The organism is Salmonella sp. NW884 (assembly GCF_051700745.1).
GTDB lineage: Bacteria > Pseudomonadota > Gammaproteobacteria > Enterobacterales > Enterobacteriaceae > Salmonella > Salmonella enterica.
The window spans coordinates 115,344-173,014 of the sequence record NZ_JAMMDE010000003.1; the positions used below are offsets into that span (position 1 = coordinate 115,344).

The following is a 57,671-nucleotide window of genomic DNA, read 5'->3' on the forward strand; positions in this document are numbered from 1 at the left end:
TCGCGATAAACACGATCGCGATGTTATGGTGAACTCGGTCGCGCCGGTATGGGACGGGAACGAAACCTGGCTGGTGCTGGGCGGGGCCGGGCTTTTTGGCGCGTTCCCGTTGGCTTATGCCGTCATCACCGACGCGCTGACTATCCCGCTGGTGGTTATGCTGCTTGGTCTTATCTTTCGCGGCGTCGCTTTTGAATTCCGTTTTAAAGCCACCGAGTCGCATCGCGCGTTCTGGGATAAATCCTTTATCGTCGGGTCAATCCTGGCGACCTTTGCCCAGGGAGTTGTGGTGGGCGCGGTGGTGAGCGGTTTTCAGGTGGAAGGGCGAACCTTTAGCGGTTCGCAGCTTGACTGGCTGACGCCGTTTAACCTGTTCTGCGGCGTCGGTCTGGTCGTCACCTATGCGCTGCTGGGCGCTACCTGGCTGATTATGAAAAGCGAAGATCCGCTGCATAGCCGGATGTGCGCGCTGTCGCGCCCGTTGTTGATCGTCTTGTTGCTGGTGATGGGAGGCGTCAGCGTGTGGACGCCGCTCACCCACGACGACATCGCCGGGCGCTGGTTCACGCTGCCCAATTTATACTACTTCCTGCCGGTGCCTGTGCTGGTGTTGGCTTTTAGCGTCTGGCTATGGCGCAGCGTGAAAAAACCAGAATCCCATGCGCGTCCATTTATTCTCACGCTAGGGTTGATTTTTCTGGGGTTCAGCGGGTTAGGCATCAGTATTTGGCCGAATATTATTCCACCGGATATTTCGCTGTATGCCGCCGCCGCGCCGCCGCAAAGTCAAAGCTTTATGCTGGTTGGGGCGCTGATAATCATCCCGATTATTCTGGCTTATACCTTCTGGAGCTACTACGTCTTCCGTGGAAAAGTGCGACATGGAGAGGGATATCACTGATGGTTAAAGTGAAAAAATGGTCGCGGCGAGTCGTATGGATGGTCGCGATATGGTGCGCCAGCGTGCTTCTGCTGGCGGGCGTCGGAATGTTGTTCAGACTGCTCATGACCTCCGCAGGATTTCGCTCCTGACTGATATCCCCCGGACGCGCTTTCGTCGCTGGCGAAAGCGCGTTTTTATCGACAGATCGGCGTTTATCGATCACCTTTGCTCGCCTTATCTCTCCCCTCAATAGCGGTTGATAATTATTCTCATCTTTATTGTCGTTCCCGGGCCGCAGTGATATGGTTACACAGTGGCTAACGCTCTGGTATAACGCAGATAAACGGTATTGATAATGTCTCCGATCTCCTGTCACTCTTCCGCCGCCCCGGCGATGAAAAAGATCTTTTCCGTCAGCGATTTCATCGCGTTTGGCGAGCGTTATGGCATTGATTACCGCTTCCCTGCGTTACCGCAGTATACGCAGAGTAGTCCCGTACTTCATGGCGATATCGAAGAGATAGCGCTTCCCGGCGGGATTTGCATTACACGCTCGGATGTTCACGTGTTACAACCTTATGAAACCACCTCTCGCCATAGCAGTCCGCTGTATATGCTGGTGGTGCTGGAAGGTAACGTCGCGCTGGCTGTCAATGAGCAGACCTTTTTGTTGAGCGCGGGGATGGCGTTTTGCTCGCAACTGAGTGAGCAGCAGACGATACGCGCCCATCACGGCGCAGACAGTAAATTGCGCACCTTATCGCTGGGAATGTACCCGGACGGCGGATGGCGGGAGCGTTTGCCTGTCTCGCTGGCAGACGAGTGGGAAAATAGCGCAACCTCGGCGAGGGTCTGGCAGGTGCCGGAGTTTCTGCTTTCGGGGCTACGTTATGCGCAGCAGCCCGGACCTCATGCGGCGTCACGCCAGTTAATGCTGGAAGGCATCATGCTGCAATTGCTGGGCTATGCGCTAAATCTATGTCAGCCCGCAACGCAAAAACGCGGGCTTCCCGTCACCGGTGAATACCAGCGGCTGGAGCTCATTCGGCGTTTACTGGAGCAGACGCCGGAAAAAGCCTACACGCTGAACGAACTGGCGCGTCGGGCGGCAATGAGTCCAAGTAGCCTGCGGTGCAAGTTTCGCCATGCCTATGGGTGTACCGTGTTTGATTATCTGCGCGATTGCCGCCTGGCGCGCGCGCGTCGTTATCTGATGGAGGGATACAGCGTGCAGCAGGCCGCCTGGATGTCAGGCTATCAACATGCCACAAACTTTGCGACGGCATTTCGTCGGCGTTATGGCTGCTCGCCCGGCGAGCTGCGTGACGCGTCTCTGACGGCGTCCCGACACTGTGCGTAACGCGCCCCGCCAGAACGGTAATATCCGCTGCTAACCCGGTTTTCTGCCGCTTTGGGTGATTTTTTATCATTGCGCATAGGCAATCTGGCGTTACGCATAGTGGTCCGTTATCTCTAAAAGGTAATAATTCTTATTTACAATAAAGATGCCTTTGGAGATGTTCATGTTTGCGACAACGCGTATGGCGCTATTGATAGGCGGAGCTATCGGCGGCGCGACTTTTCCTCTTTTTGCCCAGGAAACCACAAAAAATGATACCGTCATTGTCACCTCGCCCGTTCAGAGTGGCGCGACCAAGCTGGCGACGCCAGATATTGAAACGCCGCAGTCGGTATCCATTATTACCCGCCAGCAGTTTGAAGAGCAGGGCGCAACCAGCGTGCGTCAGGCGGTCAGCTACACCCCAGGCGTATACAGTAACCAGATAGGCGCCTCTAACCGCTTTGATTACATCGTATTGCGTGGTTTTTCGGACGGTAGTCTGGATAACGTCTATCTCGACGGGTTAAAAATGATGGGCGACACCAATTCGCACAGTTCGTTGGTGGTTGACCCATGGTTTCTGGAAGATATCGAGGTGGTACGCGGCCCGGCGTCCGTTCTGTATGGACGTTCATCGCCAGGCGGCATTGTCTCGTTGACGTCGCGAAAACCGGCGTTTGATGCCGGAGGAGAAGTGAAGCTGTTTGCTGGCAATAACAACCAGCGCGGGGCGGCTTTTGATGTGACCGGCCCACTGGATGACAATGAACGTGTGGCGGCGCGTCTTAGCGGCATGACACGTTACGCCGATTCGCAGTTTACCCCCTTGAAAGAGGAACGTTATGCGCTGATGCCGAGCCTGACCTGGCGAATTACCGATCGGACGCGTCTTGATCTTATGGCCTATCTGCACCGTGATCCGCAGGGCGGTAGCCACTCCGGACTGCCTTATCAAGGCACGGTTGTACCTTATAACGGCGGAAAAATTTCTAACACTTTCTTTGAAGGTGAAGATGACTACGACAAATACGATCGCCGTGAAAATATGGTGGGTTATAACATTGAGCATCTGTTCGATAACGGCTGGTCGGTACGGCAAAAATTGCGTTATTTGCATACCAAAGTGACGTTGAATCAGGTCTATGCCGCAGGTTGGTTGAATGAAACGGCGCTGAATCGCGGCTATTCCGGCTCCGGGGAGAAAATGTCGGCTATCGCGCTGGATAATCAGCTCGACGGCAGCGTGGATACCGGGGCGATTAATCATCGTCTGCTGGTGGGGATCGATTATCAGGATCGCAGTAATCATACTACTGGCTATTATGGCGCGTTTCCGCCGATTGACGCTTTCAACCCTGTTTATGGCGCTCAGCCGGATTACATTACGTTGTATAGCCGTGAAAAACATAAGCTGCGGCAGACCGGATACTATTTACAGGATCAGATGTCATGGGATCGCTGGCGCTTTACGTTGGGCGGTCGTTACGATCGGGTCAGCGTGTCTAACATCGACAAACTTCATGATTCACGCAGCGATCTCGATAAAAACAACGTCAGCACCCGTGCCGCGTTGCTTTATCTGTTCGACAATGGCGTCGCCCCCTATCTCAGTTATTCTACCGCGTTTACGCCGACCAGCTTCGCCGACGAAAACGGCAATGTGCTGGAACCGATGAAAGGCAAGCAGTGGGAGGCGGGGGTAAAATACGAACCGCTGGGGGGGAATAGCCAGTTTAGCGCCGCCGTGTATCGTATTAACCAGACAAATATCGCGACCAAAGAAGAACCTACCGATCCGTACCGCTCGATTGGTGAAATTGAGTCTAAAGGGGTGGAACTGGAGGCCATTAGCCATTTGTCGGATAGCGTCCGTTTGCAGGCGGCGTATACCTATACTGATATCCGTTATAAGAAAAGTAGCCCGCAAGAGCAGGGTAAGCGCGCGGTTTATGCTCCACGGAACCAGGCCAGCGCCTGGCTAAGCTACGATGTGAAAAGCGGTCTGTTAGAGGGGCTGACTTTGGGCTCCGGCATCCGGTACGTCAACGGCGTGACCAGCGATCGCCTGAATACCCACACGTTGCCGTCCTATACACTGGTCGACATGGTAGTTGGGTATGATTTATCCAGCATTGGGTTAAATGGCTTGAGCGCCCAGCTCAACGTAAATAACCTGACGGACAAACGCTATGTCGCTGCCTGTAATTCGCTCTCTTATTGTTATTTTGGCGCCGAGCGTAGCATTGTAGGCAGCGTGTCATGGGCGTTTTGATAACGCTTATCGTCCGGTAGCAAAGGCTACCGGGCAAACATTAGCGGTGCGTCACGCCTTCATAGAGAAGTCTGAGCGCAAACATCCCGATAATGGCGCCGATAACACGGCTGGCAATGCGCTGTATACGCCCATAAGCGCGGCGGACTGCGGGGAGCGAAAAGGCCTGGCTGAGAAAAATACGCCAGATAACGGATGACAGCACAATTCCGGCCCAGGCCATTAACCTTGCCCATGTGGGCGTTTCTGCGCTAAGCGTTACGGAAAAAATACTGATAAAAAACAGTACGGTTTGCGGATTGGATAAATCGGTCATTAATCCCCGGCGAAAGAAAATCGTCCACGGGGCGGCAATCGGCGTCTGGAGCGTGCTCATTTGCGGCGTCGCCTGGTGGCGAATACTGTTCCAGGCGAACCATAATAAATAGGCGCCGCCGACAATTTTGATAAGAGAAAATACCGCTTCGCATTGCGTAATGAGCGTCGCCAGACCGAAAAGCCCCAGCCCGGAATAAAAGGCGTCTCCCGTGGCGACGCCCAGGCCGGTGATGACTCCCGCCCGGCGTCCTGATGCGAGGCTGGTTTGCACCACCACAAACAGATTCGCGCCGGGATTAAAAAAGGTTAACACAAACAGACTGACGGTAAGCACAACAGCATGAAATGGCTCCATAGACAACTCTTCCCATAGCCTCAAGAAATAACGTTCATCTTATTAATAGTCAAACCAGATGATTGCGAGTGAGATCACAAAGCAGGGGCGTTTTAATCCGCGTTGTTACGCCGACTGAGCGGGGGCTGACTGGATTTTTCCAGCAATCTACACTACTTATTTAATCAGTCCGAACGGCCTTTTTGTTCTGATAAAGCGATGATGGCGTAATAATAAAACGAGGGTTTTGCTATGAAAACTGGCTACAAGGTTATGCTTGGCGCATTAGCGTTTGTCGTGACAAACGTTTATGCCGCAGAAATCATGAAAAAAACGGACTTTGATAAAGTCGCCTCCGAATACACGAAAATTGGCACGATTTCCACCACCGGGGAAATGTCGCCGCTGGACGCCAGAGAAGATTTAATCAAAAAGGCGGATGAAAAAGGGGCGGATGTGGTGGTGCTGACGTCCGGGCAGACAGAAAATAAAATTCATGGTACGGCTGATATTTATAAAAAGAAATAAAAGCGTTGCATCATAAAAATACCCGCCTGGGTTTCCGGCGGGTATATTTATTCCTGGCAACCGGCATCCGTTTTGCCGGATGACGGCCTGCAGTAAACGTAGCGCCATCAGGCATTCAGGACGCTGTCATTTGTCTTAATTATCCGACTGGTCTTTGGCACCTGCTTTTAAACGACGCCACAGAGTGGTGCGGCTAATCCCCAGATAACGCGCCGCCGCGGTCTTATCGCCCTTAAAGCGCGCCAGTACATCCTGTAACGTGTGCGCATCCACGGTTGAAGGCGTCAGCTCTGCTGTGTTCACCATAAGCTCAGGTAATAACTGCCGCATAAATTGCCTGTCCAGCGTTGGTGCGGGATCGACGCTTAAAAAAAGCGCCAGGCGCTCCATCATATTACGCAGTTCGCGAATATTACCGGGCCAGCCCCAGGCCAGCAAAAGCGGCTGACACTGTGTCAATCCATGACGTATCGATTCGGTAAACGGAATTTCCATCGCCGCCAGCGACTGTTTTAAAAAGCTTTCCGCCAGCGGCAAAATATCAGCCTGCCGCTCGCGCAAAGGAGGAAGTGTCAGACGCAGAATACTCAGGCGATAAAAGAGATCGGGGCGAAAACGTCCTTGCATTATTTCCCGATCCAGATCGCAATGCGTAGCGCTGATCACCCGGACATCCACCGGGATCGGCTGGTGTCCGCCGACGCGAGTGACGGCTTTTTCCTCCAGTACGCGCAAAAGTCGGGTTTGTAACGGCAAGGGCATTTCGCCGATTTCATCCAGAAACAGCGTGCCGCCGTGTGCGATTTCAAACAGCCCCGCCCGGCCTCCTCGTCGTGAACCGGTAAACGCGCCCTCTTCATAACCAAACAGTTCCGCTTCCAGCAATGACTCGGTAATCGCGCCGCAATTGACGGCGACAAAGGGAGGGGATGGCTTATTCTGACGGTGAGGCTGGCGGTGAAAAAACGTCTGGTGAATCGCCTGCGCCGCCAGCTCTTTTCCGGTCCCTGTTTCCCCCTGAATCAGCACTGCCGCACGGGAGCGGGCATAGAGCGTAATCGTCTGGCGGAGCTGCTCCATTTGCGGCGACTGGCCGCGTATATCGCCCAGTTCATACCGGGTTTGTAATCCCTTGCCGGATGGGTAATCCACGCGCTGGCGCCGTGTCAGACGGGTCATATCCAGCGCATCATGGAAAGCCTGACGAACGGTCGCCGCGGAATAAATAAAGATGGCGGTCATTCCCGCTTCTTCCGCCAGATCGGTAATTAATCCCGCGCCGACGACGGCCTCAATACCGTTGGCCTTAAGTTCGTTAATTTGCCCGCGCGCGTCCTCTTCGGTGACATAGCTTCGCTGTTCAAGACGGAGGTGAAACGTTTTCTGAAAGGCAAGTAAAGCCGGAATGGTCTCCTGATAGGTCACGATACCGATAGACGAGGTGAGCTTTCCCGCTTTCGCCAGTGCCTGTAATACATCGAATCCGCTGGGCTTGATGAGGATCACCGGTATTGACAGGCGGCTTTTTAAATAGGCCCCATTCGAACCCGCCGCGATAATCGCGTCGCAGCGCTCGGTCGCCAGTTTTTTGCGAATGTAGGTCACCGCCTTTTCAAAACCGAGTTGAATAGGCGTGATGGTCGCCAGATGATCGAATTCCAGGCTGATATCCCGAAACAATTCGAACAGACGCGTTACGGAGACCGTCCAGATCACCGGTTTATCGCTATTATCGCGCGGAGCGCTGTGGGCAGTCGTCATCGCAGTAGGTTCATCTTTAAGGAGCGATTTTTTGTTTTAAACGCGTTTCATAAATGTTGCAATGAAACGGGGCGATTCGTTTCATGAAACGTTAGCTGACACGTTTTTCTTTTCCCTTAATCGCGCTTATTCATAACAGGAATGACTGTAATTACCTGTTTTTAAATCTCATTGTATTTAATTTTCTCGCAGCCTCTTTGCCTGGCATAGCCTTTGCTTTGGTGAATACATTCTGAGTAACAATTTACTAACATGAGGACGAGATATGTCTTTACATTCGCCGGGGCAGGCATTTCGCGCCGCGCTCGCTAAAGAGAATCCATTACAAATTGTCGGCGCTATTAATGCCAACCATGCTCTGTTGGCCCAACGGGCCGGGTATCAGGCTATCTATCTTTCTGGCGGCGGCGTAGCGGCGGGCTCGCTCGGACTGCCGGATCTGGGGATTTCTACGCTGGATGATGTGTTAACCGATATCCGGCGCATCACGGATGTTTGCCCGCTGCCGCTGTTGGTGGATGCGGATATTGGCTTTGGCTCCTCCGCCTTTAATGTCGCGCGGACGGTAAAGTCCATAGCCAAAGCGGGCGCCGCCGCGCTGCATATTGAAGACCAGGTTGGCGCTAAGCGCTGTGGACACCGTCCAAACAAAGCGATCGTCTCGAAAGAGGAGATGGTAGACAGAATTCGGGCGGCAGTGGATGCGCGCACCGATCCGAACTTTGTGATCATGGCGCGTACCGATGCGCTGGCGGTGGAAGGGCTGGAGGCGGCTCTCGATCGCGCGCAGGCTTACGTGGATGCGGGGGCTGACATGCTGTTCCCGGAGGCGATCACCGAACTGTCGATGTACCGCCAGTTCGCCGACGTGGCGCAGGTGCCGATCCTCGCCAACATCACTGAATTTGGCGCGACGCCGCTGTTTACGACCGACGAGTTGCGTAGCGCACACGTGGCGATGGCGCTCTATCCGCTGTCGGCGTTTCGCGCCATGAACCGCGCCGCAGAAAAAGTCTATACCGTGCTGCGCCAGGAAGGGACGCAAAAGAACGTGATCGACATCATGCAGACCCGCAACGAGCTGTACGAAAGCATCAATTACTACCAGTTCGAAGAGAAGCTGGACGCGCTGTACAGGAATAAAAAATCGTAGCCTGTAGGCCTGATAAGGCGAAGCCGCCATCAGGCAATGCCGGATGGCACTACGTTTATCCCGCCTACGGTACGGCCTACACGCCTCAATACCCTACACATTACAATAATGACGAGGACAATATGACAGACACGACGATCCTGCAAAACAACACGCATGTCATTAAGCCTAAAAAATCGGTCGCGCTTTCCGGCGTACCTGCCGGAAATACCGCTCTGTGTACCGTGGGAAAAAGCGGTAACGATCTGCACTATCGCGGTTACGACATTCTCGATCTGGCGGAGCACTGCGAATTTGAAGAAGTCGCGCATTTACTGATCCACGGAAAATTACCGACCCGCGACGAGCTGAACGCGTATAAAAGCAAGTTAAAAGCGCTGCGCGGATTACCCGCCAATGTCCGTACCGTTCTGGAAGCGTTACCGGCGGCCTCGCACCCGATGGATGTGATGCGTACCGGCGTTTCCGCGCTGGGCTGCACCCTGCCGGAAAAAGAGGGACATACCGTCTCCGGCGCGCGCGATATTGCCGATAAGCTGTTGGCCTCGCTCAGCTCTATCCTTCTTTACTGGTATCACTACAGCCACAACGGCGAACGTATTCAGCCGGAAACCGACGATGATTCCATCGGCGGCCATTTCCTGCATCTGCTGCACGGTGAAAAGCCAACCCAAAGCTGGGAAAAGGCGATGCATATTTCGCTGGTGCTGTATGCCGAGCATGAGTTCAACGCCTCGACGTTTACCAGCCGGGTGATTGCCGGGACCGGCTCGGATGTCTACTCCGCGATTATCGGCGCGATTGGCGCGCTGCGCGGCCCGAAACACGGCGGGGCGAATGAGGTGTCGCTGGAAATTCAACAGCGTTATGAAACGCCGGACGAGGCAGAGGCGGATATCCGTAAACGCGTGGAAAACAAAGAGGTGGTGATTGGCTTTGGACATCCGGTTTACACCATCGCCGACCCGCGCCATCAGGTGATCAAACGGGTGGCGAAACAGCTTTCAGAAGAAGGCGGCTCGCTGAAGATGTACCACATCGCCGACCGTCTGGAAACGGTGATGTGGGAGACCAAAAAGATGTTCCCGAATCTCGACTGGTTTTCGGCGGTCTCCTACAACATGATGGGCGTCCCTACCGAAATGTTCACCCCGCTGTTTGTCATCGCCCGCGTTACCGGCTGGGCGGCGCACATTATTGAACAGCGTCAGGACAACAAAATTATTCGTCCTTCCGCCAATTATACCGGCCCGGACGATCGTCCGTTTGTCTCGATAGACGATCGTTGCTAACTCACTCTTATTAAAAATAAAACGCAGGAAACGTACCCTATGTCTACCCAAGAACTGAACATCCGCCCGGAATTTGACCGCGAAATCGTCGATATCGTTGATTACGTTATGAATTACGACATCACCTCAAAGGTGGCGTACGACACCGCGCATTATTGCCTGCTCGACACGCTCGGCTGTGGTCTGGAAGCGCTGGAATACCCGGCCTGTAAAAAATTGCTTGGGCCGATCGTGCCAGGCACGGTGGTGCCCAACGGCGCACGCGTGCCGGGCACTCAGTTCCAGCTCGATCCGGTACAGGCAGCCTTTAACATTGGCGCGATGATCCGCTGGCTCGATTTTAACGATACCTGGCTTGCCGCCGAGTGGGGCCATCCTTCCGATAACCTCGGCGGTATTCTGGCGATTGCGGATTGGTTGTCACGCAACGCCGTCGCCGCCGGCAAAGCGCCGCTGACCATGAAACAGGTATTGAGCGGGATGATCAAAGCCCATGAAATTCAGGGCTGCATCGCGCTGGAAAACGCCTTCAACCGTGTCGGGCTTGACCATGTGCTGCTGGTCAAAGTGGCCTCGACCGCGGTGGTCGCTGAAATGCTGGGGCTGACGCGCGATGAGATCCTCAACGCGGTATCGCTGGCGTGGGTCGACGGCCAGTCGTTGCGTACCTATCGTCATGCGCCGAATACCGGTACGCGCAAATCCTGGGCGGCGGGCGATGCGACTTCGCGCGCGGTACGTCTGGCGCTGATGGCGAAAACCGGCGAGATGGGCTATCCCTCGGCGCTCACCGCCAAAATCTGGGGCTTCTACGACGTTTCATTCAAAGGTGAAACGTTCCGTTTCCAGCGCCCTTACGGCTCCTACGTGATGGAAAACGTGCTATTCAAAATTTCTTTCCCGGCAGAATTCCACTCGCAAACCGCCGTCGAAGCGGCGATGACGCTGTATGAGCAGATGCAGGCCGCGGGTAAAACGGCAGCGGATATCGAGAAAGTGACCATCCGCACCCACGAAGCCTGTCTTCGCATTATCGATAAAAAAGGCCCGCTCAATAACCCGGCGGACCGCGATCACTGTATCCAGTATATGGTCGCCGTGCCGTTGCTGTTCGGACGGTTAACCGCGGCGGATTATGAAGATGAGGTGGCGCAGGACAAGCGTATTGACGCCCTGCGCGAGAAAATCGTGTGTTATGAGGACCCGGCTTTTACCGCCGACTATCACGACCCGGAAAAACGAGCTATCGGCAATGCGATCACCGTGGAGTTTACTGATGGCTCACGCTTTGGCGAGGTTGTCGTGGAGTATCCGATTGGTCATGCGCGTCGCCGCGCCGACGGTATTCCGAAGCTTATCGAAAAATTTAAAATTAACCTGGCGCGTCAGTTCCCGACTCGCCAGCAGCAACGCATTCTGGATGTCTCCCTGGACAGAGCCCGCCTGGAGCAGATGCCGGTTAACGAATACCTCGATTTATATGTCATCTGAACCAGCCAGCAGTAAGGCGTAAGTTCAACAGGAGAGCGTGATGTCTTTTAGCGAATTTTATCAGCGTTCCATTAACGAACCGGAGGCGTTCTGGGCCGAGCAGGCCCGGCGTATTGACTGGCGACAGCCGTTTACGCAGACGCTGGATCATAGCCGTCCACCGTTTGCCCGCTGGTTTTGCGGCGGCACCACTAACTTATGTCATAACGCCGTCGACCGCTGGCGGGATAAACAGCCGGAGGCGCTGGCGCTGATTGCCGTCTCATCAGAGACCGATGAAGAGCGCACATTTACCTTCAGCCAGTTGCATGATGAAGTCAACGCTGTGGCCGCTATGCTGCTGTCGCTGGGCGTGCAGCGTGGCGATCGCGTATTGGTCTATATGCCGATGATTGCCGAAGCGCAGATAACCCTGCTGGCCTGTGCGCGCATTGGCGCGATCCATTCGGTGGTCTTTGGCGGTTTTGCCTCGCACAGCGTGGCGGCGCGCATTGACGATGCCAGACCGGCGCTGATTGTGTCGGCGGATGCCGGAGCGCGTGGCGGTAAAATTCTGCCGTATAAAAAGCTGCTTGATGACGCTATTGCGCAGGCGCAGCATCAGCCGAAACACGTTCTGCTGGTGGACAGAGGGCTGGCGAAAATGGCGTGGGTGGATGGGCGCGATCTGGATTTTTCCACGTTGCGCCAGCAGTATCTCGGCGCGAGCGTGCCGGTGGCGTGGCTGGAATCCAATGAAACCTCGTGCATTCTTTACACCTCCGGCACTACCGGCAAACCGAAAGGCGTCCAGCGCGACGTCGGCGGCTATGCGGTGGCGCTGGCAACCTCGATGGACACCATTTTTGGCGGCAAGGCGGGCGGCGTATTCTTTTGCGCATCGGATATCGGCTGGGTCGTCGGCCACTCCTATATCGTTTACGCGCCGCTGCTGGCAGGCATGGCGACTATTGTTTACGAAGGACTGCCGACGTACCCGGACTGTGGGGTCTGGTGGAAAATTGTCGAGAAATACCAGGTTAACCGGATGTTTTCCGCCCCGACCGCGATTCGCGTGCTGAAAAAATTCCCGACGGCGCAAATCCGCAATCACGATCTCTCCTCGCTGGAGGCGCTTTATCTGGCCGGTGAGCCGCTGGACGAGCCGACGGCCAGTTGGGTAACGGAGACGCTGGGTGTGCCGGTTATCGACAATTATTGGCAGACGGAGTCCGGCTGGCCGATCATGGCGCTGGCCCGCGCGCTGGACGACAGGCCGTCGCGTCTGGGAAGTCCCGGCGTGCCGATGTACGGTTATAACGTCCAGCTACTCAATGAAGTCACCGGCGAGCCCTGCGGCATAAATGAAAAGGGAATGCTGGTGATTGAAGGGCCGCTGCCGCCGGGCTGTATTCAGACTATTTGGGGCGACGATGCGCGTTTTGTGAAGACTTACTGGTCGCTGTTTAACCGTCAGGTTTATGCCACCTTCGACTGGGGAATCCGCGACGCCGAGGGGTATTACTTTATTCTGGGCCGTACCGATGATGTGATTAATATTGCGGGTCATCGGCTGGGGACGCGAGAAATAGAAGAAAGTATCTCCAGCTACCCGAACGTAGCGGAAGTGGCGGTAGTGGGGATAAAGGACGCTCTGAAAGGGCAGGTAGCGGTGGCGTTTGTCATTCCGAAGCAGAGCGATACGCTGGCGGATCGCAAGGCGGCGCGCGACGAGGAAAAAGCGATTATGGCGCTGGTGGATAACCAGATCGGTCACTTTGGTCGTCCGGCGCATGTCTGGTTTGTTTCGCAGCTCCCCAAAACGCGTTCCGGAAAGATGCTTCGCCGCACGATCCAGGCGATCTGCGAAGGCCGTGATCCGGGCGATCTGACAACCATTGACGATCCCGCGTCGTTGCAGCAAATTCGCCAGGCGATCGAGGAATAGCCGTAAGCCGGATAAGCCGCGTCCGGCAACGGGTCAGGCTCAGCGACTGAATAGTGGGGTGTAAAGTCGGGAAAGGGCGGCGGCAGCGCGCCGCCCTGTAACAGAATTAACGCAGAATATTTTTCTCAGCCAGATCCAGTGCGAAGTAGCTGAAAATCAAATCGGCGCCGGCGCGTTTAATCGAGCCCAGACTTTCCAGCACGACCTTTTCTTCATCGATGGCGCCAGCCATAGCAGCAAATTTAATCATGGCGTATTCACCGCTCACCTGGTAAGCGCCAAGCGGCAACTCTGTGCGTTCGCGAATTTCACGCAGCACGTCCAGATATGCGCCGGCCGGTTTCACCATTAAGCAATCCGCGCCCTGGGCTTCGTCGAGCAGTGATTCGCGAATCGCTTCACGGCGGTTCATCGGATTCATTTGATACGTCTTGCGGTCGCCTTTTAACGCGGTGCCCGCTGCTTCACGGAAGGGGCCGTAGAAAGAAGAGGCGAACTTGGTGGAGTAGGACATTATTGCCGTATCGGTAAAACCGGCGGCATCCAGCGCCTGGCGGATAGCCTGGACTTGTCCATCCATGGCCGCGGAGGGCGCAATAAAATCTGCTCCAGCCGCCGCCGCGATAACGGCCTGCTTGCCGAGGTTGGCCAGCGTCGCATCGTTATCCACACCGTGTTCGCACAATACGCCGCAGTGGCCGTGCGAGGTGTATTCGCAGAAGCAGGTGTCGGACATAACGATCATCTCCGGCACGGTTTGCTTACAGATGCGGGACATTCTTGCCACCAGGCCGTCTTCTTTCCAGGTGTCGCTGCCGGTGTCATCAGTATGGTGAGAAATGCCGAAGGTCATAACGGAACGAATACCAGCATTTGCGATACGTTCAATCTCTCGCGCCAGCTGCTTTTCCGGGATACGCATTACGCCGGGCATGGCATCAATAGCTTTGTAATCGTCGAGTTCTTCTTCAACAAAGATCGGCAACACCAGGTCGTTCAGGCTAAGTGTTGTCTCTTCAAACATAGCGCGCAGCGCAGCGGATTTGCGCAGGCGGCGAGGGCGATGGATAAGGTCTGTCATGGTCTGCCTGATGTTTGTGGAATCGAAGGCCCAGTATACCTGAATCTGCAGGCAGATGTTTTACGAAAACGGTCCTTAACGTAGCAGGCGCAACCCCGGCGGCGGCAGAACATGGCGCTTCTTTTATATACCGAAGATTAATACCTCAGGCACTATATCATTTTAAATAAGAATTAGTTTTACGTTGTTTTTAGTTTTATTTCATCGTCATTTAAGTAAATGTGGGTTTTAACATTATTCATGTTTATTTTGTTTTTCTTTAATCCATATTTATCTTATATGTATTTTGTTTTTTTATTTTCTTGTAAGACCATGAAAAAGAATGCTTTTCAATTATAAAATTTCCTTTTATTACGTCTTTTTAATTCATGTCCGAATCCGGACTGAGGATAAAGAATAATTGAACCTTTTAGCAATGACGCCGCATAATCCTCCTTGCTAAACATCTATATGTTTTTATGCATTGATAATTGATGGATCAACTATATTACGTCCCTGAGGAGGGATGACAAATGCACTCCTGGAAAAAGAAACTTGTAGTCTCACAATTAGCATTGGCTTGCACTCTGGCAATCACTTCTCAGGCGAATGCTACTACTTACGATACCTGGACTTACATTAATAACCCTACTACGGCTCTTGACTGGGCCAATATGGATAATCCAGGTACAGTCGATGGTAACTATGTAAACTATAGCGGCTTTGTCTACTACAACAACGCCAATGGTGATTTCGATCAGACGTTCAACGGTGACACTGTTAATGGTACGATTTCTACCTATTATCTGAACCATGACTATGCCACTGATTCAGATAACACTCTGAACATTACGAATTCGAATATACATGGTTCAATTACTTCAAAGCTGCCTTTCGGCTACTGGAGTATTACACCAGCTTCTATTGACCCTGTAACTGGAGCTGTTACCCCTCGTATGTATAACGGTTATACATACGACAATGGTACTACCATTACTGATACAAATTGGTACGACGGTGATGTATTTACGCTGAATATTTCAAACTCTACTATTGATGATGATTATGAAGCGCTTTATTTCACTGACACTTATTTGAGCGGTGATGATGGTACTACAACTAAAACGACTAATGAGTCGTTCTATACGGCTTTAGGGGTTGCAGTAGATCTGAACGTAGAGAGCAATATCAATATTGCTAATAATTCTCGTGTTGCGGGTATTGCTTTGTCTCAGGGGGATACAACCAATACTGCGTATACATCCGAGTACCATCAGTGGGACAATAATATTAGCGTCTCCAACTCTACTGTGACTTCTGGTTCAGAAATTCCGTTGGAAGATGACTATGACGGAGCAAAATACTTCTTTGGTAACTCTGCTGAACCTAGTGACTATAATGGTGATGGTAGTGTAAATGATGTAGCACTGTCTTTCTCTGACAACGCTGATTCTAATTACTCCATGAAGAACAATGTTTACTTCGACCATTCTACCTTATTGGGCGATGTAGAGTTTTCTAGCCACTGGAATAATGATGGTGAATTCTTCTATTCAACAGGCTATGACAGCAACGGCGATGGTGTTAAGGATACCAACGGCGGCTGGATTGATGACAGTCAGAATGTTGATGAGCTAAATATTACTCTGGATAATGGTAGTAAATGGATTGGTTCGGCTAATATTACTGCCGATGCTATTGCTCCGGTTAATATGTACGATGTTGCATATAATAGCCTTACCCCTGGCGCGGTTATTGAAGATAACGATTGGGATCGTGTTATTGACAACAAAGTATTCCAAAGTGGAGTATTTAACGTTGCATTAAACAATGGTTCTGAGTGGGATACTGTCAACACTTCCGTTATTGATACCTTAGCTGTAAATAATGGCTCTCAGGTAAATGTTACAGACTCTACCCTGGTATCAGACACCATTGGATTGACCAACGGTTCTAGTATGAATATCGGTGAAGATGGTCAGGTAGCAACTGATCATCTGACTATCGATAGCTACAGTACTGTTGCGCTGAATGATGATGTGACTCATTATGGTGATTATTCACTGTATGCCAATACTATCACTGTAACTAATGGTGGTATGTTGGATGTTAACGTTGATCAGTTTGATAATGGTGTATTCAGCACTGATAAACTGGAACTGACCAGCGGCAATACTGCTGATCACAACGGTAATGTTGTTTCTGGTGTGTTCAATATCCATAGCAGCGATTATGTTCTGAACGCTGACCTGGTGAACGACCGTACCTGGGATACCACTCAGGCTAACTATGGTTACGGTACTATCGCAATGAACTCTGACGGTCACCTGACCATCAACGGTAATGGCGATATCAACAACGGCGACGAACTGGATAACAGCTCTGTTGACAACGTTGTAGCGGCTACCGGTAACTATAAAGTTCGCATCGACAACGCTACTGGTGCCGGTTCTGTTGCGGATTACAAAGGCAACGAGCTGATTTATGTCAATGACGTAAACACCGACGCTACCTTCTCTGCAGCAAACAAAGCTGACCTGGGTGCTTACACCTATCAGGCTAAGCAGGAAGGCAACACTGTCGTGCTGGAACAGATGGAACTGACCGACTACGCTAACATGGCGCTGAGCATTCCTTCTGCGAACACCAATATCTGGAACCTGGAACAAGACACCGTTGGTACTCGTCTGACCAACGCTCGTCATGGCCTGGCGGATAACGGCGGCGCATGGGTAAGCTACTTCGGCGGCAACTTCAACGGCGACAACGGCACCATTAACTACGATCAGGATGTTAATGGCATCATGGTCGGTGTTGATACCAAAGTTGACGGTAACAACGCTAAGTGGATCGTTGGTGCGGCAGCAGGCTTCGCGAAAGGCGATCTGAGCGATCGTACCGGTCAGGTGGATCAGGACAGCCAGTCTGCCTACATCTACTCTTCCGCTCGTTTCGCAAACAACATCTTTGTTGACGGTAACTTAAGCTACTCTCACTTCAACAACGATTTGTCTGCTAACATGAGCGACGGTACTTACGTTGACGGCAACACCTCTTCTGACGCCTGGGGCTTCGGCTTGAAACTGGGTTATGATCTGAAGCTGGGTGATGCAGGCTACGTAACGCCTTACGGCAGCGTATCCGGTCTGCTCCAGTCCGGCGACGACTACCAGCTGAGCAACGACATGAAAGTTGACGGTCAGTCTTACGACAGCATGCGTTATGAACTCGGTGTAGATGCAGGTTATACCTTCACTTACAGCGAAGATCAGGCGTTGACCCCGTACTTCAAACTGGCTTACGTTTACGACGACTCCAACAACGATGCTGACGTAAACGGCGACTCTATCGACAACGGCGTAGAAGGTTCTGCGGTACGTGTTGGTCTGGGTACTCAGTTCAGCTTCACGAAGAACTTCAGCGCCTACACCGATGCTAACTACCTCGGCGGCGGTGATGTTGATCAAGACTGGTCTGCAAACGTTGGTGTTAAATATACCTGGTAATCATTTTCTCTCAGGAGAAATAAAGGTAATTTAAACTGAAAAATGCCCGTCAAGGACTTGACGGGCATTATTGCAAGGAATGCATATGTTATCTTTAAGCAAGCCACTACAGGAATTCTACAGACTCGATAAATGCCTTTCTAAGCATGGTACGCGTTTCGAGTTTGTTAATGATAAAGAGATTATCTGTTCACCTGATGAAAGTAATACCCATACCTTTGTTATTTTAGAGGGGGTTGTTTCGTTAGTTCGGGGTGATAAAGTTCTTATTGGTATTGTGCAGGCCCCCTTTATTTTCGGCTTAGCCGATGGTGTGGCGAAAAAAGAGGCACAATATAAATTAATTGCGGAGAGCGGTTGCATCGGTTATCGCCTCTCATCATCACAAACTCTTGCCATCATTGAGCAGAACCAACTGTGGCGTGAAGCCTTCTGTTGGATAGTATGGAAAAGTCAGGTACTGGAACTTCGTGACAAGCAGCTCATTGGTAATAATTCTTACGACCAAATTCGTGCGACGTTAATGACAATGATTGAGTGGGATGAAGAACTTCGCTCACGTATTGGTGTTATGAATTATATTCATCAACGAACGCGCGTATCGCGATCGGTGGTGGCGGAAGTTCTCGCGGCCCTGCGTAAGGGTAATTACATTGAAATGAATAAAGGCAAACTGATCAGTATTAACCGTTTGCCCTCCGAATATTAACAAGAATGTTGCGCCTCGTCTGATATAGCGCGAGGCGCGACGACTCAGGATGCAGGAATAGCAATCGGTTTATTGCCGCTTAGCTCAGTAACCAAATCGTTAATCCCGTCGCTCATATTGGTAAAACGAGTGAGGGGGGAACGGGTTACGACCACAAAAGCGCCAATATTATATTGTGGGATCATCGCCATATAGGTAATAAAACCGCCGCCGCCTCCTGTTTTCTGGATAATGCCAGGACGTCCGTCTTTTGGCGCCATATAGACCCAACCCAGACCGAGCGCGTCGGCTTTACCCGGTACGTCCATCCCAATGATTTTCTTTAACTGTGTGCGCTGATAAATCAACGTTTGCATACGATCGGCCTGTTGGCTACGGTGATAGAAATCTGACGACAGATACTGTTGCATCCAGCGCATCATATCTCCTGGCGTAGAATAGACCCCGCCGCTGCCAATGGCTGCCAGCGTATTATTACAGGGGCTTGCGCCTTTTTCTGCCACCATCAGACGCTTACACTGATCGGGAGAGGGGGTAAACGTGGTGTCTTTCATTCCCAGCGGGCGGGTAATCTTTTCTTCAAACAGTTGCGTATAAGGTTTGCCGGAGGCGGTCGCCAGCGCGTCGGCTAACAGGTCGAACGCCAGATTGGAATAGGCCGCCTGTGAACCGGGCGCGACTTTTAACGTTGCTGTGGAGAGCCAGCTCCAGCGTTGTTCGCGGGTTGGCCAGACAAATACCGGACGATGCGCCGCGCCGCCGGGCTGTTCTCGCGGAAGCGCGCTGGTATGGGTCGCTAAGTTGACCAACGTAATCGGCGTGCCTTGATACGTCGGGACATGCGCGCCGGGAGGCGCATATTTGCTGAGAGGATCGTTTAATTTTACCGTTCCCTGATCGAGCAATTTTACCAACATTTCACTGGTCATGAGCTTGGTGAGAGAAGCGATACGAATGACCGAATCAAGCTGTGGACGAACATTATTGCCCGGTCTGGTGTCACCGAAACTACGAAACACGCGTTGATTGCCGTCGATCACCACCAGCGCCATGCCCGTGGCGCCGCTACCATAAAAGATATGCTCGGCATAACGATCAACGATATCAGAGGCAAAAACCGGATCGGCAATCGGCTGAGCCGCCTGGACAGAAGTAAGTGATGCCGCAAACAGCATGGCAGTAAAAAGCAGACTACGTTTCAACGGTGATGTCCATAAGTGAAATAACGGTGGTTATGCGTATTTATACTACCCGGCGGCACATTGCAAAACGTTAAAGAGAAAAAAGTGGGTGAAAAAACGTAACGGCGGGTTTTCGTGATGGAGAATGTTTACTTTTGTGATAGAGCGCTTGTGATAACCTGATAGCGTCAGCGTGCCTGCTGTGTATGAAACTCGTCGAAACAATTCTGTTGAGCAGAAATGCGAACTAAGCGTCACAACGTAGGTCACAATGCCTGGTTTAGCCCTTTCATTTGCGTGGGCATGGCGTGCTATTGCCGCCGTCACAGCAGCCGTAATAAAGATAAGAAGTTAGCAGGAGAGCATGATGTTTAAATCTTTTTTCCCAAAGCCAGGGCCGTTTTTCATGTCGGCGTTTGTTTGGGCGCTGATCGCCGTCATTTTCTGGCAGGCGGGAGGAGGAGATTGGGTGGCGCGACTTGTGGGGGCATCCGATGAAGTGCCTATCAGCGCAGCGCGCTTTTGGTCGCTGGACTATCTGATTTTTTATGCTTATTACCTGATTTGCGTGGGATTATTTGCAACGTTCTGGTTCATCTATAGCCCGCACCGCTGGCAGTACTGGTCGATACTTGGCACCTCGCTCATTATTTTTGTCACCTGGTTTTTGGTGGAGGTTGGCGTCGCGGTTAACGCCTGGTACGCACCGTTCTATGATTTGATTCAAACGGCGCTCAGCTCGCCGCACAAGGTCACTCTTGGTCAATTTTATCATGAAGTGGGGGTGTTTCTCGGTATTGCGCTTATCGCCGTAGTGATCGGCGTGCTGAACAACTTCTTTGTCAGCCACTATGTATTTCGCTGGCGTACCGCAATGAATGAGCACTATATGGCGCACTGGCAGTACCTGCGCCATATCGAAGGGGCCGCCCAGCGTGTGCAGGAAGACACCATGCGTTTTGCCTCTACACTGGAGAATATGGGCGTGAGTTTTATCAATGCCATCATGACGCTCATCGCCTTTCTGCCGGTGTTAGTCACCCTGTCAGCGCATGTGCCGGATTTACCCATCGTAGGACATATCCCTTACGGCCTGGTCATTGCCGCCATAGTCTGGTCATTAATGGGGACGGGCCTGCTGGCGGTCGTCGGGATCAAATTGCCGGGGCTGGAATTTAAAAATCAGCGAGTGGAAGCAGCTTATCGTAAGGAGCTGGTCTACGGTGAAGATGACGCCAGCCGCGCCACGCCGCCCACCGTCCGTGAACTGTTTAGCGCGGTGCGCCATAACTACTTCCGTCTCTACTTTCACTATATGTATTTCAACATCGCGCGCATTCTCTATTTGCAGGTCGATAACGTTTTCGGTTTGTTCCTGCTGTTTCCTTCCATTGTTGCCGGTACGATTACGCTGGGTCTGATGACGCAAATCACCAACGTGTTTGGCCAGGTGCGCGGTTCGTTCCAGTATTTGATTAACTCCTGGACGACGCTGGTGGAGCTGATGTCTATTTATAAACGTTTACGTAGCTTTGAACGCCAGTTGGATGGTCAGCCAGTTCAGGAAGTGACCCACTCTTTTAGCTAACAGAAGGAAACGTTATGTCGGCGGCGTCCCGTCTTTATCCTCTGCCTTTTCTGGCGGTTGCCATATTGGCTGGCTGTAGTAGTCAATCCGGGCAGCCGGTGAGCAAGGGCGAGAAGCCTGTCGACGTGGCAAGCGTAGTACGTCAGAAAATGCCGGCCAGTGTCAAAGACAGAGAGGCCTGGGCGAAAGATATCGCGACAACGTTTAAGAGCCAGGGGCTGGCGCCGACGGTAGAAAATATCTGTTCGGTGCTGGCTGTCGCCCAGCAGGAGTCCGGTTATCAGGCGGATCCTGTCGTGCCGGGGCTAAGTAAAATCGCCTGGCAGGAGATTGATCGCCGCGCTGAACGACTACACATCCCGCTGTTTCTGGTGCACACCGCGCTGAAAATTAACTCCCCCAACGGCAAGAGCTATAGCGAACGGCTGGACACGGTAAAAACCGAAAAACAGCTTAGCGCTATTTTTGACGATTTTATCAATATGGTTCCTATGGGGCAGACGCTATTTGGCTCATATAACCCGGTGCATACGGGCGGCCCGATGCAGGTCAGCATTGCCTTTGCCGAACAGCACGCGAAAGGTTATCCGTGGAAGATGGCGGGTACGGTACGTCAGGAGGTCTTTACGCGCCGTGGCGGGTTGTGGTTTGGAACTTACCATTTGCTGAATTACCCGGCGAACTACAGCGCGCCTGTTTTCCGCTTCGCCGACTTCAACGCGGGATGGTACGCCAGCCGTAACGCTGCGTTCCAGAATGCCGTCAGTAAAGCCAGTGGGGTAAAACTGGCGCTGGATGGCGATCTGATTCGTTATAACAGCAAAGAACCGGGCAAAACAGAGTTAGCGGTGCGCAAACTGGCAGGGCAGTTGGGAATGAGTGAGCGTGAAATTCGCAGCCAACTGGAAAAAGGCGATAGCCTGGCGTTTGAAAAAACGGCGCTCTACAAGAAAGTCTATAAACTGGCCGAGGCCAAAACGGGCAAGACGCTTGCGCGGGAAATGTTGCCCGGTATTCAACTGGAAAGCCCGAAGATCACGCGTAAGCTGACGACCGCCTGGTTTGCTAAACGAGTTGATGAGCGACGGGCGCGGTGTATGGGGGGATAAATTTCGCGCTGGGATATTTTCTCCAGCGCGCTAAGGTTTATTGGTGACGGTGACGCCAGCGTAAAAACGCGGCGATAACGGCGAAAATGAGGCAGCCCGTGAGGAAGGGCACCAGGCCAAAAATCGTCCCGACGCCCAGCCCAATCTCTACCCGTGGTCGACCTGTATCCTGTACCTGCATCAGATGCTCATAGATACCCGGCGCATGAACCAGCAGGTTTAAGAGTTGCGCTCCGGCCCAGAAGCAAAACAGTACAAATATGGCGTAAGCAATATTTCCGGGCGTAGAGGAGGTTTCTCGATGCTTCCCGCTGAACAGCGATTTTGAGAGAGTGAAATCAGCCATAAAGACCTCCAGGATGATCGGCTACGATCTGGCGTTATGCCATCGGCTTACTGTGAAGTCTGACAGGTCATTGTGTTTGTCAATATCAGAATCATGGTAATTTCACATACGGAATGTATCCATCGCGTAAATTTTTGTTAGTTGTCACAAAACGATCACTTTTATCAAAATCAATTAACATTTAAGAAATTCCGTATCCCCCACAGACTCGCTCGCCAGAAGTATGCAAAAATACGTTTTTGTTGCTGTTAATACGTCGGAGTCGTTATGCGTTTGCCCGTAAAAATTCGTCGTGACTGGCACTACTATGCCTTCTCTATTGGCCTTATCTTTATTTTGAATGGCGTCGTAGGATTGCTGGGTTTTGAGGCGAAAGGATGGCAAACCTATGGCGTTGGGCTGGTAACGTGGATTATTAGCTTCTGGCTGGCGGGGTTCATCATTCGCCGGCGCGAAGATGACGAGGTAAAAGACGCCCGATAAACGTTGCGCTATCGGGCGTGCGGTATTACATCGTGGTTTTTAAGGCGTTATTCGCCGCATGGCGTTCCAGCGCCAGCTCAATCAGGCGGCTGATCAAATCGGTATAGCCCAGTCCGCTCGCCTGCCAGAGTTTTGGATACATACTGATATTGGTAAAACCTGGCAGCGTATTGATCTCGTTAATCACGACCTCATTGTCTGCCGTTAAAAAGACATCGACACGCGCCATACCCGCGCACCCCAGCGTCTGATAAGCCTGGATCGCAATCGCGCGAATCTTGTCATTCACCCCGGAAGGGAGCTGCGCAGGTACGACAACTTGTGCGCCGTTATCATCAATATACTTAGTATCGTAGGCGTAAAATTCGCTATTCAGTACGATTTCGCCGCAGGTGCTGGCCTGTGGGTTATCGTTACCTAATACGGCGCATTCGATCTCGCGCCCTTTGATCCCTTGCTCCACCACCACTTTATGATCGAATTCGAAAGCCAGCGCGACCGCCTGCTGATATTGCGCTTCGTTAGCGACTTTACTGACGCCGACCGAAGAGCCCTGATTGGCGGGCTTAACGAACAGCGGCAGTCCCAGACGGGATTCAACCTCGGCAAAACTAAACGCGTGACGATTCGTTCGGGTGAGTGTAATAAACGGGGCGATATTCAGTCCTGCATCGCGTAGCAGTCGTTTGGCGACGTCTTTATCCATGCAGGCTGCGGAGCTCAGCACGTCTGAACCGACAAACGGTAAGTTTGCGACGCGCAGCATCCCCTGCAATGAGCCGTCTTCGCCCAGCGTACCGTGGACGATAGGAAAAATAACATCTACCGTCGGTAGCGGCTGCCCGTTCTGAGCGTTAATCAATTGGTGTTGGTGTTTGCCAGGCACCTGGGCCAGACTGATTGCCGAAGGACGTAGCGCGATATGTGCCGGATCGTCTGCATTCTGCAAATAATTTTCCGCATCGTTAACATGCCATTGTCCCGCCTTATCTATCCCTAACAGCACCACGTCGAAGCGGGTTTTATCGATCGCATCAACGATATTTTTCGCTGATTGCAAAGACACTTCATGTTCCGCCGACTTACCGCCAAATACTATTCCTACCCGCAATTTCGCCATCTTAAAAACCCATTCCATCGAATGCAAAGCGTATACATTACCACGACAAAACGCGGGTTTCGCGGGCTTCTGCCATAATGTTTATGGGATGTGAGAACGGAGGCCGCGTGAGAGGTAAGGGTTTTCTGATTATTGTGCTGTTGGGCGGTATTGGCGGGCTGGGATATCGTTATCTTCCCTCTTATTATAATCCTTTTGCTCCGCTACAACTTGCCGATCCGCCAGGCTGGATCACGACCTTCAAACTACAGCGCCTTACGCCGTCGCAGTGCCGGGAGCTGTTGACGGCGGCCAATCAACAGGGATTAATTTCATCACAACCTGTTGCGGATAGCGCTGGTGAATGTCCCTTGTCCCATGTTGTGCGCGTCAGAGATTTTGGCCAGGTTAAACTGAGCAGCAGTTTTTTAGCCTCCTGCCCGTTGGCGCTGCGCTCCGCGCTGTTTGTCGAACAGCAGGCAAAACCTTTAACAGAAACGTGGATGAAGCGCCGCCTGACCCGCATCGAACATCTGGGCAGCTATGCCTGCCGTAATATTTATCACCGCCCGGATGCGCGTCGCAGTGAACATGCCAGCGCAGAAGCGCTGGATGTCAGCGGGTTTCAGCTATCGGATGGCCGAAAAATCACTGTTCTGCGCGGCTGGGGGCGTGAGGAGACGGGGCCGTGGTTACGCGCTATGTTAAACGCCAGTTGCCATTATTATGGCAATGGGCTCGGGCCTGACTATAACGCTGCGCATGCTAACCATTTTCATCTTGGAATGCGGGGCTACGGCGTGTGTCGTTAAAGCATAAACGTCTGCCTTGCGCGGCTATATAATGTGACATGTTTCACAAAAATGATGAACGGGGAGACAAAATAGCAAAGTGTGACGTATCGCACCTCTGGAACCACCAGGAAAAAGAGAACTTGCTAAGCTAGCGCGTATTTTCAGCTACTTACCGTTACGAGTCTTATGGAATCCTGGAAAGTTAATCTAATTTCCGTTTGGTTTGGATGTTTTTTTACCGGGCTGGCAATCAGCCAAATCCTGCCATTCTTACCCCTTTATATTTCCCAGCTTGGCGTCTCTTCCCATGAAGCGTTATCAATGTGGTCCGGGTTAACGTTTAGCATCACGTTTCTTATTTCCGCCATTGTGTCGCCGATGTGGGGCAGTCTTGCCGATCGTAAAGGGCGTAAACTGATGCTATTGCGCGCGTCGCTCGGGATGGCGATAGCTATTCTACTGCAGGCATTTGCGACCCATGTCTGGCAACTTTTCCTGCTGCGCGGAATCATGGGGTTAACGTCAGGCTATATCCCCAATGCCATGGCGCTGGTAGCCTCTCAGGTACCGCGCGAACGTAGCGGCTGGGCGCTCAGTACGCTTTCTACCGCGCAGATCAGCGGCGTTATCGGCGGGCCGTTAATGGGCGGCTTTGTCGCGGATCATATCGGGCTGCGGGCGGTATTTCTGATTACCGCCATGCTGTTGGTGGTGAGCTTTCTGGTCACGCTATTTTTAATTAAAGAAGGCGTGCGTCCGGTCATCAAGAAAAGCGAACGCCTGAGCGGTAAAGCCGTTTTTGCGTCGTTACCTTATCCTGCGCTGGTGATCAGTCTGTTTTTTACCACGATGGTCATTCAACTCTGTAATGGTTCCATCAGTCCAATCCTGGCGCTGTTTATCAAATCAATGATGCCGGACAGTAATAACATCGCCTTTCTTAGCGGGTTAATCGCCTCGGTGCCCGGTATCTCCGCGCTTATCTCCGCGCCTCGCCTGGGAAAACTTGGCGACAGAATCGGCACGGAAAGAATTCTGATGGCCACGCTTATCTGCGCAGTGCTGCTTTTCTTCGCGATGTCCTGGGTCACCACGCCGTTCCAGTTGGGGCTGTTGCGTTTCTTGTTGGGCTTTGCCGATGGCGCGATGTTACCCGCCGTACAAACGTTATTGGTGAAATACTCCAGCGACCAAATTACCGGACGTATTTTTGGCTACAACCAGTCATTTATGTATCTGGGCAACGTGGTTGGGCCGTTGATGGGCGCGACGGTATCGGCGATGGCCGGTTTCCGCTGGGTTTTTATCGCTACGGCGGCGATCGTGTTGATCAATATCGGGCAACTGACCCTGGCGTTACGTCGTCGGCGTAACGCGCAAAAAGCGAAAGGCCAATAGCGGTGCATCGTAACGGCGCTTCTGCCGTTACGATATGGTTTAAATTAAAAGATATATTCTTTATCCGTGAAGTTTTTCTATAGATGGCATAACCTTAAATTATGATATAGCGTGATTATTGTTTTTTGATGGTTTATTATCGTCTCGTTTACGGCCTGAGAAACGTTTCGCTGCGGCGACAGTGATAATTATTTGTGTAAAGTTCTTCCTGTATCATAAAAATAGTACTTTCAGCCTCTAGGCAGTGGTTCTTCATAGTGATAACGTCACCCTGGAACTAATAAGGAAATATGGTCATGAAAAATCTCATAGCAGAGTTGTTGCTTAAGCTAGCCCAAAAAGAAGAAGAGTCGAAAGAACTGGTTGCTCAGGTAGAAGCGTTAGAGATTATCGTCACAGCAATGTTACGTAACATGGCGCAAAACGAGCAGGAGATGTTGATACGTCAGGTAGAGGGGGCACTTGAAGGCGTAAAGCCGGATGCCAGCGTTCCTGATCACGATACGGAATTGCGGCGCCAATATGTAAAAAAGTTGCTGAGACACCCCCGGCACTAATCGTATTTAAAACAACACAGTTGTTATAACGTTACTTTTATAAAATAGCCCTGGCCGCTTCGTTTTTATTTTCTTCTGGTTAATACAGAGCAAAATAAAAACGAAGCGGCTATGGTAATAACAGTGTAACGTTATGCGTTGTTCTTCTGCATCCTGCGTGACTGTGGATAATCGAGTTGCACATTAGCCTACGGTTTGTCAATCAATAAAACATATATTGCTAACGGTAAGTAATACTTTTACTGCCGGGTGGTATTTTTGCCAGTAACAGCCAGACTTATATAAAGTCCCTGGGATATTTCCCAAAGGGACAACGTGTAATGCGTACACTGACAAAAGGATGGTGCTATGAAAATAACATTACTGGTGACTTTACTTTTTGGCCTGGTCTTTTTAACCGCCGTCGGCGCAACCGAGAAACCGTTAACGCCGCAACAGCAGCGCATGACGACCTGTAATCAGCAGGCGACAGCGCAAGCGTTGAAAGGCGATGCGCGTAAAACTTACCTTAGCGACTGTCTGAAAAACAGTAAGTCAGCCCCTGGCGAGAAAAGCCTGACGCCGCAACAGCAGAAAATGCGTGAATGCAATGTTCAGGCGACGGAACAATCACTGAAAGGCGATGACCGTAGCAAGTTTATGAGCGCCTGCCTGAAAAAAGCGGCGTAGTGCTATCGGGTGAGCCCTGAAAAACACTCACCCGAAATTTCATACTTCCTCCATGCGCTCTGTTTCTATAATTTGGGAAAATTGTTTCTAAATGTTCCCAAAAATAATGAATGATGAAAATTTTTACCGAAAAGCGGTTGAACAGGCGGTAGCGCCGCCTGACCCTCCTGATGATCGTCAGCGCTCCGGGTTGCGCTTCGCCCGGCGCATCAGGCTACCGCGTGCGGTGGGGTTAGGGGGGATGTTTTTACCGGTGGCCGCCGTGTTAGTGACGCAACCTGTCTTTGGCGGCTGGTGGTTATTACTGGTCGGCTGGTCTTTTGTCTGGCCGCATCTGGCGTGGCAGTGGTCGGCGAAAGCCCTTGATCCGCTACGCCAGGAAATTTACAACCTGAAAGTGGATGCGATCCTCTCCGGCATGTGGATCGCGCTGATGGGCGTCAATATGTTGCCTGCCGCCGCGCTGTTTATGATGATGAGCATGAATCTGATGGGGGCTGGCGGGCGGCGGCTATTCACTGTCGGAATGGGCCTTTTGCTGGCGTCATGTCTGGTGACGTTGCAGCTTACCGGGCTACCCGTCGCTATGCGAAGCTCGTCGCTGGAAGTCACGCTCTCTTTGCCCGTCATTATGTTGTATCCGCTTCTGTTCGCCTGGGTAAGTTACCAAACGGCCATTAAATTAGCGGAACATAAGCGACGCTTGCAGGCGATGAGCTCGCGGGATGGCATGACCGGCGTCTATAACCGACGCCACTGGGAAATTTTATTACGTAATGAATTCGATCACAGCCGACGCCACCATCGGGAGGCGACATTGTTGATTATCGATATCGATCATTTTAAGAGCATTAACGACACCTGGGGACATGATGTTGGGGATGAGGCTATTATCGCCCTGACGCGTCAATTACAGTTAACGCTACGCGGGAGTGATATTATCGGGCGCTTTGGCGGCGACGAATTTGCGGTGATTATGTGCGGAACGCCGGCAGACAGCGCGATTACCGCCATGTCGCGAGTGCATGAACGGCTAAATACCTTACGCTTGCCGGGCGCGCCGCAGGTCATGTTACGTATCAGCGTGGGCGTGGCGCCGTTAACGCCACAAATCGGTCATTATCGGGAATGGCTAAAGTCTGCGGATATGGCGCTTTACAAAGCAAAGAATGCCGGACGTAACCGCACCGAAGTGGCGGCATGACGTCCAGCCGGGCTTCAGGATTTACTGAGCGCCTCTGATTTTTCCATACACTTCGTCATCGCTTCTATTACCGCAGCGCGGAAGCCACGTTCTTCCAGAACGCGTACGGCTTCAATTGTCGTTCCGCCAGGTGAGCACACCATATCTTTCAGTTCGCCGGGATGCTTTCCGGTTTCGAGTACCATTTTCGCCGATCCCATAACGGCCTGCGCGGCGAATTTATAAGCCTGAGCGCGAGGCATACCGCCCAGAACGGCTGCGTCCGCCATCGCCTCGATAAACATAAAGACATAGGCCGGCGAAGATCCGCTCACGCCAACCACCGGATGGATCATCGGCTCAGCAATCACTTCCGCCTCGCCAAAGCAGCGGAAAATATTCAGGACATCAGCCGTATCTTCCGGTGTGACCAGCGCGTTGGGCGTGACGGAGGTCATTCCTGCGTTGACCAGCGACGGCGTATTCGGCATAGCGCGAATGATTTTACGGTCGTGTCCCAGCGCGCGCGCAAGCTGATCAAGCGTTACGCCTGCGGCGATAGAGACCACTAGCGAGTCTTTGTTCAGGCTGGAGGAGATTTCACTGAGCACTTTCACCATAATGCCCGGTTTTACCGCGCCGAAAACGATATCCGCGACCTGAGCGACCTCCTGCGCGCTTTGCGCCGCATTAATGCCGTACTGATCATGCAGGGCGGCGACTTTATCGGGGGAGGGGGTATAGACCCAGATCTGGCCGGGAAGTACCTGACCGCTGGCAATCAGTCCGCCAAGAATAGCCTTGCCCATATTACCGCAGCCAATAAAACCGATTTTCTTCTCCATCTCGTCACTCCCTATGTTTGTGTGTTATGGGGAATGGTTAGCTTAACGCGGATTGAAAACGGGCAGAAGGAGAAACAGCACTTTGATGAAAGACAAAAGCGCGAGACAATAAAAGATTGTATACCGTACGGGAGACATTATGACCATCTGGGTGGATGCGGATGCGTGTCCGAATGTCATTAAAGAAATTTTGTACCGCGCCGCCGAGCGGATGCAGTTGCCGCTTATTCTGGTTGCCAATCAGGCCTTGCGCGTGCCGCCTTCGCGTTTTATCCGCACGCTTCGCGTGGCCGCCGGGTTTGACGTGGCGGATAACGAAATCGTGCGTCAATGCGAAGCGGGCGATCTGGTGATTACCGCGGATATTCCGCTGGCGGCTGAAGTGCTGGAAAAAGGCGCTGCGGCTCTTAATCCCCGGGGAGAACGCTATAGCGACGCCACGATTCGCGAACGTCTGACGATGCGTGACTTTATGGACACGCTACGCGCCAGCGGCGTACAAACGGGGGGGCCAAACACTCTCTCGCCGCGCGATCGTCAGCATTTTGCCGCCGAGCTGGATAAGTGGTGGCTGGAAAGCCAGCGTAAAAAATAAATCCTGTAATGAAAAATTTACAGTTTATTCATTTCTGATTCTTGCTATAGTACTAATATTGTGACTTTAGTACCTTTGTGTAAATTATTATTTACATTTATGCATTGTACTAGTTAGATGATATGATTATAACATTGCTGATATCAAATCCTGCGTATGCGCAGTTCCTGGGGGAACGCCTGCTATGATGCAACCTCTTTATCTTGTTGGCCCGCGGGGCTGTGGGAAAACCACCATCGGTATGGCGCTGGCGCAGGCAACCGGTTTCCGGTTTGCGGATACCGACCGCTGGCTGCAATCGCACGTGCAGATGAGCGTCGCTGATATCGTTGAAAAAGAAGGCTGGGGAGGGTTCCGCGCCCGGGAAACCGCGGCCCTGGAGGCGGTAAGCGCGCCTTCGACTGTCGTGGCGACGGGAGGCGGTATTATTCTCACGGAGTATAACCGACGTTATATGCACTGTGTTGGCGTAGTGATTTATCTGTGCGCGCCGGTATCCACGCTGGTTAACCGGCTTGAGGCTGAACCTGAAGCGGATCTGCGCCCGACCCTCACCGGCAAGCCGTTGAGCGAAGAGGTTCGGGAAGTGCTTGAGCAGCGTGACGCGTTGTATCGCGAAACGGCGCATTACATTATTGACGCGACGAAAGCGCCGGCCCAGGTCGTTTCTGAAATTATTGCGGCGCTGCCGCCGTCGACGCAACGGTTACAGGGAGATGTCTATACTTAACGCTCACCCAGAATAAAGGAAACGCTATGCCAACCAGACCACCTTATCCGCGGGAAGCTTATATCGTCACCATTGAAAAAGGCACGCCGGGCCAGACGGTGACGTGGTATCAGCTACGGGCTGACCATCCAAAACCTGATTCGCTCATCAGCGAGCATCCGACCGCAGAAGAAGCGATGGATGCGAAAAAACGTTACGAAGATCCGGATAAATCATAGACGCATGAACCACTCGGAAGGGATTCCGGGTATCCCTAAATTGTATCTCCATCACATTCTTGAAACATTTATACTGGCAACTAAAACCGTAAATTAAGCGATAACAATACAATATTGGAGTTATTTGGAATCTTTACACAATACGTTGCTCATCTGCTGCTACGCTTTCTGAGATTTGTAGGGCAGGTAGCGCGGTGAGCGTGTGAATATTTGCCCGGGAATTACGACGAAGTAATAAGGTGGAATAAAAATGAGTGCGTCGTTGGCAATCCTCACAATCGGCGTTGTGCCAATGAGCGAAGTGTTACCGCTTCTGACGGAATACATCGACGAACAACACATCACCCATCATAGCCTGCTGGGAAAAATGAGCCGGGAAGACGTTATGGCGGATTACGCTGTAGAGCCTGGCGACGATCCGCTTTTGACGTTGCTGAATGATAACCAGATAGCCCATGTTTCCCGCCAGAAAGTGGAGCGAGATTTACAGAGCGTTGTCGAGGTGCTGGATAATCAGGGTTACGATGTCATTATACTGATGAGCACCGCGGCGATTAAAAGTATGGCAGCCCGTAATTCTATTTTGCTTGAACCGCTGCGTATTATTCCACCGCTTGTCGCCTCTATTGTGGATGGACATCAGGTGGGCGTGATTGTGCCTGTTGCAGAACTTCTGGCGGCCCAGGAGAAAAAATGGCAGGTATTGCAAATGCCGCCGGTGTATTCGCTGGCGAATCCGGTTCACGGTTCTGAGCAACAGTTAATTGATGCCGGGCAGGCGCTACTGGATCAAGGCGCGGACGTCATTATGCTGGATTGTCTGGGTTTTCATCAGCGTCATCGGGATATTTTACAGCAGGCGCTGGATGTGCCGGTTTTACTCTCTAACGTTTTGATTGCGCGGTTAGCTTCAGAACTGCTTGTCTAATTTTACGTGACAGGCCGAACGTCAGGACTCTATATTGGGTGTTAATTTAATAATGAGACGGGGCCTGATTATGCTACAAAGCAATGAATACTTTTCCGGGAAAGTTAAGTCTATTGGATTTACCAGCAGTAGCACCGGCCGGGCCAGCGTTGGTGTGATGGCGGAAGGGGAGTATACCTTTGGCACCGCCGAACCCGAAGAGATGACGGTTGTGAGCGGCGCGTTGAAGGTACTGTTGCCGGGAACTGTCGAATGGAAAGTGTATACAGCCGGTGAGGTGTTTAACGTGCCTGGCCACAGTGAGTTTCATCTCCAGGTTGCTGAGCCCACCTCGTATCTGTGCCGCTATTTGTAACGGAACGGTGAGTCCCCTCTCCGGCGGAGAGGGACCCTCTGGTTAGCGCTGCGCTTCGCCGCCTAATCCTTCCACCAGGCTTTGAATCAGCGCCGCCAGCTCGCCGGTCATCAGGATAAAGTCCGCGTCAAAACGTTGGGCAAAATCTTCCCGGTCGATATCTTCGTTCTGATCGCGCAGCTCATCGCAGAATTTCAGGCGCTTAATGGAGCCGTCGTCGCACATGACGAATTGAATACGCTGCTGCCAGTCGAGCGCCAGCTTCGTGACCACTTTACCCGCTTCAATATGAACGGCGATCTCGTCGCTGACCAGATCCTGCTTTTTCGCGCGGATCACGCCGCCATCTTCCAGCATCGCTTTCAATTCGGCTTCGTCCAGCAACTGGAAGCCCTGAGCGACCGTACCGGAGCGCACCCACTCTGTGAGCGTCAGCTCAATCGGATTTTCCAGCGCCAGCGGGACGACTGGCAGCGAGCCAAGACTTTTACGCAGTAGCGCCAAAGTATCTTCCGCTTTTTTCGCGCTGGCGCAGTCAACCATAATCAGGCCGTTAACGGTATCAATCCACATCATTGTCTGACTGAAGCGGCTAAACGCGCGCGGCAGCAACGAATGCAACACTTCATCCTTCAGGGAATCTTTTTCCGTCTTCTTCAGCTTGCGTCCCTGATCGGCTTCCAGTTTCTGGATTTTCGCCTCCAGTGCCTGTTTGATCACTGGCGATGGCAGGATTTTCTCTTCTTTGCGCGCGCAAATAATAATTTGGCCATTGGCGGTGTGCGTTAACGCATCGCTGTGAGAGCCCATCGGCGGAACCCAGCCCATTTTGGCCATATCCTGGCTACCGCATGGGGTAAACGTCATTGAGGCGAGCTGTTTCTCCATCTCTTCGGCGCGTAATGTGATATCGCGGCTAAGACGGTAAACCATTAAATTTTTGAACCACAGCATGATAATTTCCACGGCCTTGTCGTTAAATCCAGGCGGTATAGTAACGAATTGTCGGCAGGCTTGCATTGCCAATCAGAACGGTGAATTCTACCCTGTTGATATTCCCAAAAAATGAGGAGCGGTATGTGCGTATTGGTATCGATTTAGGCGGCACAAAAACGGAAGTCATTGCGCTTGATGATGCAGGAGAGCAGCGGTTTCGCCATCGTCTGCCTACGCCGCGGGAGGATTATCAGCAAACGATAGAAACCATCGCTACGCTGGTCGACATGGCGGAACAGGCGACCGGCCAGACCGGTAGCGTTGGCATTGGCATTCCCGGTTCTCTCTCGCCTTACACCGGCGTGGTAAAAAACGCTAACTCTACGTGGCTTAACGGCCAGCCGTTCGATAGCGATGTGAGCCGTCGTCTGAAGCGTGAAGTGCGGTTAGCCAACGATGCCAATTGCCTGGCGGTATCAGAGGCGGTAGATGGCGCGGCGGCGGGGGCGCAAACGGTATTTGCGGTGATTATCGGTACCGGGTGCGGCGCGGGCGTAGCGCTAAATGGCCGGGCGCACATCGGCGGCAACGGTACGGCAGGCGAATGGGGCCACAATCCGTTGCCGTGGATGGATGACGATGAGTTGCGTTACCGCGAAGAAATTCCCTGTTATTGCGGTAAACAAGGCTGTATCGAAACCTTTATTTCCGGTACGGGATTCGCCACGGATTACCAGCGTTTGAGCGGTAAAACGCTAAAAGGCGATGAGATTATTCGTCTGGTCGACGCGCAGGACGCCGTGGCGGAACTGGCGATAAGCCGTTATGAGCTACGGCTGGCGAAGGCATTATCTCATGTCGTGAATATTCTGGATCCGGATGTCATTGTGCTGGGCGGCGGTATGAGCAATGTTGAGCGCCTGTACAAAACGGTTCCGTCGCTGATGAAATCGTTTGTTTTTGGCGGCGAGTGCGAGACGCCGGTACGTAAGGCGCGGCATGGCGATTCGAGCGGCGTGCGCGGCGCGGCCTGGCTGTGGCCGCTGGCGTAACGTTTCTAGCCGGATGGCGTCATCCGGCAACCGGCGTGACCGATGGCTGCTTGTGTTTTAGACGTCCGTATACCAGCAACGACGACATGGCGGAAAACGAGAGCAGGGCGGCGGGAAGCGCCACGTAGTGGTACGCAAAACCTAGCGTCAGCATCAGCCCGCCGCACCAGGCGCCAATCGCGCTACCGAGATTAAACGCGATTTGCCCTCCCGCCGCGCCCAGCAGTTCGCCGCCTTTGGCGTTTTGCAACAGCAGGATTTGCAGCGGCGCAGAGAGCGCAAACAGACCAGCGCAGCAGATAAACGCGAAAGTCAGCGATGCCGTTTTGTATCCGCTGAAGAAAAAGAGCGCCATGAGAGAGAGCACGATAACGAGGTCAGTTACTACCGCGATGCGCAGCGGCGTATATCTGCCGGAGAGTTTGCCGCTTAACAGATTGCCTAACACCATCCCCAGCCCGACCAGCATCATAATAAACGTCATGCTCGTCTCCGAAAAACCGGAGATGTACATCATAAATGGCTTGATATAGCTGAACCAGGCAAAAACGCCCGCATTGCCGAACATCGTGGCGGCGAAAATGAGCCACGGCGCGGGGCTACGCAAGAAGTGGAACTGCTCGCGCAGGCTGCCTTGGGCTTTGTCGCGAATATCCGGCACCCAGAAGAAAATCGCGGTGAGCACGGCGATGTTGAAAACCGCGATCAATAAAAAGGTGTAGCGCCAGCTAAATTCCTGGCTCAGGTAAGTGCCGAACGGAATGCCCACCAGATTCGCCACCGTCATCCCTGAAACCATACCCGCGACGGCGGCGGTGACCTTCCCGGGGCGGATAATCTTTGACAGGACAATGGCACCGACGCCAAAAAAGGCGCCGTGTGGAAAGCCGGAAACCAGTCTGCCGACGGCGAGCATCAGATATGACGAGGAAAAGGTAAATATGGCATTGCCCATCACGCACAGTATGACCAGAAACAGCAGTATATGTTTAAGCGAAAAGCGGCTGGAAAAGAGCGCCATTACAGGCGCGCCCAGCACGACGCCGAAGGCGTAAAACGAGATCATATGCCCGGCGGCGGGAATCGTTATCCCGACATCGCGTGCCAGCTCCGTCAGCACGCCCATAATGCCAAACTCGGCCATCCCCAGTCCGAACGTACCCAGCGCCAAAGAAAAAATAACTTTTTTCATACCACCTGCCGAAAATGAAGACGCATGTCGCGCGCTGTGGCTATGAATTGTCACAGCCAATCAACGTATAGCTTGCGGATAAGCGCGAGGTAATACCATTCCTTATTCGTCTTTGTGTATTCATTATTATGCTATGTCATGACGGTATGCTGTGCGCAGGATGACACTCGCGTTACTCCACGGCAAACGCTTTGTCCAGTTTGCTATAACCAAGCCCATTGATTTTTTTCACTTTTATCTGCACGGGGATACGTTCTTTCATGGCTTCCACGTGGCTAATCACACCGATGGTCTTCCCGCTGGCATTCAGCGCGTCGAGCGCATCCAGCGCGGCGTCCAGCGTTTCGCTATCAAGCGTGCCGAAGCCTTCGTCCAGGAACAAGGAATCAATGCGCGTTTTATGGCTGACCAAATCTGATAACGCCAGCGCCAGCGCCAGGCTGACCAGGAAGCTTTCGCCGCCTGATAACGTTCGCGTATCGCGCACGGCGTCGGCCTGCCAGGTATCGACAACCTCCAGTTCCAGCGCGTCGCTGGCTTTGCGCTGCAATAAATAGCGGCCATGCAGGCGGGTGAGCTGATGATTCGCCAGCCAGACCAGATTATCCAGCGTCAGTCCCTGGGCGAATTTGCGGAACTTATCACCTTCTTTAGAGCCGATCAGCGCATTGAGATAGCCCCAGTCTTCCACTTGCTGAGAGGCTTGCTTCATTTCCGCCATCAGCGCCCGTTGGCGCTGCCGATTATCTGCATCCTGTTTAATTTGCTGGCGGATTTCCCCCTGGCGTGTCGTGTTCTCGCGCAGTTGTTGCGCCAACTGCGCCAGCCGCTGCGCGAGCTGCTCCGCCGTACACGTTGGGTCCAGACCGGCGGGTGGCTGTTGCTGATGGTCAGCCAGCGCCTGCGCGGACTGCGCGCTTAACGCCTTCGCTTGTTGTAGCTGACTTTCCAGCGTTTGTTGTTGTTTTTCCAGACGGGTCACGGTCTCTTCATCCAGCAACGCCGCCAGGAACGTTGCCTGGCTGTCAAACGGGCTATTTTTTAACGCCGCATCAAAGTGCGCTATCGCCTCGGCGGCGCGCTGCTGTTCCTGCGTCGTCTGTTCCTGCAGGGTTTGCAACTGGCTTTGTAATGACACGCACTCATCATGCGTCTGCCGCCAGTTATCCAGCGGCACGTCGTCGTCGGAATCCGCGGTATCCGTTTGCGGTAGCGTCTCCAGCAACGGGGCAAGCCTGTCGATCTGCGTTTGCAAATCCGCGAACTCTGTCTGACGCTGTTGCCATATTTTCGCTTCGTCGGCGCGCTCATTCAGCCAGGAAGCCTCGTCTTCTGGCGCAGGAAGGGAAAGCGTATACTGCGCCAAATCAGCCGTCAGCGACGCCTGACGCTGTGCAATCTGCGCGGTAAAGCGCGCTACCTGTTCAGTATGCGCCGCGATTTGCGTTTGTAGAGCATGACGCTGGCTGAGCTGATCCAACTGTTGCTCATGCTCTTCCGCGGCGGTCAGCCAGCCAGCGAGGTCTTCTTGCGGCTGGAGCTGAACGCCCAGCGTAGCGCACAGCGTTTGCCATTCCTCAGTAAGCGCTTGCTCCTCCTGCAACAACGACTGCGCCTCGCTTTCATCCCGCTGTAATTGTTGCGTTAAGGCATCTAACTGTCCTCGCAGCGCAGCGCCTTCTTCCGCCAGCGTTTTGACCTCTTTTTCCAGCGCGTCGCGGCGGGTTTGATTCGCGCTCAGTTCCAGCGCCTGATAGGCGGCGATGGCGGGGTGCGTCGTCGAGCCGCAAAGCGGACACGGCTGGCCGGACTGTAAGTGCGCCCGCTGGCTTTCCAGATCTTTGATGCGCGCCTCCTGCTCGCAAATAGTGCGAACGTCCGCAAGCTCCTGCGCTTTAGTCTTATAACTCAGGCGCTTATCCGCCAGACGTTGGGTGTATTGCGCCTGTTCCTGATGATGACGCGCGATAGCTGCCTGTAGCTGCGCCTGACGCTTTTGTTTCGGGACTATTTGCCCCTGAAGCGCGGCGAGACGATGGCGTAGCGGACGCTGCCGGGTATGCAATGCTCTGGCTTCCGCCAGCGCCTGTGGCGTGAGGTCGAGCGTGAGCGGCGGTAGCGCATCACGCTGACGCATATCGCTCAGCAACTGCTGTTGCCATTGGCTCAGTTGCGCCCGGTCGTGGGATTGTTGTGTTAATAATGCTCGCCACCCCGCCAGTTCGCTGCGCCAGACGCGGATGCCGTCATGTTCCGCCAGCCATGTCTTCAACCGCTGCTCTGTGGCGTTCAGTTGCGTGAATTGTCGATGCGCGCAGGCGCGGATACGCTGGCGCAGGCGATACGCGCTTTGTAAGCGAGCATTCACTTCATCACTGTGCTGGCGAACACGCTCAACGGCGCGGGTTTGTTCCTGAATGCGCTCCCAATGCGGGCGCAACTGGCGAGCAGGTTGCGCCAGCGTCAGCGCCGCGAGCTGCGGCTGCGCTTTTTCTCGCGCCTCTTGCGCCGCGTACAGCGCCTGCTGCCGGGCGTGTAATTCAGTGTGGAGCTCGTTTTTTCGGGTCAGCCAGTGAAGGTGCTGCTGCTGTCCTTGCTGGTCGGCCAGCAGGCGTTTCTCTTCGTCAGTAAGCGCCTGCAAACTGGCTTCCAGTTGCTGTAACTGTTCGTCTGCCAATAGGGCGACGCCGCTGGCCTGCGCTTGTAACTTTTCCAGTTCGAGACGGGCTGATTTATGTTTTTCAAATACCTGTGCGGAGATCTGCCCGTAAATCTCAGTGCCGGTGAGCTCCTCCAGAAGCTCTGCGCGCTCTTTCGCTTTGGCGTTAAGAAAGGCGGCGAACTGCCCCTGTGATAACAACATCGAACGGGTGAAGCGCCCGTAGTCCAGCCCGGTCAACGTGGCGATCATCTCCAGTTTATCCTTTACCTTATCGGCAAAGATCTTTCCGTCTGAACACCGCGCCAGCTCCACGCGTGGGGACTGGAGATTGCCGTCAGGCTGATTTCGGGCTCGGTTCTGGCTCCAGAACGCGCGCCAGGCTTCGCCTTTTACCTCGAACTCCACTTCGGCCAGACATTCCGCTGTATCGCGCGTCATCAAATCGTTTTGCGATTGCGATACCGTATTCAGGCGCGGCGTTTCGTGGTACAGCGCCAGGCAGATGGCGTCAAGCAAGGTGGTTTTTCCCGCGCCGGTCGGGCCGGTAATGGCGAATAACCCGTTACTGGCAAACGGTTCGGCGGTAAAGTCGACCTTCCACTCTCCTTTCAGCGAGTTCAGGTTTTTCAGACGCAAACTGAGAATTTTCATGCCTCATGCTCCTCATTCAACGCGTAGAGCGTGCTGGAAAAGAGCTGATTCAGGCGCTCGCGCTGCGGGGGATCTAACGCTTCCAGCGCCAGACGCCGCGCAAAAACCTCCTCCACGCTAAGCTCGCTTAATGTTTCCCGCCGCTCGTTCGCCAGCGAGCGCTCGCGCTGTTCGCGGCTACGGCGCACCAGTAATACCTCTACGGGGAGTGACTCCGTTAATGTCTGTATTCTGCGTTGGATATCGTGCAGATAATCATCGGTGGTGATTTCAATATCCAGCCAGACGGGGGGCGATTGCTCAACGCCGCGCCACTGCTCAAGCTGTTCGGTAATTGACGCCAGGTCGCCTTTTAAAACCGCCAGCGGTTGAGTCACGGGGACAGCCAGACTTTCGGTGCTTTGCCATTTCCCCTGGTCGAAGGTCACCAGATGCACGCATTTGCTTTTGCCGCACTCATCAAAGCTGAGGGCGATGGGCGAGCCGCAATAGCGGATATGCTCTGTACCACCGACACATTGCGCGCGGTGAATGTGTCCCAATGCGATATAATCCGCGGGGGGGAAATGCTGCGCCGGAAAGGCATCCAGCGTACCGATATAAATGTCGCGAACCGCATCGCTTTTGCTGGCGCCGACGGTGGTTAAATGTCCCGTTGCGATAACCGGCAGCTTTCGTTCGCCGCGTAGCTGGCATGCTTCCTGATACTGCTGTTGATAATAATCGGCAATCGCATGAAGAAGTTGCTGCTGTTTCTCGCTGCCGGATAACCCCGCCTGACTGGTAATAATGTCGCGCGGGCGCAAAAAGGGAATGGGGCACAGTACGGCGCCCGGAGAACCGTCGCGACGATGAAGTAGCCGCGGCGCATAGCCCGCGCTGGCGATCACGGTTGTATTGAGAAACGCCAGAATGTCGCGCGACTCGTTTAGCGTGGCGACGGAATCATGATTACCGGCCAGCACCACCAGATGACAGCCCGTTTGCTGTAAATTAACGACGAAACGGTTATAAAGTTCTCGGGCATAGCTTGGCGGCGAACCGGTATCAAAAATATCGCCAGCGACAATAATGGCATCCACCTGATGGGCCTGCGCGGTCTCCAGCAGCCAGTCCAGAAAAGCCTGATGCTCCGCGGCGCGGCTTTTACTGTAGAAGTTTTGTCCCAGATGCCAGTCAGAGGTGTGGAGGATGCGCATAATTGTTCCATGCAAAAAAAGCGTGAACGGGATTATACACGTCATCCCCTCCATTTTTGGGCGCAATTTACCGCCGGTACACGGTAATGCACGGTTTCACCGGTGTCATAAATCATCAACATGCTGTCAATGCCGCTTTTTTTTTTCATAAATCTGTCATAAATCTGACGCATAATGGCGCGGCATTGATAACTAACGACTAACAGGGCAAATTATGGCGAGACGTATTCTGGTCGTAGAAGATGAGGCGCCGATCCGTGAAATGGTGTGCTTCGTGCTCGAACAAAATGGCTTTCAGCCCGTAGAAGCCGAAGATTATGACAGTGCGGTGAATAAACTTAATGAACCCTGGCCGGATCTCATCCTTCTTGACTGGATGTTGCCCGGCGGGTCAGGGTTACAGTTTATTAAACATCTCAAACGTGAGGCCATGACCCGGGATATTCCTGTGGTTATGCTGACCGCGAGAGGTGAGGAAGAAGATCGTGTGCGCGGGCTGGAAACCGGCGCTGACGATTACATTACCAAGCCGTTTTCCCCCAAGGAGTTGGTGGCGCGCATTAAAGCCGTTATGCGGCGCATCTCGCCGATGGCGGTCGAAGAGGTGATCGAGATGCAGGGACTGAGCCTTGATCCTGGCTCTCACCGCGTGATGACCGGCGACAGCCCGCTGGATATGGGGCCGACCGAATTTAAATTACTCCATTTCTTTATGACGCACCCGGAACGGGTTTACAGCCGCGAACAGCTACTCAATCATGTCTGGGGCACCAATGTGTACGTTGAAGACCGGACGGTCGACGTGCATATTCGCCGTTTGCGTAAGGCGCTGGAGCACAGCGGCCACGACCGGATGGTGCAAACGGTACGCGGGACAGGGTATCGTTTTTCGACCCGCTTTTAATGCCTTTTCCGCCAGTAGAACACAGGTTTCTGGCGGAGAAGGCTTTCCATTCTTGAGGGAGTATGACGCGTGCTGGAACGGCTGTCATGGAAAAGGCTGGTGCTGGAGCTGGTGCTCTGTTGCATCCCCGCGCTTATCCTTAGCGCTTTTTTTGGTTATCTGCCGTGGTTTTTACTGGCGGCGGTGACGGGACTGCTTGTCTGGCATTTCTGGAATTTATTACGTCTTTCCTGGTGGCTTTGGGTCGACAGAAGTATGACGCCGCCGCCGGGGCGGGGAAGTTGGGAACCGCTGTTATACGGTTTACACCAGATGCAGTTGCGAAATAAGAAGCGTCGCCGCGAGCTGGGGAACCTGATTAAACGTTTTCGCAGCGGCGCGGAGTCGCTGCCTGATGCCGTGGTACTGACCACAGAAGAGGGCGGCATTTTTTGGTGTAACGGTTTGGCGCAACAGATACTGGGGCTACGCTGGCCGGATGACAACGGGCAGAATATTCTCAATCTACTGCGTTATCCGGAGTTTACCCAGTATTTAAAAACGCGTGATTTCACCCGTCCGCTTCATTTGGTGCTCAATACCGGGCGGCACCTGGAGATCCGCGTCATGCCTTATACCGATAAACAACTCCTGATGGTGGCGCGCGATGTGACGCAAATGCATCAGCTTGAAGGCGCCAGACGTAACTTTTTCGCCAACGTTAGCCATGAGTTGCGTACGCCATTGACGGTATTGCAAGGCTATCTGGAAATGATGCAGGAACAGGCGCTGGAAGGGGCGACGCGAGAGAAAGCGCTGCATACGATGCGCGAGCAAACGTATCGTATGGAAGGGCTGGTAAAACAACTGCTTACGCTGTCTAAAATTGAGGCGGCCCCGGCGCTGTTATTAAATGAAAAAGTGGATGTACCGATGATGCTGCGGGTCGTGGAGCGTGAAGCGCAGACGCTCAGCCAGCAGAAACATACCTTTACGTTTGAGGTCGACGATAGTCTTAGCGTTCTGGGTAATGAAGAGCAGCTACGTAGCGCGATCTCAAACCTGGTGTATAACGCGGTAAACCATACGCCGGCGGGAACGCATATTACGGTGAGCTGGCGACGTGTCGCGCATGGCGCTGAGTTTTGCATTCAAGATAACGGTCCGGGGATTGCTGCCGAGCATATTCCTCGTCTGACCGAACGCTTCTACCGCGTCGATAAAGCGCGTTCGCGGCAAACGGGCGGCAGCGGCCTGGGATTGGCGATTGTGAAACATGCGTTGAATCACCATGAAAGCCGCCTTGAAATCGACAGTTCGCCTGGCAAAGGAACGCGATTTAGCTTTGTGCTGCCGGAACGTTTAATTGCCAAAAATAGCGATTAATTGCCTTTCGTAAGTATAACTTTCCATAAGCCAGCGGATGCTGGCTTATTTTCTTTGCAGTTAAGACGGACTCGTTGAAACATTCAACGTTTGGTGATTTTTTGTTCGCATGATTAGCCATAACTTTTTCATGAGAATGGTGTTTTATTCTGGTTGTAAATTTCATATCGCTATATTCATCTGGTTTTTAGATCCCACCTTGCTTTAAAACGTTATAAGCGTTTAAATTGCGCTTCAGGTGCTGTCATTACGACTGCATTTGCGCGGTAAATCGAAAAACAATTCTTCGCCGCATCGGTCCGGGAGCTTTTCCCGCTGAAATTGATAAAAAACGCCGCTTTATAATCCTCCGGGAAAGGCAAAAATTTTAATGTTTACAACATCACCATCCACAGGCAGTAAGACTTTATGACCCATCAGTTAAAATCGCGCGATATCATCGCCCTGGGCTTTATGACATTTGCGCTGTTCGTTGGCGCAGGCAATATTATCTTTCCTCCTATGGTCGGTTTGCAGGCGGGTGAACACGTCTGGACAGCCGCTATTGGCTTTCTGATTACCGCCGTAGGGCTACCGGTTCTTACTGTTGTGGCGCTGGCGAAAGTCGGCGGCGGCGTAGACAGCCTCAGTACGCCGATTGGTAAAGTGGCGGGACTCCTGCTGGCGACCGTTTGCTATCTGGCCGTCGGGCCGTTATTTGCGACGCCGCGTACCGCGACGGTGTCGTTTGAGGTCGGTATCGCTCCGTTGACCGGCGATTCTGCAATGCCGTTGCTGATTTACAGCGTGGTCTATTTCGCTATTGTTATTCTGGTTTCCCTCTATCCGGGTAAGCTGCTGGATACGGTAGGGAATTTCCTGGCGCCGTTGAAAATTATTGCGCTGGTCATCCTTTCCGTCGCGGCTATCGTTTGGCCTGCCGGTCCAATCAGCAACGCCCTGGACGCTTATCAGAATGCGGCCTTTTCTAACGGATTTGTGAACGGCTATCTGACGATGGATACGCTGGGCGCGATGGTGTTTGGTATCGTTATTGTGAACGCGGCGCGTTCTCGCGGCGTGACCGAAGCGCGCCTGTTGACGCGTTACACGGTCTGGGCCGGCCTGATGGCGGGCGTGGGGCTGACGCTGCTTTACCTTGCCTTGTTCCGCTTAGGTTCTGACAGCGCGACGCTGGTCGATCAGTCAGCGAACGGCGCGGCGATTCTTCATGCCTACGTTCAGCATACCTTTGGCGGCGCGGGAAGCTTCCTGCTGGCGGCGCTGATCTTTATCGCGTGTCTGGTGACGGCGGTGGGGCTGACCTGCGCCTGCGCTGAGTTTTTCGCGCAGTATATTCCGCTGTCTTACCGCACGCTGGTCTTTATTCTCGGCGGCTTCTCTATGGTGGTGTCAAATCTCGGACTGAGCCATCTGATTCAAATCTCCATTCCGGTGCTGACGGCTATCTATCCGCCGTGTATCGCACTGGTTGTATTAAGTTTTACCCGCTCATGGTGGCATAATTCCACCCGTATCATCGCGCCGGCCATGTTTATCAGTCTGCTTTTTGGTATCCTTGACGGCATCAAAGCATCTGCCTTTGGCGATATGCTGCCAGCCTGGAGTCAGCGTTTACCGCTGGCGGAACAGGGACTGGCGTGGTTGATGCCAACGGTGGTGATGGTGATCCTGGCGATTATCTGGGATCGCGCGGCGGGTCGGCAGGTGACCTCCAGCGCTCACTAAAATCGCTGACATATGTGTACACCACGGGGCTTAACGCCCCGTGGTTTTTTATTGTGTTGATAGGTCAGAAATTGATGGAAAGCAATAATAAGCTAAAGCGTGGGCTGAGCACCCGGCACATTCGCTTTATGGCATTAGGTTCGGCAATCGGCACCGGCCTGTTTTACGGCTCGGCGGACGCCATCAAAATGGCGGGGCCGAGCGTGCTGTTGGCCTATATTATTGGCGGGGTCGCGGCATATATCATTATGCGCGCATTGGGGGAAATGTCCGTTCACAACCCTGCCGCCAGCTCATTTTCGCGCTATGCGCAGGAAAACCTCGGCCCGCTTGCGGGCTACATTACCGGCTGGACCTACTGTTTTGAGATCCTGATCGTCGCCATTGCCGACGTGACCGCGTTCGGCATTTATATGGGGGTCTGGTTCCCCGCCGTGCCGCACTGGATTTGGGTGCTTAGCGTGGTGCTGATCATTTGCGCCATCAACCTGATGAGCGTCAAGGTGTTCGGCGAGCTGGAGTTTTGGTTCTCCTTCTTCAAAGTCGCCACCATTATTATCATGATTGTCGCGGGTATCGGCATCATTGTGTGGGGAATTGGCAACGGCGGGCAGCCGACTGGCATTCATAACCTGTGGAGCAACGGCGGCTTCTTCAGCAATGGCTGGCTGGGAATGATCATGTCGCTGCAAATGGTGATGTTCGCTTACGGCGGGATTGAGATTATCGGTATCACCGCCGGGGAAGCGAAAGACCCGGAGAAATCCATTCCGCGCGCCATTAACTCAGTACCGATGCGTATCCTGGTATTTTATGTCGGCACGCTGTTCGTCATTATGTCTATCTATCCGTGGAATCAGGTCGGCACAAACGGCAGTCCATTTGTGCTGACGTTCCAGCATATGGGGATTACCTTTGCCGCCAGCATTCTGAACTTTGTGGTATTGACCGCCTCGCTTTCCGCTATCAACTCCGATGTGTTTGGCGTAGGCCGTATGCTGCATGGTATGGCGGAGCAGGGGAGCGCGCCGAAAATCTTTGCCAAAACGTCACGCCGTGGTATTCCGTGGGTCACTGTGCTGGTGATGACGATTGCGCTGCTGTTTGCGGTTTACCTGAACTACATCATGCCGGAAAACGTCTTCCTGGTGATTGCTTCGCTGGCGACGTTTGCCACGGTATGGGTATGGATTATGATCCTGCTGTCGCAAATCGCCTTCCGTCGCCGTTTACCGCCGGAAGAGGTAAAAGCGCTGAAGTTTAAGGTGCCCGGCGGTGTCGTAACGACGATAGCGGGTCTGATTTTCCTGGTCTTCATTATTGCGCTTATCGGCTACCATCCGGATACCCGCATCTCACTGTATGTGGGTTTTGCGTGGATAGTTCTGCTGTTGATTGGCTGGATGTTTAAACGCCGTCGCGACCGTCAATTGGCGCAGGCGTAGTCATTTTTCTCTGCCTTATCCGGTCTACAGGCAACGGTAGGCCGGATAAGCGGAGCCGCTTCTCCTCCTGGAGTCTCCTCCCCTAATAAACCCCTGGATGATGAGTTATCCTTTAAATCTCTGTGGCAAGGTGGCCCCATTTTCAGTAGAGGGGATACGAGATGTTGAATGCCTGGCACTTACCGGTTGCCCCATTTGTGAAGCAACATAACGATAAATTAACCATTACGCTGTGGCTGAGCGGAGAAAATCCGCCGTCTCGCGTGACGTTGCGCTCAGAATTCGATAATGAAGAAATCTCACTGGCGATGCGCAAACAGCGCCGCCAGCCGCAGCCGGGCGTGACGGCGTGGCGAGCGACGCTCAATATCGCGTTAGGGCAGCCCCGTCGCCGTTACAGCTTTAAATTGCTTTGGCACGACCGCCAGCTTTGGTTTACGCCGCAGGGATTTAGCTGCTTTCCGCCCGCGCGTCTGGAACAATTTGCGGTTGATGTGCCGGATAGCGGCCCGCAGTGGGTCGCCGATCAAATTTTTTATCAGATCTTCCCGGATCGTTTTGCCCGCAGCCAGTCTCGTGAAGCTGGGCAGGATAAGGTGTATTACCACCATGCTGCCGGTCACGACATCGTGCGTAAAGAGTGGGATGAACCGCTCACCCCCCAGGCGGGCGGTTCCACCTTTTACGGCGGCTGTCTGAATGGCATTTGTGAGAAGCTGCCGTATCTGAAAAAACTGGGTGTCACAGCGCTATATCTGAATCCGGTATTTACCGCGCCGAGCGTCCATAAGTACGATACGGAAGATTATCGCCATGTCGATCCGCAATTTGGCGGCGATCGGGCGCTGCTACGCCTGCGGCGTGAAACCCAGGCGCAGGGCATGAGGCTGGTGCTGGATGGCGTGTTTAATCATAGCGGCGACTCGCATGCGTGGTTTGACAGGCATAACCGCAGCACTGGCGGCGCGTGCCATCACCCGGACTCGCCGTGGCGCGACTGGTACTCCTTTTCACCACAAGGCGTGGCGCTGGACTGGCTGGGTTATCCGAGCCTGCCGAAACTCGATTATCAATCAGAAACGCTGGTGGATGAGATCTATCGCGGTGAGGACAGTATCGTTCGTCACTGGCTAAAGGCACCGTGGAATATGGACGGCTGGCGGCTGGATGTCGTACATATGCTGGGCGAGGCGGGCGGGGCGCGCCACAATTTGCAGCACGTCGCCGGCATTACCCGGGCGGCAAAAGAAGCGCAGCCCGAAGCCTATATTGTGGGGGAACATTTCGGCGATGCGCGGCAGTGGCTACAGGCCGATGCGGAAGATGCCGCCATGAATTATCGCGGCTTCACCTTCCCGCTGTGGGGATTTCTCGCCAATACTGATATCGCTTACGAACCACAGCATATTGATGCCCGGACCTGTATCGCGTGGATGGATAACTACCGCGCCGGATTATCGCACCAGCAGCAACTGCGCATGTTTAATCAACTCGACAGCCATGATACTGCGCGCTTTAAAACCCTGCTGGGTAAAGACGCGGCGCGCCTGCCGCTGGCGGTGGTCTGGCTGTTTACCTGGCCCGGCGTGCCATGTATTTATTACGGCGATGAAGTCGGCGTGGACGGTGCAAATGACCCCATGTGCCGCAAACCGTTCCCGTGGGATGAACGCAAGCAGGACGGCAACTTGCTGGCGCTGTACCAGCGTATGGCGAAACTGCGCCAGCGCAGTCTGGCGCTGCGTCGTGGCGGATGCCAGGCGCTGTATGCCGAAGGTGACGTAGTGGTATTCGTGCGAGTTTATCAGCAGCAGCGGGCGCTGGTGGCGATTAACCGGGGCGAGGCCTGTGAAGTGGCGCTGGAAGCGTTGCCGTTGCTGAACGTGGCCGGATGGCAATGTAAAACGGGAAGCGGTGACATCCGTGAGGGAAGACTTAGTTTACCCGCGATTTCCGCGACGGTATGGATGAATCGTTGAGGCGAGGTGGTTCATAATACCTCACGCATAAAAAAGGCTCGCATTCGCGAGCCTTTTATCAATGCACTGACTTACAGGCTGGAAATGTTCTCAGCCAGGTATTTAGCCACGCCGTCCGGAGAGGCGTTCATGCCTTCTTTGCCTTTTTCCCACTGCGCCGGGCAGACATCACCGTGCTCTTCGTGGAACTGCAGCGCGTCGACCATACGCAGCATTTCGTCGATATTACGACCCAGCGGCAGATCGTTTACGACCTGGTGGCGAACAATACCGTTAGCGTCAATCAGGAAAGAGCCGCGCAGCGCAACGCCTTCGTCCGGGTGTTCGATACCGTAAGCTTTCTGAATTTCACGCTTCACGTCGGCGACCATTGCGTATTTCACCGGGCCAATGCCGCCTTTATCGACAGGGGTGTTACGCCATGCGTTGTGAACGAACTCAGAGTCGAAAGAAACGCCGACCACTTCAACGCCGCGCTTCTGGAATTCTTCATAACGTTTATCAAAGGCGATCAGCTCAGACGGGCAAACAAAAGTGAAGTCCATCGGCCAGAAGAACAGAACGGTCGTTTTACCATTGGTGTGCTGTTTGAAGTTGAATTTATCAACAATCTCACCGCTACCCAGTACCGCCGCAGCGGTGAAATCCGGGGCCTGACGAGTAACCAGTACCATAATAATTCTCCTGCAATATTAAGGGTTTTAGAACGCAACGCGGGCAGTATAGGGAGGGCGAAGCGACAAAACAATGCGGTCTTGACAATCAATGAGACAGCTTTTGCCTATCGATCGGGTCATTATAAATCGTAATGATGACCCCTTTATGACAGCGAACGATCTTTCTGCCAACGGCGGATCTGACGCACGCCCTCGCTATCAGGCCGTCACAGCGCTTTGCGGGCGGCCTGTGCCATCATACGCGGATAAAAATGCCAGAAGCGCTCTTCTAACGCGTCGTAGTGCGCGTCCAGATCGTACCAGGAATCACGCAAGGCATCCAGCCGGGGACGGCGATTTGCCATGCCATTCAGCACGTTTTGAATGAAATCCATATCGCGATACCGCTCTAACCATTTTTCTGACCAAAGATAATCATTCAGGTTGACAAAGCGCGGCGGGGAGTCGGGCAGAATCGTCGCGACCTGCGCATGGGCGTAGCCGACAAACGCCTGAAGTGGAAAATCAGGGGAGATTTGCGTCCAGTGGCGCGATAAAAAATGATCCCACATGACGTCCAGCGTAATGGGCGCCACGCGCCGCGTTTCATGGCGGAACCACTCTCGCGCCTCGCGCACTTCCGGCAGGTTGTCGGTCATGACGTCAATACGCCGATGCATATAAATACCCTCTACCACGTCAGGAGGATAATGCGTTGCCGGGTTACCGCGAACAAAATCGGCCAGCAGATTGCCGGAAAGCGAGCTGTCGGCAAGGTGCGCCAGATGCAGGTGAGCAAGAAAATTCATTATTGATTCTCTGTCCAAAAAGCGGGTAACGGTTGCAGCGGGAACGCCCCGGCACTAGACTACCCGCCTCTTATTTTAGTCTGAGTCAGAGTCATGCGCGTTACCGATTTTTCCTTTGAACTACCCGAATCCCTGATTGCCCACTACCCACAGCCGGAACGCAGTCGCTGCCGTTTGCTGTCATTAGAGGGGCCGACGGGCGCGCTGACGCACGGTACTTTCACCGATCTGCTCGATAAGCTCCACCCTGGCGATTTGCTGGTCTTCAATAATACCCGCGTGATCCCGGCGCGCCTGTTTGGCCGTAAAGCCAGCGGCGGCAAGATAGAAGTGCTGGTCGAACGTATGCTCGATGATAAACGCATTCTGGCGCATATTCGCGCTTCTAAAGCGCCAAAACCGGGCACGGAACTGCTACTGGGCGACGACGAAAGTATTCACGCGACCATGACTGCGCGTCATGGCGCTCTGTTTGAAGTTGAGTTTAATGACCCGCGTCCGGTGCTGGATATTCTCAACGCCATCGGCCATATGCCGTTGCCGCCGTACATCGACCGTCCGGACGAAGACGCCGACCGCGAACTGTACCAGACGGTCTACAGTGAAAAACCGGGCGCCGTCGCCGCGCCGACCGCAGGGCTGCACTTTGATGAGCCGCTGCTGGCGGCGCTTCGTGAGAAAGGTGTCGAAATGGCGTTTGTTACGCTACACGTAGGCGCGGGCACTTTCCAGCCGGTGCGTGTCGATACCATTGAAGATCACATCATGCACTCCGAATATGCGGAGGTGCCGCAAGAGGTGGTCGACGCGGTGCTGGCGGCGAAAGCGCGCGGCAACCGGGTTATCGCCGTCGGCACGACCTCGGTACGCTCACTGGAAAGCGCGGCGCAGGCGGCAAAAAGCGATTTGATAGAGCCGTTCTTCGGCGATACGCAAATCTTTATTTATCCAGGTTATCAATACAAAGTGATTGATGCGCTGATCACCAACTTCCATCTGCCGGAATCGACGTTAATTATGCTGGTTTCCGCATTTGCCGGTTATCAACACACCATGAATGCCTATAAGACTGCGGTAGAACAAAAATATCGCTTTTTTAGCTACGGGGACGCGATGTTTATCACGTACAATCCGCAGGCTATTTCTGAGCGTCCGTAAGAAGGCTATCTCACTTGCCATTTTGACGCCGGGCAGTGCTCGCCATCCTCACGTACTGCGTGTACGCTCCGGTGGTTGTGCGCTGGTCGACCCCAAACTGGCTGCGCCGATGACGCCTTCGGGAATTTATTAGCTATGGAATCATTCCGTAGCGAGTCGTTAAACGTCGGACTGTTTTTCTGACGCAGGAGTGATAATGAAATTTGAGTTAGATACCACCGATGGTCGCGCGCGTCGCGGTCGTCTGGTGTTTGATCGTGGCGTAGTGGAAACGCCTGCTTTTATGCCTGTGGGTACTTACGGTACCGTGAAAGGCATGACGCCGGAAGAAGTAGAAGCGACCGGCGCGCAGATTATTCTCGGCAACACTTTCCACCTGTGGCTGCGCCCGGGTCAGGAGATCATGAAGCTGCATGGCGATCTGCACGATTTTATGCAGTGGAAAGGGCCGATTCTCACCGATTCCGGCGGCTTCCAGGTCTTCAGCCTCGGCGATATTCGTAAGATTACCGAGCAAGGCGTGCACTTCCGTAACCCGATCAACGGCGATCCGATTTTCCTCGATCCGGAAAAGTCGATGGAGATCCAGTACGATCTCGGTTCCGATATCGTGATGATCTTTGATGAATGTACGCCGTACCCGGCAGACTGGGACTATGCTAAACGCTCGATGGAGATGTCGTTGCGTTGGGCGAAGCGTAGCCGCGACCGTTTTGATAGCCTTGGCAATAAGAATGCGCTTTTTGGCATCATTCAGGGCAGCGTTTACGAAGATTTACGCGATATCTCGGTGAAAGGTCTGGTAGAGATTGGCTTTGATGGCTACGCTGTCGGCGGTTTGGCTGTCGGTGAGCCGAAAGCAGATATGCACCGCATTCTGGAGCACGTTTGCCCGCAGATCCCGGCTGACAAACCGCGTTACCTGATGGGCGTGGGTAAACCGGAAGATCTGGTGGAAGGGGTGCGTCGCGGTATTGATATGTTTGACTGTGTCATGCCAACGCGAAATGCCCGTAATGGTCATCTGTTTGTGACCGACGGCGTGGTGAAGATTCGTAATGCAAAGCATAAAAGCGACACCAGCCCGCTTGACGCCGAGTGCGATTGCTACACCTGTCGCAATTATTCACGCGCTTACTTGCATCATCTCGACCGTTGCAACGAAATATTAGGTGCGCGTCTCAATACCATTCATAACTTGCGTTACTACCAGCGTTTGATGGCGGGTTTACGCAAGGCTATTGAAGAGGGTAAATTAGAGAGCTTCGTAACCGAGTTTTACCAACGTCAGGGGCGACCCGTTCCACCTTTGAACGTTGATTAATTTTAATAATGAGGGAATTTGAATGAGCTTTTTTATTTCTGATGCGGTAGCGGCAACAGGTGCTCCAGCGCAGGGCAGCCCGATGTCTCTGATTTTAATGCTGGTGGTGTTTGGTCTGATTTTCTATTTCATGATCCTGCGCCCGCAGCAGAAGCGCACCAAAGAGCACAAAAAGCTGATGGACTCCATTGCGAAAGGTGATGAAGTTCTGACGAATGGCGGTCTGGTCGGTCGAGTGACCAAAGTAGCGGAAGCCGGCTACATTGCCATCGCGCTGAATGACACCACGGAAGTGGTTATCAAACGTGACTTCGTAGCTGCCGTTCTGCCGAAAGGCACCATGAAGGCGCTGTAATATTTCGTTTTCCCAAAGGGAACTGCCGTGTTAAACCGTTATCCTTTGTGGAAGTACATCATGCTGGTCGTCGTGATTATCGTCGGCCTGCTTTACGCACTTCCCAACCTGTATGGTGAGGATCCGGCTGTTCAAATCACTGGCGTGCGCGGCGTCGCCGCCAGTGAGCAAACGCTGATCCAGGTCCAGAAAACGTTACAAGAAGAAAAAATTCCCGCTAAGTCTGTGGCACTGGAAGAGGGCGCTATTCTTGCGCGCTTCGACACCACCGATACCCAGCTACGCGCCCGTGAAGCGCTGATGAGCGTGCTGGGGGATAAATATGTCGTGGCGCTTAACCTTGCGCCGGCTACGCCGCGCTGGTTGGCGGCTATTCACGCCGATCCGATGAAGCTCGGTCTTGATCTGCGCGGCGGCGTTCACTTCCTGATGGAAGTGGATATGGATACCGCGTTAGGTAAACTCCAGGAACAAAATATCGATAGCCTGCGCAGCGATCTGCGTGAAAAAGGCATTCCTTATACCACCGTTCGTAAAGAAAATAATTATGGGCTGAGCATCACGTTCCGTGACAGCAAAGCGCGTGATGAGGCGATCGCCTATCTGACGCCGCGTCATCGTGACATGGTGATTTCCAGCCAGAGCGGCAATCAACTTCGCGCGGTAATGACCGATGCGCGCCTGAGCGAAGCGCGTGAATACGCCGTTCAGCAGAACATTAATATTCTGCGTAACCGTGTTAACCAACTGGGCGTCGCGGAGCCTGTCGTACAACGCCAGGGCGCAGACCGTATTGTGGTTGAGCTGCCGGGTATCCAGGATACCGCTCGCGCGAAAGAAATTCTCGGTGCGACCGCGACGCTGGAATTCCGTCTGGTGAATACCAACGTTGACCAGGCCGCCGCTGCTGCCGGGCGCGTACCGGGCGATTCCGAAGTGAAACAGACCCGCGAAGGCCAGCCGGTGGTATTGTACAAACGCGTGATCCTCACCGGCGACCATATCACCGACTCGACGTCCAGCCAGGATGAATATAACCAACCGCAGGTTAACATCTCGCTGGATAGCGCAGGCGGCAATATCATGTCTAACTTCACTAAGGACAATATCGGCAAACCGATGGCGACCCTGTTTGTGGAGTATAAAGACAGCGGTAAGAAAGACGCTAATGGTCGCGCCGTACTGGTGAAACAGGAAGAGGTGATTAACATTGCCAACATCCAGTCTCGGCTGGGTAACAGCTTCCGTATTACCGGTATCAGCAACCCGAACGAAGCGCGTCAGCTCTCGTTGTTGTTGCGTGCGGGCGCCCTGATTGCGCCGATTCAGATCGTTGAAGAGCGCACCATTGGCCCGACTCTGGGTATGCAGAACATCAAGCAGGGCCTGGAAGCCTGTCTGGCCGGTCTGGTGGTCTCCATCCTGTTCATGATCTTCTTCTATAAGAAGTTTGGTCTGATTGCGACCAGCGCGTTAGTGGCTAACCTGGTGTTGATTGTCGGTATCATGTCGCTGTTGCCGGGGGCAACGCTCAGTATGCCGGGGATTGCGGGTATCGTGTTAACCCTTGCGGTGGCGGTCGACGCCAACGTTCTGATTAACGAACGTATCAAAGAAGAGTTGAGTAATGGCCGCACGGTACAGCAGGCGATAAACGAAGGCTATGCCGGCGCGTTCAGTTCCATCTTCGATGCGAACATCACGACGCTGATTAAAGTCATCATTCTGTATGCTGTCGGTACCGGGGCAATTAAAGGGTTCGCGATTACGACCGGTATCGGTGTGGCGACGTCGATGTTTACCGCGATTATCGGTACGCGTGCTATCGTAAACCTGCTATATGGCGGCAAGCGCGTCACTAAGCTGTCAATCTGAGGAGTGCGATGTGGCACAGGAATACACTGTTGAACAACTAAACCACGGCCGTAAAGTCTATGACTTTATGCGCTGGGACTTCTGGGCATTCGGCATCTCCGGGCTGTTGCTGATCGCGGCCATTGTCATTATGGGCGTACGCGGGTTTAACTGGGGGCTGGATTTCACCGGTGGTACGGTAATTGAAATCACGCTGGAAAAACCGGCTGAAATGGACGTGATGCGCGAAGCGCTGCAAAAAGCGGGCTATGAAGAGCCGCAGTTGCAGAACTTTGGCAGCAGTCACGACATTATGGTGCGTATGCCGCCAACCGAAGGTGAAACCGGCGGTCAGGTACTGGGTAGCAAAGTGGTGACGATCATTAATGAAGCCACCAACCAGAATGCGGCCGTGAAGCGTATTGAATTCGTGGGGCCAAGCGTGGGCGCCGATCTGGCGCAAACCGGCGCCATGGCGCTGCTGGTGGCGTTGATCTCTATCCTCGTTTATGTCGGTTTCCGCTTTGAGTGGCGACTGGCGGCAGGGGTGGTCATCGCGCTGGCGCACGACGTGATCATTACGCTGGGGATACTGTCGCTTTTCCATATCGAGATTGACCTGACCATTGTGGCATCGTTGATGTCGGTGATCGGTTACTCGCTGAACGACAGTATCGTGGTCTCCGACCGTATTCGTGAAAACTTCCGCAAAATCCGTCGCGGGACGCCTTACGAAATCTTTAACGTGTCGCTGACCCAGACGCTACACCGTACGTTGATTACCTCCGGTACGACGTTAGTGGTAATTCTGATGCTGTACCTCTTCGGCGGTCCGGTACTGGAAGGCTTCTCGCTGACGATGCTGATCGGTGTCTCTATTGGTACGGCATCTTCTATCTATGTCGCATCGGCGCTGGCGCTGAAACTCGGTATGAAGCGCGAGCATATGCTGCAGCAGAAAGTCGAAAAAGAAGGGGCGGATCAGCCGTCCATTCTGCCGTAAACACGTATTTAAGTGTTATCTGAATCCCGGTCATGCGATCGGGATTTTTTTTATGTACCATGACGATAAACATTACTGACAGTATGCTGTCAGGAGCCCTGTCATACACTCCTCATGAATTAACCCACACACGCAGGAGGATGTATGAAAAACTTGATTAACTGGTTTGAAATTCCAGTTACTGATATGGCGCGTGCAATCGCCTTTTATGAGCAAGTGATGCAGATATCGTTACGTCGGGAAACCATGGATGGGACGGACCTGGCCGTATTCCCGTATGCTGAACCCGGACCCGGCGGAGCGCTGATAAAGCAGGATGATGTCGCTCCAGTTGCGCAGGGAGTCGTTATTTATCTGCATACCGCCGATTTGTTAGCCTCGATTGAACGTGTCGTCCTTGCCGGTGGCAAGTGTGTTCTGGAACCCATGGTTCCCGGAGATGACATTGGAACCATCGCGTTGTTTATTGACAGCGAAGGTAACCGAATAGGTTTACATCAACCTGCGTGATATTTGCTAAATGTAGAGAGTCAATATGACCAGACGCGCTGACCGTTTGTTTCAGATCGTGCAAATTTTGCGGGGTAGACGACTGACGACGGCAGCGCTGTTGGCACAGCGGCTTGCGGTTTCTGAACGGACGATTTATCGCGATATTCGCGATCTGTCGTTATCCGGTGTGCCTGTCGAAGGTGAAGCGGGGAGCGGATACCGTTTAATGGCGGGTTTTGATCTGCCGCCCTTGATGCTTACCCATCGTGAATCGGAAGCACTGATGGTGGCTATACGGTTATTGAAAACCTGGGGTGGCGATTCGCTATCGCGCGAGCTTGAATCCGCCCAGGAAAAAGTGTTGGCTATTTTACCGGAAGAGAGCCGTCGTAAAGCGGAGCAGACACGGATTTACGCTCCGGATTTGGGTACATCTCCACATTCGCGCAGCGCGTTTGATCTTATCCATCAGGCCGTTTCGGCGCAGCAGGTGTTGGCGCTACATTATCGTGATGAAGCGGGGCATCTCTCTTCGCGGGATATACAACCGCTGGGATTGTTTTTCTGGGGAGAGCACTGGCTACTGGTTGCCTGGTGTGAGAGACGGGAAGACTATCGGTGCTTTCGCCTCGATCGCTGTTTACAAATTACTCCGCTTAACCGGCGATTTCGTGAAACAATCGACCGTTCTTTGCGTGATTTTTTGCGTAAAGTCGAGCACGAAAAAATGCCGTAAGATGTGATAGCGATACCTCCAACGCTTGTAAAACGGGTTGATTGGTCATCAGTTTGCCTGAAATAGCCTTCCTTACCTGGATATATAAGTTGCACAGAATCATTGCTAAAAGCCTGGCTTCGCGGGAAACTGCGCATAACCTTTTGTATCATTCAGGTACCTGTTGATTATGGCTATCATCCCAAAAAACTACGCGCGCCTGGAAAGCGGCTATCGTGAAAAAGCGCTGAAGCTGTTTCCGTGGGTGTGCGGACGTTGTTCCCGTGAGTTTGTGTATTCAACTCTGCGTGAGCTGACGGTGCATCATATCGATCATGACCACACCAATAACCCGGAAGACGGCAGCAACTGGGAGCTATTGTGCCTCTACTGCCACGATCACGAGCATTCCAAATATACCGAAGCCGATCAGTACGGTTCGACGGTCATTGCCGGGGAAGATGCGCAAAAAGATGTCGGCGAGGCGACTTATAACCCGTTTGCCGATCTGAAAGCGATGATGAACAAAAAGAAATAAGCAGACTGCTGACAAAGCTGTTGGTGCTGTTGAATGTTAGGTTACTCTTCGCTCCACCCAACGGAATCCGCAATATAAATGAATTATTGGTTTTCGTAGGTCGGATGCAATCTGGCATTTTTTCAGCCCCGGAGTTTGTCGCCAGCCCCAAATGTCCTGTAACGCATACATTGTCACTGGAATCCCGATCGCAAGGTTGGGATTTTTTTGTTTTTAAGTCCTGCCGATACTGGCGAGCAGAGTAGAATCAGCGGTAAGCCGGGGCAACCCGGTGAGGCGCAATGTTGCGGGGGCTTGATCCCCGGTGGCCTTGTCGCTGGAAAGAGAAAACCCCCGCACATTGTTCGGTATTCACCGGCAACATTACGGGGGCTAACTTGACTCCAGACAAGTTGAGGATAGCCGCGAACCGTTGCCATTGCAACAAAGGCGGCAATATGACGCTCACAGAGTTGAGCATTACTATCTGGCACGATCTGGCGGCACCAACGCTGGTCGGGATTGCGACAGGTCTGTTTTTAGGCTGGTGGCATCGCCGGAAGTAATGTGAAGTGGGCGCGACTCGCCGCCGCATGGCAGCATGCGCCCGAAACGGGCCAGAGGACGACCTCTGGCCTTTTTTGCAGGTTTAGAAGTTGTAACCCACGACCAGGTAGCCGCCCCAGCCGGTAGATTTCGCGCTGAAATCGCCGTCGCCCCAGTTCAGTTTTGCGCCATTCTGCCACTGTCCGCCGTTATGGAAGTAACGCGCAACGACCGAGTAGTGCCAGTGATCGTAGTTCAGCGCCAGGATATGGCTGGAAGCGATGGAGTTGCTGGTACGGTTCGGATCGTCGCCTAAATCAGATCCCCAGTCAAAGTTGGTAAAGCCGATATAGCTCAGTTTACCGCCCCACAGATCGGTGATGGGGACGAAGTATTTCACTTTGAAACGGTAGCCGTCCCATTCGTTTTCATTGGACGCGCCGTAGTTTTGCCACTGATATTTCGCATACACGTT

At 53.1% G+C, this 57,671-nt stretch carries 53 protein-coding genes and 1 pseudogene (2 of these 54 cut by a window edge); 40 read left to right on the forward strand and 14 right to left on the reverse strand.

Annotated elements, in window-relative coordinates; all coding sequences use genetic code 11:
* From cydB to foxA, 5 genes and pseudogenes are all read left to right on the forward strand, one after another.
* On the forward strand, positions 1-901 hold the 3' portion of the coding sequence (gene cydB, locus NA197_RS08510; protein WP_000151049.1) for a cytochrome d ubiquinol oxidase subunit II. Its footprint begins 110 nt before the window's first position; only the last 901 of its 1,011 coding nucleotides appear in the window; the start codon falls outside the window, past its left edge; its stop codon occupies positions 899-901.
* Entirely contained in the window at positions 847-1,032 is a 186-nt protein-coding gene (locus tag NA197_RS08515; RefSeq protein ID WP_305954967.1) for a DUF2474 domain-containing protein, read from the forward strand. The genes cydB and NA197_RS08515 overlap by 55 nt, the downstream gene beginning before the upstream one ends.
* Positions 951-1,143, forward strand: a pseudogene (locus NA197_RS08520) (hypothetical protein). The gene NA197_RS08515 and the pseudogene NA197_RS08520 overlap by 82 nt, the downstream one beginning before the upstream one ends.
* A 95-nt stretch (positions 1,144-1,238) precedes the next feature.
* Positions 1,239-2,243 (forward strand): ferrioxamine uptake transcriptional regulator FoxR, encoded by a 1,005-nt coding sequence (foxR, locus tag NA197_RS08525; RefSeq protein ID WP_000074605.1) that lies wholly within the window; start codon positions 1,239-1,241, stop codon positions 2,241-2,243.
* Between the two features lie 145 nt (positions 2,244-2,388).
* Entirely contained in the window at positions 2,389-4,497 is a 2,109-nt protein-coding gene (gene foxA / locus NA197_RS08530) for a ferrioxamine B receptor FoxA (protein ID WP_106777674.1), read from the forward strand.
* A gap of 40 nt (positions 4,498-4,537) precedes the next feature.
* Here the strand turns inward: foxA and NA197_RS08535 are convergent, their stop codons facing one another.
* Positions 4,538-5,170, reverse strand: a complete 633-nt coding sequence (locus tag NA197_RS08535) for a LysE family transporter (RefSeq protein WP_000433131.1) — start codon at positions 5,168-5,170, stop codon at positions 4,538-4,540.
* A gap of 231 nt (positions 5,171-5,401) precedes the next feature.
* On the opposite strand from NA197_RS08535, the gene yahO reads away from it, so the two are divergent.
* A complete protein-coding gene (gene yahO / locus NA197_RS08540; RefSeq protein ID WP_000848026.1) occupies positions 5,402-5,677 on the forward strand; it encodes a DUF1471 family periplasmic protein YahO in 276 nt (91 codons plus the stop codon).
* Positions 5,678-5,812: 135 nt separating this feature from the next.
* On the opposite strand, the gene prpR is transcribed toward yahO, so the two are convergent.
* On the reverse strand, positions 5,813-7,438 hold the full coding sequence (gene prpR / locus NA197_RS08545) for a propionate catabolism operon regulatory protein PrpR (RefSeq protein WP_064043199.1): 1,626 nt from the start codon (positions 7,436-7,438) through the stop codon (positions 5,813-5,815).
* Positions 7,439-7,703: 265 nt separating this feature from the next.
* On the opposite strand from prpR, the gene prpB reads away from it, so the two are divergent.
* From prpB to prpE, 4 genes are all read left to right on the forward strand, one after another.
* Positions 7,704-8,591 (forward strand): methylisocitrate lyase, encoded by an 888-nt coding sequence (gene prpB, locus NA197_RS08550; protein ID WP_000052221.1) that lies wholly within the window; start codon positions 7,704-7,706, stop codon positions 8,589-8,591.
* A gap of 122 nt (positions 8,592-8,713) precedes the next feature.
* A complete protein-coding gene (prpC, locus tag NA197_RS08555) occupies positions 8,714-9,883 on the forward strand; it encodes a bifunctional 2-methylcitrate synthase/citrate synthase (protein ID WP_001523967.1) in 1,170 nt (389 codons plus the stop codon).
* Positions 9,884-9,922: 39 nt separating this feature from the next.
* Complete coding sequence (locus tag NA197_RS08560) at positions 9,923-11,374, forward strand: bifunctional 2-methylcitrate dehydratase/aconitate hydratase (RefSeq protein WP_064043200.1); 1,452 nt, start codon at positions 9,923-9,925, stop codon at positions 11,372-11,374.
* A 40-nt stretch (positions 11,375-11,414) separates the two neighbouring features.
* Complete coding sequence (gene prpE / locus NA197_RS08565; RefSeq protein ID WP_064043201.1) at positions 11,415-13,301, forward strand: propionate--CoA ligase; 1,887 nt, start codon at positions 11,415-11,417, stop codon at positions 13,299-13,301.
* A gap of 106 nt (positions 13,302-13,407) precedes the next feature.
* Here prpE and hemB read toward each other — a convergent pair whose 3' ends face one another.
* On the reverse strand, positions 13,408-14,382 hold the full coding sequence (hemB, locus tag NA197_RS08570) for a porphobilinogen synthase (protein ID WP_000130724.1): 975 nt from the start codon (positions 14,380-14,382) through the stop codon (positions 13,408-13,410).
* A gap of 512 nt (positions 14,383-14,894) precedes the next feature.
* Between hemB and NA197_RS08575 the strand changes: the two genes are divergently transcribed.
* Together NA197_RS08575 and iprA are read left to right on the forward strand one after the other, a co-directional pair.
* On the forward strand, positions 14,895-17,867 hold the full coding sequence (locus NA197_RS08575; protein ID WP_064043202.1) for an autotransporter outer membrane beta-barrel domain-containing protein: 2,973 nt from the start codon (positions 14,895-14,897) through the stop codon (positions 17,865-17,867).
* Between the two features lie 85 nt (positions 17,868-17,952).
* A complete protein-coding gene (gene iprA, locus NA197_RS08580; RefSeq protein WP_000950242.1) occupies positions 17,953-18,576 on the forward strand; it encodes a hydrogen peroxide resistance inhibitor IprA in 624 nt (207 codons plus the stop codon).
* 44 nt (positions 18,577-18,620) lie between these two features.
* Here the strand turns inward: iprA and ampH are convergent, their stop codons facing one another.
* Positions 18,621-19,778, reverse strand: coding sequence for a D-alanyl-D-alanine-carboxypeptidase/endopeptidase AmpH (gene ampH / locus NA197_RS08585; RefSeq protein WP_000830783.1), 1,158 nt, complete (start codon positions 19,776-19,778; stop codon positions 18,621-18,623).
* Positions 19,779-20,124: 346 nt separating this feature from the next.
* Here ampH and sbmA point away from each other — a divergent pair, with 346 nt between their 5' ends.
* Together sbmA and yaiW are read left to right on the forward strand one after the other, a co-directional pair.
* Complete coding sequence (gene sbmA, locus NA197_RS08590) at positions 20,125-21,345, forward strand: peptide antibiotic transporter SbmA (RefSeq protein WP_000477023.1); 1,221 nt, start codon at positions 20,125-20,127, stop codon at positions 21,343-21,345.
* A 14-nt stretch (positions 21,346-21,359) separates the two neighbouring features.
* Positions 21,360-22,454 carry a surface-exposed outer membrane lipoprotein YaiW gene (yaiW, locus tag NA197_RS08595; RefSeq protein WP_023227296.1) on the forward strand — a complete coding sequence of 365 codons (1,095 nt, stop codon included), beginning with the start codon at positions 21,360-21,362 and terminating at the stop codon, positions 22,452-22,454.
* Between the two features lie 37 nt (positions 22,455-22,491).
* On the opposite strand, the gene NA197_RS08600 is transcribed toward yaiW, so the two are convergent.
* Positions 22,492-22,800 carry a YaiY family protein gene (locus tag NA197_RS08600; RefSeq protein ID WP_000763139.1) on the reverse strand — a complete coding sequence of 103 codons (309 nt, stop codon included), beginning with the start codon at positions 22,798-22,800 and terminating at the stop codon, positions 22,492-22,494.
* Between the two features lie 267 nt (positions 22,801-23,067).
* On the opposite strand from NA197_RS08600, the gene NA197_RS08605 reads away from it, so the two are divergent.
* Positions 23,068-23,283, forward strand: a complete 216-nt coding sequence (locus tag NA197_RS08605) for a DUF2754 family protein (protein WP_001239240.1) — start codon at positions 23,068-23,070, stop codon at positions 23,281-23,283.
* Between the two features lie 25 nt (positions 23,284-23,308).
* Here the strand turns inward: NA197_RS08605 and ddlA are convergent, their stop codons facing one another.
* Entirely contained in the window at positions 23,309-24,403 is a 1,095-nt protein-coding gene (gene ddlA / locus NA197_RS08610) for a D-alanine--D-alanine ligase (RefSeq protein ID WP_001096592.1), read from the reverse strand.
* A 77-nt stretch (positions 24,404-24,480) separates the two neighbouring features.
* On the opposite strand from ddlA, the gene NA197_RS08615 reads away from it, so the two are divergent.
* The 5 genes from NA197_RS08615 to adrA all read left to right on the forward strand — a co-directional run bounded on the left by NA197_RS08615 (position 24,481) and on the right by adrA (position 29,004).
* Positions 24,481-25,194, forward strand: a complete 714-nt coding sequence (locus NA197_RS08615; RefSeq protein ID WP_000480792.1) for an extensin-like domain-containing protein — start codon at positions 24,481-24,483, stop codon at positions 25,192-25,194.
* 168 nt (positions 25,195-25,362) lie between these two features.
* Positions 25,363-26,574 carry a multidrug efflux MFS transporter gene (locus NA197_RS08620; protein WP_000446768.1) on the forward strand — a complete coding sequence of 404 codons (1,212 nt, stop codon included), beginning with the start codon at positions 25,363-25,365 and terminating at the stop codon, positions 26,572-26,574.
* A gap of 296 nt (positions 26,575-26,870) precedes the next feature.
* The gene (iraP, locus tag NA197_RS08625; RefSeq protein ID WP_438796682.1) at positions 26,871-27,131 is read left to right on the forward strand and encodes an anti-adapter protein IraP; all 261 of its coding nucleotides are present in this window, start codon (positions 26,871-26,873) and stop codon (positions 27,129-27,131) included.
* A gap of 348 nt (positions 27,132-27,479) precedes the next feature.
* Positions 27,480-27,800, forward strand: coding sequence for a phosphate starvation-inducible protein PsiF (gene psiF / locus NA197_RS08630; protein ID WP_000705162.1), 321 nt, complete (start codon positions 27,480-27,482; stop codon positions 27,798-27,800).
* Positions 27,801-27,891: 91 nt separating this feature from the next.
* Positions 27,892-29,004, forward strand: coding sequence for a diguanylate cyclase AdrA (adrA, locus tag NA197_RS08635; RefSeq protein WP_000484095.1), 1,113 nt, complete (start codon positions 27,892-27,894; stop codon positions 29,002-29,004).
* Positions 29,005-29,018: 14 nt separating this feature from the next.
* Here the strand turns inward: adrA and proC are convergent, their stop codons facing one another.
* Positions 29,019-29,828, reverse strand: coding sequence for a pyrroline-5-carboxylate reductase (gene proC, locus NA197_RS08640; RefSeq protein WP_000412193.1), 810 nt, complete (start codon positions 29,826-29,828; stop codon positions 29,019-29,021).
* A 139-nt stretch (positions 29,829-29,967) separates the two neighbouring features.
* On the opposite strand from proC, the gene NA197_RS08645 reads away from it, so the two are divergent.
* From NA197_RS08645 to ppnP, 5 genes are all read left to right on the forward strand, one after another.
* Positions 29,968-30,423, forward strand: coding sequence for a YaiI/YqxD family protein (locus tag NA197_RS08645; protein WP_000158137.1), 456 nt, complete (start codon positions 29,968-29,970; stop codon positions 30,421-30,423).
* 184 nt (positions 30,424-30,607) lie between these two features.
* Positions 30,608-31,153: a shikimate kinase AroL gene (gene aroL, locus NA197_RS08650; protein WP_064043203.1), complete on the forward strand. Its 546-nt coding sequence runs from the start codon at positions 30,608-30,610 to the stop codon at positions 31,151-31,153.
* A 26-nt stretch (positions 31,154-31,179) separates the two neighbouring features.
* Positions 31,180-31,371, forward strand: coding sequence for a protein YaiA (yaiA, locus tag NA197_RS08655; RefSeq protein ID WP_001143161.1), 192 nt, complete (start codon positions 31,180-31,182; stop codon positions 31,369-31,371).
* Positions 31,372-31,621: 250 nt separating this feature from the next.
* Complete coding sequence (locus NA197_RS08660) at positions 31,622-32,299, forward strand: AroM family protein (RefSeq protein WP_001276437.1); 678 nt, start codon at positions 31,622-31,624, stop codon at positions 32,297-32,299.
* Between the two features lie 70 nt (positions 32,300-32,369).
* On the forward strand, positions 32,370-32,654 hold the full coding sequence (gene ppnP, locus NA197_RS08665; protein ID WP_000941953.1) for a pyrimidine/purine nucleoside phosphorylase: 285 nt from the start codon (positions 32,370-32,372) through the stop codon (positions 32,652-32,654).
* A gap of 42 nt (positions 32,655-32,696) precedes the next feature.
* Here ppnP and rdgC read toward each other — a convergent pair whose 3' ends face one another.
* Positions 32,697-33,608: a recombination-associated protein RdgC gene (gene rdgC, locus NA197_RS08670; RefSeq protein WP_000964305.1), complete on the reverse strand. Its 912-nt coding sequence runs from the start codon at positions 33,606-33,608 to the stop codon at positions 32,697-32,699.
* Between the two features lie 125 nt (positions 33,609-33,733).
* Here rdgC and mak point away from each other — a divergent pair, with 125 nt between their 5' ends.
* Positions 33,734-34,642, forward strand: coding sequence for a fructokinase (gene mak / locus NA197_RS08675; protein ID WP_001219273.1), 909 nt, complete (start codon positions 33,734-33,736; stop codon positions 34,640-34,642).
* Between the two features lie 19 nt (positions 34,643-34,661).
* Here mak and araJ read toward each other — a convergent pair whose 3' ends face one another.
* From araJ to sbcD, 3 genes are all read right to left on the reverse strand, one after another.
* Entirely contained in the window at positions 34,662-35,834 is a 1,173-nt protein-coding gene (gene araJ, locus NA197_RS08680; RefSeq protein WP_000755616.1) for an MFS transporter AraJ, read from the reverse strand.
* 172 nt (positions 35,835-36,006) lie between these two features.
* Positions 36,007-39,147, reverse strand: coding sequence for an exonuclease subunit SbcC (gene sbcC, locus NA197_RS08685; RefSeq protein WP_079849381.1), 3,141 nt, complete (start codon positions 39,145-39,147; stop codon positions 36,007-36,009).
* Complete coding sequence (gene sbcD / locus NA197_RS08690; RefSeq protein ID WP_001221259.1) at positions 39,144-40,346, reverse strand: exonuclease subunit SbcD; 1,203 nt, start codon at positions 40,344-40,346, stop codon at positions 39,144-39,146. Before sbcD ends, sbcC begins: the two co-directional genes overlap by 4 nt.
* Before the next feature lie 214 nt (positions 40,347-40,560).
* Here sbcD and phoB point away from each other — a divergent pair, with 214 nt between their 5' ends.
* The 5 genes from phoB to malZ all read left to right on the forward strand — a co-directional run bounded on the left by phoB (position 40,561) and on the right by malZ (position 47,767).
* Positions 40,561-41,250 carry a phosphate response regulator transcription factor PhoB gene (gene phoB / locus NA197_RS08695; RefSeq protein ID WP_000113921.1) on the forward strand — a complete coding sequence of 230 codons (690 nt, stop codon included), beginning with the start codon at positions 40,561-40,563 and terminating at the stop codon, positions 41,248-41,250.
* 69 nt (positions 41,251-41,319) lie between these two features.
* The gene (gene phoR / locus NA197_RS08700; RefSeq protein ID WP_000893645.1) at positions 41,320-42,615 is read left to right on the forward strand and encodes a phosphate regulon sensor histidine kinase PhoR; all 1,296 of its coding nucleotides are present in this window, start codon (positions 41,320-41,322) and stop codon (positions 42,613-42,615) included.
* Positions 42,616-43,023: 408 nt separating this feature from the next.
* Positions 43,024-44,343 (forward strand): branched-chain amino acid transporter carrier protein BrnQ, encoded by a 1,320-nt coding sequence (brnQ, locus tag NA197_RS08705; protein ID WP_000149625.1) that lies wholly within the window; start codon positions 43,024-43,026, stop codon positions 44,341-44,343.
* A gap of 74 nt (positions 44,344-44,417) precedes the next feature.
* Positions 44,418-45,788, forward strand: coding sequence for a proline-specific permease ProY (gene proY / locus NA197_RS08710; RefSeq protein WP_001727981.1), 1,371 nt, complete (start codon positions 44,418-44,420; stop codon positions 45,786-45,788).
* Between the two features lie 161 nt (positions 45,789-45,949).
* Positions 45,950-47,767 (forward strand): maltodextrin glucosidase, encoded by a 1,818-nt coding sequence (malZ, locus tag NA197_RS08715; RefSeq protein WP_064043206.1) that lies wholly within the window; start codon positions 45,950-45,952, stop codon positions 47,765-47,767.
* 71 nt (positions 47,768-47,838) lie between these two features.
* Here malZ and NA197_RS08720 read toward each other — a convergent pair whose 3' ends face one another.
* Together NA197_RS08720 and acpH are read right to left on the reverse strand one after the other, a co-directional pair.
* Complete coding sequence (locus NA197_RS08720) at positions 47,839-48,441, reverse strand: peroxiredoxin (protein WP_000244731.1); 603 nt, start codon at positions 48,439-48,441, stop codon at positions 47,839-47,841.
* A gap of 209 nt (positions 48,442-48,650) precedes the next feature.
* Positions 48,651-49,232, reverse strand: coding sequence for an ACP phosphodiesterase (acpH, locus tag NA197_RS08725; RefSeq protein ID WP_001009858.1), 582 nt, complete (start codon positions 49,230-49,232; stop codon positions 48,651-48,653).
* A 93-nt stretch (positions 49,233-49,325) separates the two neighbouring features.
* Between acpH and queA the strand changes: the two genes are divergently transcribed.
* From queA to NA197_RS08770, 9 genes are all read left to right on the forward strand, one after another.
* A complete protein-coding gene (queA, locus tag NA197_RS08730; protein WP_064043207.1) occupies positions 49,326-50,390 on the forward strand; it encodes a tRNA preQ1(34) S-adenosylmethionine ribosyltransferase-isomerase QueA in 1,065 nt (354 codons plus the stop codon).
* Positions 50,391-50,586: 196 nt separating this feature from the next.
* Positions 50,587-51,714, forward strand: a complete 1,128-nt coding sequence (tgt, locus tag NA197_RS08735) for a tRNA guanosine(34) transglycosylase Tgt (protein WP_000667305.1) — start codon at positions 50,587-50,589, stop codon at positions 51,712-51,714.
* A 22-nt stretch (positions 51,715-51,736) separates the two neighbouring features.
* Entirely contained in the window at positions 51,737-52,069 is a 333-nt protein-coding gene (yajC, locus tag NA197_RS08740) for a preprotein translocase subunit YajC (RefSeq protein WP_000007628.1), read from the forward strand.
* A gap of 27 nt (positions 52,070-52,096) precedes the next feature.
* Complete coding sequence (gene secD / locus NA197_RS08745; protein WP_074181602.1) at positions 52,097-53,944, forward strand: protein translocase subunit SecD; 1,848 nt, start codon at positions 52,097-52,099, stop codon at positions 53,942-53,944.
* A gap of 10 nt (positions 53,945-53,954) precedes the next feature.
* Positions 53,955-54,926 (forward strand): protein translocase subunit SecF, encoded by a 972-nt coding sequence (gene secF, locus NA197_RS08750; RefSeq protein WP_000046629.1) that lies wholly within the window; start codon positions 53,955-53,957, stop codon positions 54,924-54,926.
* 144 nt (positions 54,927-55,070) lie between these two features.
* The gene (locus NA197_RS08755; RefSeq protein ID WP_001577399.1) at positions 55,071-55,436 is read left to right on the forward strand and encodes a VOC family protein; all 366 of its coding nucleotides are present in this window, start codon (positions 55,071-55,073) and stop codon (positions 55,434-55,436) included.
* 25 nt (positions 55,437-55,461) lie between these two features.
* Positions 55,462-56,154, forward strand: a complete 693-nt coding sequence (locus NA197_RS08760; protein WP_000198318.1) for a helix-turn-helix transcriptional regulator — start codon at positions 55,462-55,464, stop codon at positions 56,152-56,154.
* 169 nt (positions 56,155-56,323) lie between these two features.
* Positions 56,324-56,671 carry an HNH nuclease YajD gene (gene yajD / locus NA197_RS08765; protein ID WP_023234255.1) on the forward strand — a complete coding sequence of 116 codons (348 nt, stop codon included), beginning with the start codon at positions 56,324-56,326 and terminating at the stop codon, positions 56,669-56,671.
* Between the two features lie 437 nt (positions 56,672-57,108).
* Entirely contained in the window at positions 57,109-57,216 is a 108-nt protein-coding gene (locus NA197_RS08770) for a type I toxin-antitoxin system toxin Ldr family protein (protein ID WP_000176312.1), read from the forward strand.
* Between the two features lie 83 nt (positions 57,217-57,299).
* On the opposite strand, the gene NA197_RS08775 is transcribed toward NA197_RS08770, so the two are convergent.
* Positions 57,300-57,671: the end of a nucleoside-specific channel-forming protein Tsx gene (locus tag NA197_RS08775; RefSeq protein ID WP_000752021.1), read on the reverse strand. The gene runs 492 nt beyond the window's last position; only the last 372 of its 864 coding nucleotides appear in the window; its start codon lies beyond the right edge, outside the window; the stop codon is at positions 57,300-57,302.

Bases quoted from the DNA above. Each gene is read 5' to 3' on its own strand.
- ppnP (WP_000941953.1), top strand. From the start codon at position 32,370: ATGCTACAAAGCAATGAATACTTTTCCGGGAAAGTTAAGTCTATTGGA.
- yahO (WP_000848026.1), top strand. From the start codon at position 5,402: ATGAAAACTGGCTACAAGGTTATGCTTGGCGCATTAGCGTTTGTCGTG.
- proC (WP_000412193.1), bottom strand. From the start codon at position 29,828: ATGGAGAAGAAAATCGGTTTTATTGGCTGCGGTAATATGGGCAAGGCT.
- NA197_RS08575 (WP_064043202.1), top strand. From the start codon at position 14,895: ATGCACTCCTGGAAAAAGAAACTTGTAGTCTCACAATTAGCATTGGCT.
- araJ (WP_000755616.1), bottom strand. From the start codon at position 35,834: ATGAAAAAAGTTATTTTTTCTTTGGCGCTGGGTACGTTCGGACTGGGG.
- hemB (WP_000130724.1), bottom strand. From the start codon at position 14,382: ATGACAGACCTTATCCATCGCCCTCGCCGCCTGCGCAAATCCGCTGCG.
- tgt (WP_000667305.1), top strand. From the start codon at position 50,587: ATGAAATTTGAGTTAGATACCACCGATGGTCGCGCGCGTCGCGGTCGT.
- queA (WP_064043207.1), top strand. From the start codon at position 49,326: ATGCGCGTTACCGATTTTTCCTTTGAACTACCCGAATCCCTGATTGCC.
- adrA (WP_000484095.1), top strand. From the start codon at position 27,892: ATGTTCCCAAAAATAATGAATGATGAAAATTTTTACCGAAAAGCGGTT.
- sbcC (WP_079849381.1), bottom strand. From the start codon at position 39,147: ATGAAAATTCTCAGTTTGCGTCTGAAAAACCTGAACTCGCTGAAAGGA.
- iprA (WP_000950242.1), top strand. From the start codon at position 17,953: ATGTTATCTTTAAGCAAGCCACTACAGGAATTCTACAGACTCGATAAA.
- NA197_RS08770 (WP_000176312.1), top strand. From the start codon at position 57,109: ATGACGCTCACAGAGTTGAGCATTACTATCTGGCACGATCTGGCGGCA.
- malZ (WP_064043206.1), top strand. From the start codon at position 45,950: ATGTTGAATGCCTGGCACTTACCGGTTGCCCCATTTGTGAAGCAACAT.
- prpR (WP_064043199.1), bottom strand. From the start codon at position 7,438: ATGACGACTGCCCACAGCGCTCCGCGCGATAATAGCGATAAACCGGTG.
- ddlA (WP_001096592.1), bottom strand. From the start codon at position 24,403: ATGGCGAAATTGCGGGTAGGAATAGTATTTGGCGGTAAGTCGGCGGAA.
- NA197_RS08560 (WP_064043200.1), top strand. From the start codon at position 9,923: ATGTCTACCCAAGAACTGAACATCCGCCCGGAATTTGACCGCGAAATC.
- NA197_RS08760 (WP_000198318.1), top strand. From the start codon at position 55,462: ATGACCAGACGCGCTGACCGTTTGTTTCAGATCGTGCAAATTTTGCGG.
- prpC (WP_001523967.1), top strand. From the start codon at position 8,714: ATGACAGACACGACGATCCTGCAAAACAACACGCATGTCATTAAGCCT.
- NA197_RS08600 (WP_000763139.1), bottom strand. From the start codon at position 22,800: ATGGCTGATTTCACTCTCTCAAAATCGCTGTTCAGCGGGAAGCATCGA.
- yaiA (WP_001143161.1), top strand. From the start codon at position 31,180: ATGCCAACCAGACCACCTTATCCGCGGGAAGCTTATATCGTCACCATT.
- brnQ (WP_000149625.1), top strand. From the start codon at position 43,024: ATGACCCATCAGTTAAAATCGCGCGATATCATCGCCCTGGGCTTTATG.
- acpH (WP_001009858.1), bottom strand. From the start codon at position 49,232: ATGAATTTTCTTGCTCACCTGCATCTGGCGCACCTTGCCGACAGCTCG.
- prpE (WP_064043201.1), top strand. From the start codon at position 11,415: ATGTCTTTTAGCGAATTTTATCAGCGTTCCATTAACGAACCGGAGGCG.
- NA197_RS08720 (WP_000244731.1), bottom strand. From the start codon at position 48,441: ATGGTACTGGTTACTCGTCAGGCCCCGGATTTCACCGCTGCGGCGGTA.
- phoB (WP_000113921.1), top strand. From the start codon at position 40,561: ATGGCGAGACGTATTCTGGTCGTAGAAGATGAGGCGCCGATCCGTGAA.
- yajD (WP_023234255.1), top strand. From the start codon at position 56,324: ATGGCTATCATCCCAAAAAACTACGCGCGCCTGGAAAGCGGCTATCGT.
- iraP (WP_438796682.1), top strand. From the start codon at position 26,871: ATGAAAAATCTCATAGCAGAGTTGTTGCTTAAGCTAGCCCAAAAAGAA.
- sbmA (WP_000477023.1), top strand. From the start codon at position 20,125: ATGTTTAAATCTTTTTTCCCAAAGCCAGGGCCGTTTTTCATGTCGGCG.
- foxA (WP_106777674.1), top strand. From the start codon at position 2,389: ATGCCTTTGGAGATGTTCATGTTTGCGACAACGCGTATGGCGCTATTG.
- aroL (WP_064043203.1), top strand. From the start codon at position 30,608: ATGATGCAACCTCTTTATCTTGTTGGCCCGCGGGGCTGTGGGAAAACC.
- yajC (WP_000007628.1), top strand. From the start codon at position 51,737: ATGAGCTTTTTTATTTCTGATGCGGTAGCGGCAACAGGTGCTCCAGCG.
- NA197_RS08535 (WP_000433131.1), bottom strand. From the start codon at position 5,170: ATGGAGCCATTTCATGCTGTTGTGCTTACCGTCAGTCTGTTTGTGTTA.
- NA197_RS08615 (WP_000480792.1), top strand. From the start codon at position 24,481: ATGTTTATGGGATGTGAGAACGGAGGCCGCGTGAGAGGTAAGGGTTTT.
- yaiW (WP_023227296.1), top strand. From the start codon at position 21,360: ATGTCGGCGGCGTCCCGTCTTTATCCTCTGCCTTTTCTGGCGGTTGCC.
- NA197_RS08755 (WP_001577399.1), top strand. From the start codon at position 55,071: ATGAAAAACTTGATTAACTGGTTTGAAATTCCAGTTACTGATATGGCG.
- NA197_RS08620 (WP_000446768.1), top strand. From the start codon at position 25,363: ATGGAATCCTGGAAAGTTAATCTAATTTCCGTTTGGTTTGGATGTTTT.
- sbcD (WP_001221259.1), bottom strand. From the start codon at position 40,346: ATGCGCATCCTCCACACCTCTGACTGGCATCTGGGACAAAACTTCTAC.
- psiF (WP_000705162.1), top strand. From the start codon at position 27,480: ATGAAAATAACATTACTGGTGACTTTACTTTTTGGCCTGGTCTTTTTA.
- NA197_RS08605 (WP_001239240.1), top strand. From the start codon at position 23,068: ATGCGTTTGCCCGTAAAAATTCGTCGTGACTGGCACTACTATGCCTTC.
- foxR (WP_000074605.1), top strand. From the start codon at position 1,239: ATGTCTCCGATCTCCTGTCACTCTTCCGCCGCCCCGGCGATGAAAAAG.
- proY (WP_001727981.1), top strand. From the start codon at position 44,418: ATGGAAAGCAATAATAAGCTAAAGCGTGGGCTGAGCACCCGGCACATT.
- rdgC (WP_000964305.1), bottom strand. From the start codon at position 33,608: ATGCTGTGGTTCAAAAATTTAATGGTTTACCGTCTTAGCCGCGATATC.
- NA197_RS08645 (WP_000158137.1), top strand. From the start codon at position 29,968: ATGACCATCTGGGTGGATGCGGATGCGTGTCCGAATGTCATTAAAGAA.
- NA197_RS08660 (WP_001276437.1), top strand. From the start codon at position 31,622: ATGAGTGCGTCGTTGGCAATCCTCACAATCGGCGTTGTGCCAATGAGC.
- prpB (WP_000052221.1), top strand. From the start codon at position 7,704: ATGTCTTTACATTCGCCGGGGCAGGCATTTCGCGCCGCGCTCGCTAAA.